The sequence below is a fragment of the Confluentibacter sediminis genome (assembly GCF_003258355.1).
GTDB classification, from domain to species: Bacteria; Bacteroidota; Bacteroidia; order Flavobacteriales; family Flavobacteriaceae; genus Confluentibacter; species Confluentibacter sediminis.
In genome coordinates this window covers 1-57,671 of record NZ_QKPO01000020.1, presented here as the reverse complement: position 1 = coordinate 57,671, position 57,671 = coordinate 1, and the positions used below count along the sequence as shown (strand labels likewise).

Sequence of the window (57,671 nt, the reverse complement as noted above, 5' to 3'; positions counted from 1 at the left end):
CAACGTAAACATATTGAGATTCCATGTTTTGATGCTGCGGTAGGCACGCTCAAAAAACATCCATGTGGCATAAAAAACTACAGGAATAGATAAACCGAATTGAATCCAGTTCCAATATTTCTGCTCCATGATTTGATACAATGGATTGTTCGGAACCATCTCACTCATTGCCATAATAAAAATGGGCAAAGTGAATGCGACTGCTATCCAAAATTTCTTGGACAGCTTTTTATAGTTTTTTTCTTCGGCTGAAAGACTTGGTTGCATTGGTACCAAATCCATACCGCAGATTGGACAATCACCTGGTTGATTGCGTACAATTTCAGGATGCATTGGGCAGGTATATTGCGTCCCAACTGATTTAAGTTGGGTTTGCTCTTCTACCAAATCCATACCGCAAACTGGGCAATCACCATGTTTGTCGTAGGTTTTATCGCCCTCGCAATGCATTGGGCAATAAAACGTGCCATTGCCTTGACCTTTGGGTGATTCTTCCCTTTTCTCTGAAGCGTGATGATGCTCACCAAGATTATGTATGGAATATTTACCACCATCATTTTTTAAAACTTGCTGAAAGGTCTCAATAGGAATATGAGATTCCATTTGAATGGTGGCTTCTGCTTTTTCCAAATCTACTGCAGCGGATGTAACTCCTTCAACTTTAGAAAGTGTACTTTCTACGTGGCTTCTACAACCGTTGCAAGTCATTCCGTGTATGTGATATGTGTGTTTCATCATTTTAGTATTTATTATAGAATTCAAAATTACCCTTTAGCGAACTGCTTCATTGACACAATTTTGAATACTATTTACACAATTTGGTCAATCGATTTTCTATCCCACTTTTGAAGGGTTTTAAATTCACTCATGGACATGCCTGTCACGTTTTTAAACTGTCGTGCCAGATGTCCACTATTGGTGTAATTCAGCGCATAGGCGATTTCTGAAAAATTGAGTTGGCCCAATTGGATATATTCCTTTACTTTTTCAATCTTTAAATTGATAAGGTACTTTTCTATTGTCATGCCTTCCGTTTTACTGAACAATTTGCTCAATGCCGAATAGGATTTATGAAAAGCTATCGGAATAAATTCAGATAGATTTGACAACTCTTGACTTTCCAATTTTTGAATCAATGTAATTTTCAACTGTTCTATCAATTCTTCGGTATCGTCTTTTATAATTTCAAAACCATGATTATTCAAGGCTGTTACCAACTTTTTCATCCCATCGGAGTCATTCCCGCTAATAGTAACCTTGCCCAATTCAATAGTTTCCAATTCAAAACCCGCCGCTTTGATTTCTCGTACCACGGTGGATTTGCATCGGTTACATACCATATTTTTTATGTGAAGGGTTTGGGTCATTCTTATCTTAATTTTTTTCTCATGGCTTCCGAAATATTGTCGGCATAGACACCATAGGCATCTACCAATAGACCTTTGACTCCTTTTTTTGAAGAAATAGCATAGAGGACACTATTGTCATCGGTACTGCTCATGCCTTCAAAACGATGAACTTCATCAACATCAAAATCTTCTGGATGCAGTTTTAATTTTAAGGCATTGCATTCGATATGCTCCGAGCATAAATTAAAATCGGTGAAATAGCCTTTCTTTTGCAAATAGGCCATAGTTTCTGAAAGGGTATCGAATGTTTTCATAATTGTTTAATTAAATTTTACTCCAAACTTTCTTTTAAGTTAGTCATATATGTGATAATAGCTTCCTTTTCTGATTCAGAAAAAATAGCATCTCGATGAATCAAAGTGTAGGATTCAAGTGGCATCTCATTATTTTCAATCTGACTAATGATGGATTTTAATTTGCTGGACTTTCTCCTATCTGATAATTCATCCCACAGATTAAAGTTAAATTCGCCTTTGCCATGTCTAATGTGGTCTTCCAAGTACCAAGAGGTGGGCTGAATTTTATTATACCACGGATATTCTGTATTGTTGCTATGACAATCATAACAGGATGTTTTTAAAAGTGTCGCCAGATTTTGCGGTGTGTTATTAACCAACAAAAAATCTGTTTTTGGCACTACGTCGCTCTGATTGCGTTCTGTGGGAATAAATTGTAAGCCCACAAATGCTATCAATAAAATCCATGCGATGATTTTGAAAATTTTCATTTATAATATTTTAAACCTACAAGGAGACCTTTGGCGACACCTTGCAGGTCTTTTTTGAATTACATTGTGGATTTAATCTCTTTTTCAACTTTACCACAGGTCATCATTTTACTACCAAAATATGGATTTTTGATGTCCTTTTCCATGCTTAACCAAGCGCCACCACCATCGTACATAGGGCAGAATTGTTGGTACAGCGTGGCATCCGTTCCGGTGATGGCTACTATATCCATCATGTCTTTACTTAAAGTCTTAAAATGCCCACGTTGGTGTGCCATTTCACTTTCGCCTATATGTTCGGCATGTTCTGTAGCATCGGCAATGATGTCCTTCAATTCTGTTTGTTGTTCCTCGGTGTAAGCACCCATATCAAAGCTTTTTAGACTTCCTACCATCTTATTGCCAACTTTTGCCGCTGCAGCTTGATCCGTTGCCACTAACGCACTTTTTAAGGCCATGTAATCTGCCATGATTTGTTTTGAATTGGTCCTTTGACCATCGTTGGATGCCATATGGTTAGAGCTATCCATGTTATCATGTTCCATTTCTTCGGCGTGAGACATTTCTGAATGCATATCTTCATCCATGTTTTCTTTTTTGTTGTCTTTACAAGACATTGCTGTTAGGCTTATAAAAGCCAAAGCCAATACTGTTGTTGTTACACTTACTTTTTTCATTTTGTTTTAGATTTAAATTATTAATTGTTTTATTTAGGATTATTAAAATCTGACCGAAAGTCCTCCACCAGCACCAAAACGGTTGTCGTAGCTCGCCATCAGTGAAAAATTCTTTGATAAAAAATATTCGAATCCTGCGTTCCATACCACCTCCTCGGAATAGCTCTCTCCCGTAGGCAAGTCGTTGACCCAGCCAAAATCGGCTTGATACTCATAACTTCCAAAAATTGCGGTTCTTGGGAAAATCATTATTTCCCGGCTCAATCCAATTTGGGGGCGCAATTTATTATCGATACGTACATCGAGATTGAGTAGATAAGGTGTTAAATAACGAATACCTATTATGGCTGTGGTAGAAATTTCATCCAAAGTGTCTTCCATTTCGTTTTCCATATTTACACCACCAAAAATTCGCAGATAATCGTGCAGATAACGTTCGTAGGTAACTTCTGCCTCTAAATTTTCATTCCACCCATACTCGGCCATGACGTTAAATTGATTTCTGATATTTGAAGTGACAAAATTAAATTCAGTCATGTGGGAAGCTGCATCCAATAGACTCCATTGATACCACATATCTGATTCTTTAACCAACTTTGTTACCGGATGAAGTTCCATTCTCGGGTCGCGAGGTGTATCGTAGCTTATAATTCTTGCCATGCCACTCATCATGTGATACAAGACGTGGCAATGAAAAAACCAATCTCCGTATTCGTCGCCGTTGTTGCCACTAAATTCTATGGTAATTTCTTGCATTGGTGCTACGTTGACTGTATGTTTGAGCGGCGAATACGCGCCATTTTTGTTGATAACCCTGAAAAAGTGTCCGTGCAAGTGCATGGGATGGTGCATCATCGTAAGGTTATTGAGCGTCATTCGTGTTACTTCACCATCGCTGATTTTAATTTTATCAGTTTCCGACAAGGGCACGCCGTTCATACTCCAGATGTATCGGTTCATGTTACCTGTAAGATTGAGCAAGATTTCCTTTACAGGAAGGTTTGGATTATAACTGGTGTTTTCTGTGGATTTCAAATAATCGTAATTGAATTCAGCATTCATTTGCATGCCATTCATTTGCATGTCTCCGGTCATATTATTGTCCTTCATGTTCATTTTTTCATGATTCATTTTGGAATGGTCCATCATCATTGTATCCTTTTTCATGTTCATTTTGTCGTGCTCCATTTTGGAATGGTCTATCATCATGGAATCTTTCTTCATGTCCATCTTTTCATGATTCATTTTGGAATGGTCCATGTCTTCCATATTATCCATTTGCATACCTTCCATGTCCATACCGTATTCTTTTTTCATCTCAAAGCGTTCATCTTTCTTTGGTTGGAATTTTAAGGCGTGAGCTCCCATCTTCATGTCCATGTCAGCCATTTGTTGCATCATTTTAATCTTATCAGGTCTCGGAAGTACTTTTGCGGGAATGATATCGCCTTTTCCCAAATACGCCAAGGCTGTTCCCGAACCATCCTGTACCATGGCTCGAAATTCCATTTTTCCGTTCGTTGGAATGGTTACTATAAAATCGTAGGTTTCTGCAATGGCAATGAATGTTTTGTTGCGAGCCACTGGAACGACGTCAAGTCCATCGGCAGCCACTAAAGTTGGTTCGCCACCAAAAGTCATCCAAAACTGTGTGGAAGCTGACCCATTGATGATTCGTAGTCTTACTTTTTCTCCTGCATTAAATTCAGGATATTCTGAAACTTGTTTTCCATTGACCAAGAATGCTGGATAATAGACATCGGCAATATCGGCGCCTTCCATACGCTGTCTCCAGAAATCAACTTGCGCGCCGAATGCACCACGTGCTATCACTTGATTTAATGGTGTGGCCGTACCCTTTTTAATATTGTACCACTCATTGCCTCTTTTGAGGTTACGCAAGACGTCTTTAGGTTTCTCATTGGTCCAATCGGAAAGCACCAAAACCAACTCTTTATCATACGCTAATGTTTTTTCTTTAGGTAGCAAGACTAGGGACCCAAAAACACCGCTTTGCTCTTGCAACATGGTGTGCGAATGATACCAATAAGTACCTGATTGCTTGATAGGGAATTTATAGGTAAAAGTCGTTCCTGGTTTTATGGGAGGGGTTGTCAAATAAGGTACTCCATCCATAAAGTTCGGCAGTAAAATACCATGCCAGTGAATGGATGTTTCCACGCTCATCTCATTTTTGACGTGGATGATTGCAAATTCACCTTCGGTAAATTCGAGCGTCGGACCGGGAATGCTACCATTAATAGTCATTCCTTTGACGTCTTTACCTGCCTTGTTTACTATTTCCTCTTTGATGGTTAAGGTGTATTCGTGTTCCCGTAAATTGTTGACGTTGGTTTCCTGTGCCATATTAATACTAGGCAGAAATACGATGGACAAAAGCAACATTATATGTTTAAGTGTTTTCATTTGATATAGTTTGTGTTTGTATGTAATTAAATGATCTATTTCAATAGATATTGACTCGAATGCACAAAATTTTAATTGGTTAAATAGTTGATGATGGCTGCCTGTACATAATAATTCTTGACAGATTCTATCTGGTTCATTTGAAATTTCAATTGCAACTCCTGAATATCCAACACATCATTGAAATCTATGGTTCCTGTTTCGTAATTTTTGATAAGAATTTCTTCCGCATTTTTGGCTTGTTTAAGGTTTTTTGATTGCGTATTATATTTAATTCGAGACTGATTCCGCAAGGATATGGATTTCGCCAATTCAGATTCCAAAAGGTTCAAGCGTTCATCCTTTTGTGTTTGGATTTCCTGTTGGCGTAAATCGTTCTGCTTTGTAATGGACTTATATCGGTTGTTAAAAATGGGAATGGTAACAGACACCATCGGCATCAAAATATCCTTACCGTTATCTATCATATTAATATCCGTTCGTTCGGAAACTGGAATATAATCCAATCCAAAACCAATCATGGGTTGGGCTTCACGTAGATTCAGCAATTCAGATTGTGAAACCGATTCGTAGAGTTTATCATACTTAAGTAATTCTGGATTCAAGGCAAGTGCATCGAATGAAAGGTCCAAATCTTCATTAGGCATTTCCAAAGTATCCATTACCATAAACTCCTTATCATAATCACGGTTCAGTAGACTATTCACGGTTGCCTGAATGCCTTTTGATTGTTGCGCCAACACCTCTTTTTCCTGTTGCAATTCATTCTGCCGCATCTGTAATCGCAACACATCGACTGCTGATGCTTTTCCTACTTCTACAGAAGTCAAGGCAAGGCGTTCATAGGTTTGCAATAGCTGTATGTTCTCGTCAAGCACTTTCTGTTTTGCTTGTATTTCATATAATTGATAATAGAATTGGGACACTGAAAGCGCCAATTTTCTTTTTGCAATGGTAATTTCCACATAATCGGCATCTGCCATGGACGTTGCATAATTTTCTCTAGCTGTAATGGTGCCAAACCACGGCAACATTTGCTTTACAGAAAAGCGAGCACGCTGAGCTCCTACTCGTGTTTCTGGTTCGCTAACGAAGTATCCTGCGGTGAATTCAGTATTGGGAATCCAATTGGCTTCATTTACCTTTTCAGTAGCAATGTCATAACGTAACTCGTACTTCTTGATTTCTGGGCTATTGACATAAGCTTCTTCTATGAAGGTTTGTAAATCTTGACTATAATTGTGCAGACTCAAGAGAAAAGACCCAAGAAACAAGACGCATTTTATAGCTGTTTTCTGTTTTTTCATTTTTCGATAGTAATAGGTTGCGTTTCGTTTTTTATTCTTTTTTTAGCCATCCATTCTTTCTTCCAACTATAAAGCACGGGAACAAGAAAATAGGATGTAGTGTCCAGAAGCATCCCTCCAAAAATAGGAATGGACATGGGTATCATGATATCACTTCCTTTGCCTGTGGATGTCAATACTGGCAACAGTGCTAAAATGGTTGTAACCGTTGTCATCAGGCATGGACGGATTCGTTTTGACGCGGCTTCTAATGTGGATTGACGGATTTCTGAAATATCTGTAGGGTCATTTTTGTCAAATGTTTGTGTAAGATAGGTTGCCATGACCACACCATCGTCGGTAGCGATACCAAACAGTGCTATAAAACCAACCCAAACAGCGACACTCAAATTGACTGTTTTCATATTAAAGAGCTCTCGCATATTCTCGCCAAAAAAGCCGAAGTTCAAAAACCAATCCTGTCCATACAGCCAAATCATTACAAATCCACCAGCAAATGCCACCAAAATCCCAGAGAAGACCATTAAAGTGGTGGAAACGGAACGAAACTGAAAATATAGAATCAAGAAAATAACGAACAGCGCCATCGGTACAATAATGGACAAGGTTTTTTCGGCTCGTAATTGATTTTCATAGGTTCCAGTAAATTTGTAACTGATGCCTTTTGGAAGGATTAATTCCCCATTGTCAATTTTTTGTTGGATGAGCGCTTGGGCATTTTCCACGACATTGACTTCCGCAAAACCGTCCATTTTATCAAACAGCACGTAGCCAACTAAAAAGGTGTCTTCACTTTTAATGACTTGTGGCCCTTGTTCATATTTGATGGTTGCCAATTCACTCAACGGCACAGGACTTCCTTTTTCTGCAGGCACATAAATATCCCTCAAATCCGATGGGTCGCCACGAAGTTCTCTTGGATAGCGCACTCTCACACCATAACGTTCTCTGCCTTCCACTGTTTGCGTTAGTACCATTCCGCCGACGGCTACTTTTAAGACATTTTGAACTTCTTCGATGGTGATGCCATAGCGTGCCAATTTTTCTCTGTTGATATCTATCAATAAATACGGTTTACCTACGATTCGGTCCGCAAAAACGGCTTCTTTTTTAACGCCTTCTGCTTCTTTGATGATGCCTTCGAGTTGTACACCAAAAGCTTCAATTTGCTTTAAATCCTGACCTTTTACTTTAATACCCATAGGCGCACGCATTCCTGTCTGCAACATAACCAAACGGGTTTCGATAGGTTGTAATTTTGGCGCAGAGGTCACACCTGGAAATTTTGTGACCCTGACGATTTCATTCCAAATATCATCGGGCGAATTAATGTCTGGTCGCCAGTTCCGGAAGAATTCGCCATCATTATCAGGAAGTAGTTTATCTGGAGTCGCATTGACGGTTATTGATACTTTATTTCCGTTTTTACGAACGTTCTCGACTGCGCTCGAACTGACATCGGTATTTGGGTTTACTATCAATGAACCATCTTTCTTGATAAAAAATCCATTATCATCGACCTTAAAACGTTGTCGTTTCCCTTCATTCAACATATATTCAGATTTATATTGAATCATATTTTCATACATGGATAAAGGCGCAGGGTCTAACGCCGATTCTGTTCTCCCTGATTTTCCGACCACGGTTTCAATTTCGGGAATACTTGCAACGGCCATATCCAATTGCTGCAAGACGCGTTTGTTTTCTTCAACGCCTGCGTGTGGCATAGAGGTTGGCATCAACAGAAATGAACCTTCATTAAGGGATGGCATAAATTCCTTCCCTGTATTTTTATAAATGAAAAAACCAAGTATTAAAAGTGTTGTGGGAATGGTTAAAAACAACAACCTATTTGCCAATGCCCACTTTAGAATGCGTGAATAATAATTTTTGAACAATGAAAAACTTGCTAACAGGCCTAAACAAATAATGGCCACGAAGAACAGATTCATTAAAATACTCTTATCAACTCCCAAGGGTCTCCAGTATTCTGCCAACAGGATGATGATGGCGGTCGCTGAAAGATAGATACTGAATTTGCTGGAGCGCTCTTTAGACCAGTTGCCACGAAGCTTTGCAAAGGCGAGAAAACTAAAGCCAACCAAGATAAGACCTATCCAATGCCCAAAAATAACGGCAATAAACCCAGCCACCAACAAGAGTCCATTAATGCCATAATTCGTGCTTTTTCGGATATTCCTACTCTTGAATAAAAAGGCAGCAAAAGGTGGAATCAAGAACAAAGCAATGATAATGGACGCCGTTAAGGCAAAGGTTTTTGTAAATGCCAAGGGTCGAAACAATTTACCCTCTGCTCCTATCATGGTGAATACAGGAATAAAACTGATAATAGTGGTCATAACCGCCGTAACGATAGCACCCGAAACTTCGGCTGTGGCATTGTAAACAACAGTGTTTATAGGTAATTTTTTATCGTCTTCATCCAGATGCCTGATGATATTTTCCGCAAGGATAATACCGACATCTACCATAGTTCCAATGGCAATGGCAATACCTGAAAGTGCCACAATATTAGCATCAACACCAAAGAATTTCATGGCAATAAACACCATCAAAACGGCTACTGGCAAGAGACCCGAAATTAAGATTGATGCCCGAAGGTTAAACACCATCACAATAATGACCAAAATTGTTATGAGAATTTCCAACGTTAAAGCCTCATTAAGTGTGCCCAAGGTTTCTTGAATCAGTTCTGTTCTGTCATAAAAAGGAATGATAGTTACTTGTGAGGTTCTGCCATCTGCCAATATTTTAGACGGTAGGCCTTTGCTTAATTCCTTGATTTTTTCCTTTACATTAGTAATTACCGCCATTGGGTTTGCTCCATAACGTGCCACCACAACAGCACCAACTACTTCTGCTCCTTCCTTATCCAAAATCCCGCGACGTGTGGCAGGACCTAAGGATACTTTTGAAATATCACTAATCTTAATAGAAGTATAGTTTTCTGAAGTCACCACAGCATTTTCAATATCTGCGACAGATTTCACATAGCCCAAACCGCGCACCAAATATTCAGCTTGGTTTATTTCCAAAGTTTGTGCGCCAATGTCCTTATTACTTTCTTTAACCGCTTTTACAACTTGTGCAAGACCAACATTATATTGACGCATTAATTCAGGATTGACATCGATTTGATATTCCTTAACATAACCACCAATAGATGCGACTTCTGAAACACCACTGGCAGATGACAAAGCGTATTTCACATAATAATCCTGAATGCTTCTCAATTCCTGTAAATCCCAACCACCTGTTATGTTGCCATCGGTATCGCGACCTTCCAATGTGTACCAAAATATCTGTCCCAATCCCGTAGCGTCAGGACCGAGTGCAGGATTGACGTCATCTGGCAATAATCCGCTTGGTAAGGAATTTAGTTTTTCAAGAATTCGGCTGCGACTCCAATAGAACTCGATGTCTTCCTCAAAGATGATATAGATACTCGAAAACCCGAACATAGACGAGCTACGAATGGTTTTGACACCTGGAATTCCCAATAAAGAGGTGGTTAATGGATAGGTGATTTGGTCCTCAATATCCTGTGGTGAACGACCGTCCCATTTGGTAAATACGATTTGTTGGTTTTCACCGATATCGGGAATGGCATCAACGGCCACAGGGTCTGATGGTAAAAATCCTGTATCCCAGTTAAAGGGTGCATAGACCGTCCCGAAGCCTACAAATACGACGAGCATGAGCACGGCAACAAGTTTGTTTTCGATAAGAAATTTGATGCTTTTATTGAGCATACATGTTGATATTTAAACAGTTATTAAAATATTTGTTTTGTTTGAATTCAATAAATTGAATACAACAAAACGAGCCCAAAACGGAGATACCGCAGAGCAAAAAATTTACTGTTTAAAAAATCAAATTAAATAAGTTTCGTCAAGTTTGTAGATATGCCTTATGACGAGTGGCGGTTTGTATTCTTCATAAGTAGATACATTATGGTCTAAACCTTCAAAAAAGCAGACATACGTATGAACAAAAGAAGCAATGAACAGTTGTTGCTCAAAGGTAAATTTGTCAACTTGCAGTTGAAGTTCGTCTTGACCTTCAATTGCTAATTGTTTATCATCACAACAGTTTTTCTTTGTTATTAAACATCCTTTAGTAGAGGGGTTTTCCATTTCCATTCCGCAACCTTTGGCTTTATGAAAGATTGCAGTTTCTACTAAAGTATACCCACAAAAATGCATATTTATAGTAAATGACATTGTAGAGAATAACACTACAAAAGCCATTGTTAATGACATTATTTTATGGAATACTTGTTTCATATTGAAAACAAAGATACAAAATTTCAACAATTCGGGTTTTATTTAACAAAAGTTATAAATATGAGTAAGCACTTTATTATACATTCTTTTTTGGTTCTGAACAGTTTGGGTTCTAAAATTTTATAATCTTATTGATGAATAGTAGAATTTTATCAATTCACTAAACAATTCTTAAATGACCTGTAATATCTGACTTTTTACGTTTTTCACTTTTTAGATCAATCACCTTTAAGGTTTTTTTAAGATTCAACATATCCCTGCTAATCTTTGTCTCAATGACACGAGCATACTTTTGGGTCGTGGAAATTTTTTTATGACTTAAAAGATTTGATACCGTGACTAGTGGCACATTATTTAAAAGGGTTATTGTAGTGGCGAAGGTGTGGCGGGCAACATGGAATGTTAGTTTTTTATCAATACCACATAACCCAGCGATTTTCTTTAAATGCTTATTGACCTTTTGGCTGCTAAGTACGGGTAAAAGCTGATGGCCATTGTGCCCACAGGGATAATCCTTGTAAATCTCCAAGATCCTTTTGGCTTCATCCAAAAGCGGCACTTTTACAGGGGTTTTAGTTTTTTGGCGCTTGACCATTATCCATTGTTCACCGTCTATTCCCATAACTATACTTTTAACAGTAAGATTCTTGACTTCTATGTAACATAAACCTGTGTAGCAAGAAAAGATGAAAATATTCTTGGTATCTTCTAATGAACTATTACTCGAATTCAGCAATTTAACCTTATCAATTTCTATTTGGTCTAAAAATGCACTATCAAATTGCTCAAACTTCAGCTGATATAAGGAAAAAGGGTTTTCCTTTATCCAGCCATGTTTCAAGGCCAAGGTCGTCAGTTTTTGAAAGCGTTCCATGTGTTTCATAATACCATTATTTCCTAGGGGCTGCGATTTTCTTAAAGGGGTACAGTTTCTCAGGTAACATTCAAAGCTGGCCACAAAGGAATAATTAATGTTCTTTAGATAATAATCTGATGACTTAAATTCTTTTAAAATAAACCTATGAAGGTATTTTTCTGTAGAGGGATAGTTTTTGGCCGTTCCAGGGGATAAATAGATCAAATCATTTTCCTTATGATAATGTATGAGGTCATCAATTGTAGCAACAGGTTTGTCCTTACCCAAATATCTTAATTTAACCGCATGGGCCGAAACAACTACACCGCTGTCAGTTAGTTGCCTATAGCATAAAACTATCTTGGAATGGATATTTTCAAGGACATCATTAATTTCTTTAGCACTTGAAAATTTGGGCTTAATGCGCCTTGATTTTGTGCACCAGCTCTGTTCGAAGGATGTTTGTTGGGTACTTAGATCGGCACGTTTGCCATCTATGGTGATCCTCGCATAAATAGGAAATGCTCCGTCTTTTCTGAAGACAGTTTTTTTTAGCCAAAAATGGACATTGAAGGTTTTTAGAAATGTCATTACTCTCGTTTTTAATGAATAAATCAGTTAAACGAAAGCCAAATCACTGTAAATATAAAATACTAATAATACAAATTTAAGAAATTATTTCTTAAAAAAAGGACACCTAATAGGACACCTTCAAATTTGTATTCAAATGGGTACAAATGAATTCAAACAAAATATTAAAACACTGAATTTCATTTGGTTAACATTATTTTGATATCCTTTGATACCCTATTTGTCGGGATGACAGGCAGAAATATCCCAATGTATTTTTTTAATATTCAAATAGTTACACATTAATTTACTCTTTGGTAACCGAATAGGTAACTTACTTGATGAGACTTTTTGTTGTATTTTGATACTAAGATAATGATTTTATAAAAGAAAAACTATTTTTAATAAAACAGATTGATTCTTGTTCTTCTTAATCTGTTTCTTTTTAAAAGTTCTTCCTTAGATGTTATATATTTTTCATTTACGGTATTGCCCACAGTATTTTATCCGAATATATTCATTAAACTTATTCTATCTTCGTCAGAATTGAATTCAAATATTTTCATATGATGATGTGTTCTTTCAGTTTTTTCGGTAAAAATTTTACGTGTGTTCTCTGATGTATCCAATTCGATTATCAAAGCCTTAATATCTAAATTGTAGCATTCAGAATAGGATTTATGTTTTGTTGATGGAAAACTATCTTTAAACTCAATATTATATTTTGGTTGGAAATATTTAATAAGTGCGGCTTCGGTAAAATTTATTTTCTGTTTCTCTGTTATCGAAATTCCATTGTTTTCAAAAAAATGTTCTTCTTTTTTATGCTCAATTTTTGAATCTTCTTTACTAACCTTTATTAAATCCGCTCCAGCTGCAAATAGTATACTTTGTTGAGAGAAATTAGTTAGAAGAATCCAAATATCAGAATCAGGATTTTGAGTTAAAGAATGAGTGTAAATTTTTTGAACTGTTTCGTGAGATGATAGTCTGTCTAAAGCAGTTCTTTTTCCGTTTTTGCCATAAGCTTGGCCAATATATAATACTTCATAATCAAGAGTAGCCAAATTAACATTGTTTTCAACTTGTACGCTGTCAATTAAAGTACTTGGTCTTGCACCAAATAAGACACCTTTTTTGTCTGAAAAAGTAAAAAGATTATAAGGATATTCGGTGTGAAATTCTAATTCCGATTTTGCTTTGTTTAATTCAGTTCCCATTTTAATAATTCCACCTTCTGTTGGATGATGAATGATTAATTCAAAGTCTGCTTTTTTACCTTTTATCTTGACTGAATTTGGGTCAATTGTAACTTTTGGTCTTCTTAAAACAAAATAAATATTACACGGATTATCTTTAGTAAAAGTCTCGTCAATTTTCCCATAATATTCCAAATCAGAACCTAGAACAAATTGATATTGGTTTAAATACATTAATAAAAATGATTCAACTCCAAATCGATAATTGTTATTTCCTAAGATGTTTTTCATATTGCGGGAAACATTTATGTATATCTTAGAAAGTTTCGTATTTGTGAGCATGGATTTTTTTCCAAAGGAAAATCAGAAGCTAGCAAACATGAAACTAACTTTGGTTTAGCTAAAACTAGCATTTTTTTTATCGGTGTAGTGGGTAGTATTTTTTATTCTAAATAATTTTTGGTTTTTAAATATTTCATCATTTCAGTCAGAACTCCGAATGCTTTTTCACTTAATTCATCAACTTTTGGATAAATCCTTTTCGCTTTTTCATATTCAACTGGGTTTTTCTTATCAGGGTCATAAGTTAATTCATTGTCTCCGTACAAAATGGTTGAAGCTAAATCATTAAAATTATGAATACTTATAGCCAAATTTCCAATATGTTTGTTAAGTGTCGAGTCAGCAGTTTTATATTTTAGTAACTCTGCTTTTCGACAAAATTCATATAATTTATTTATAGAACTTCTCCTATATCCATACCAACAACTTTGTTCAACTATCTCACTTTGGAATTCATTGATATCAAGAGTTTTTAATAATTCCTTTATTATTTCTTTGTCGCTTTTTTTAGGTAACTCTTTTAGACTTGATACTTCTTTTTTTGCTTTGTTTAATTCGTATAAAAGTATTATAATTATTATTACTAAAGTTCCAATAATAGTAAAATTCCAATTTTGTAGTAATTTAGACAAATTAAAATATTCGGTAATTAAGTTTATTAAAATCGGTAATACTATTAATCCGATGTACCACTTTTCAAATATTCTTTTCATTCGTTTTTTTTTACATTCTGACTAACGTAAAGCTTTGTTTCTGAAATTCAGTATTTTTTAAAAATTAAAATTTATCATTCTAGTTAATCTTTAAAACCAAATTTACACAATTTTACGTTAGCCCAAGTACTTAAGATTTTTGGGGTCTATGAAGGATTATCCACAACGGTTTGTGTATCATGGAAAGTTGCATGTTTGTATGATAGGATTTTCCACAGGAAAATCAGAAGCTAGCAAACAAAGTGACTAATATTGGTTAAGTTAAAACTACCAATTTTTTTATACAGTGTGGCTATTGGTTTACTCCGATTTTTTTAAACAACTAATCTTTGAAATACAACAACCTTATGTTTCTATTAAAAGCAAAAATATAGCACTCTTTTAGAAATTTTGAGTTGTGTAAATCGGCTACCATTGTTAGCTGTAGTTTTTATTTTAATTCAGTTTCTCAAATTTATAATTTCTTATGTTTCTTACTTTTTCATTAAAACTAATTCCCAAAGCGTAAATAGGTTTGTTTTCTAATAAATATTTTGATGCATATTCATTTTCTATTATTTGATTATATGCTTTATCACTGTCATCTGTGTCTTTTGAAAATTTGAATTCTAAAATGTAGATTCTATTTGACAACTTGATTACAGCATCTATTCTGCCAATGTTAGTTGTATCTTCAGGTATTATATCAAAACCCAAAAGTTTTAATATTAGAAATACATTAGCGTGAAAATAACCTTCAGATTGCTTAGCTATTTCATATGAGACAGAAGAGAAAATAGATTTTAAATTTTGAATAAAAAGCTCAATGTTTTCTGTTATCAGGTGATGTCTTAACTGCTGATAAATTAACATATTTTCATCTTGTAAATCATAAATTTCAAACGAATAATCAATCGCTTTAATAATTTTATTTTTATACTCAATAAAATGTGTTATGACATAACTTGTTCTCCCATTTACATTTTCTTCGTCAAGTAGAAAACTATTATTCTCAATGTATTTTTTAAAATTTCGCAGAAATACTAATAAATCATTTGGTGTCGTAAATCTGCTAGGAATTAATTTTTTAAACTTTAAATTTTCATAAATATTGGAATGTACATTAAAAAGAAAATCTAATATTTCATTTCCATTTTCAAGCCTATATATCCCTTCATTTCTTTGCTCATTTGTCGTTCTGTAAAATAAATCAAAATCATGTATATTATTTTCAAAAAAATCAAATAAATATTTTTCAACTCGTTCTATTTTATTCATCTACAGTTTTTGTTTGGTGAATTGCAGCTAACATTTACATGGAAAGTTGCGTGTTTGTGGGCGAGGATTTTCCGAAGGAAAATAGGACGCAAGCAAATAAAGCAACTAACTTTGGTTTATCCAAAACTAGCAATTTTTTATATCCAGCTTGGCAGATGTGTATTACTCCCTCTTTATTCCGTTTTCTTTTTCTAATAACCAAAGTAAATTTATAATCTTATCATATATTTTATCAATTCGATTAGATCCGTGAATACCTTCTTTTTCTCCAGTTAACTTCTCACAGACATTATTAAATCTAAATTCAGTTACAACTTTTCGTATTTCAATACATAGAGTACTCAAAGTTGAGATTATTTTATCATCAATATTTAAAGAGTGAGATGTCAAAATATTCTCAAGTGTATCTTGTAAAGATCTAAGCCTCTCTACTTCTCCATTTACAAAATTGAATCGTTCTTCTCCCGAATATTTTTGTATGGTAGTCAAAATATTAACTTTGAGTTGTTCAGGCGCTGCTGGCTTCATTATATTTTGGTTTAACAAAGCTACAAAGTCATAAAGGTCAGGATAATTGCTATTTCTAACTAAAAATGTTGTCGATTCATTATTAATTTTAAACTTCTTTGGCATATGATTTAAGAAGTCACAGAGTTCTGATATTATAAATGTGATTTTAGTTCTAAAATGAATTATATTTTTTTGTTTTAATAACCTAATTGTGAATTTAGGTATCAACCAAATGGAAAAAAGAATTCCTAAAACAAAATAAATACTACCAGCATATATATTAATCAAAAATGAATCCCAATCCATAGTTTTTAGTTTGATTTTTTTGCGTTGCTGCCAACGTGTTTATAAGAATAGTGCGGTTTTGTAGGCGAGGATTTTCCGAAGGAAAATCAGAAGCCAGCAAACGAGTAACTGACATTGGTTTAGCTAAAAATAGTAATTTTTCATATACGGCTTGTTGTGATTTCGTTTTTTATTTCATTAGTCTTATTACTTCTGACAATAAGGTGTCTAAGTCAGCTTTAAAATCGACTTGAGTTTCACTTGGTAAAACTTCTCGATTTCTAATTCCTTTATGTAAAAAACCGTCAGCTATGTTCCGCATTGAGTTTTGTAAATTAATAAAGTTTTTTTTTAAACTTTTTGAACTAATATTATTTGCAACCTCATTAAAAGTTCTTTTACCGAAAATTGGTGGTACATGATCCATAATTACCCTAATCAAAATGGCAATACTATAAAAGTTCTTTTTACTATAATTAATGTTTATTTCGTTACATAAAGCAATTAACTTTGATAAATCAAATAGTTCTGATTTTATAGAGGACAATTCATTTATTCTTTGTTGACTAATATAATTTCCGTTTACTGTTGCATGAGGGATTTCAATTTCACTTTGGATTTTCAATTCGTTAATAAACCCATCCAATAATTCATCACATTCTCTTGATGCTGTTTCCAGATTTATTCCCAATATGTTATATCCTGGACGCTTAAAAATATAACTTAGTTGTTTTTTTTTAACTTCGTGTTTAATGAAAATTAATTCAAGAATGCTAGTGGTTTCCGCATACCAAATTTGGTAGCTCCAATTAGAAGATTTGATTTTCTTCTTCTGCTCAGTTAAAATTTCTATTTTTCTTTGATTTGTCATTCAGGTCTTTATTTAATGCATCACAATGTGTTTAAAAGTAAGTGTTTGTATTCAAGGATTTTCCGAAGAAAAATCAGAAGCTAGCAAACAAAGCAACTTACACTGATTTAGCTAAATGTAGTCCTTTTATATACTGCTTATTGGCAGTAGTCACTAATTTTTAGACTTTCAGTATTAAAAAGTAAAAATCCCCAAGAGTTCTCCATTTAAAATTATAGTTCTGAGTTAACAATATGTCAGTTTCATATTTCTTTGGTTTGTTTGGTGTTCGATATGATAAATTAGTATTTGCTTTATAGGTTTTTCCATGTCTTACATCAAAATCAGAGGTATCCGGTGAATATGCTTCCTTATCTACATAATGTTGATGATCTGTAATTAAAAGAAAATAGCATATCTCAATATTGTCTTTGTAGTATTCTAAATTTGAAATATCAGTAAAAATATCATATCTATTATTTGGTTCACGATTGTTTTTTTTTCGAAAATACTTCAACTCAATTGCTGCTTGTGTTGTTTTATTATCTAGTTTGTATTTAATCAAAAGATCTACTCTTGCTTTTTTAGTTTTGCTTTTAGAACTTTCTTTATTTAGCAAAATATTTGTTTCAAATTCTAAGTGGAATTTATCTTCAAGTTTGAACTCATATAATTGTCCCAAAGTTTTCAATATTGTTCCTAATTCAAATTGAAATGCAAATTCGTTCTCAGCAATAATTCCACCATTAGCTAATTTGTTAGCAAAAATTTTAAATGCCTGTTGAATTAGCTCATCCAAAATAATTTCTCCTGGGCGATTTCTCATTTGCTCAATCAAAGCAAGACCTTCTTGTTCTATTAGACTTTCATTTTTCATCTTTTCAGTATAATGATTTATTTTTATTTAACAACAATATGGTCAACCTACGGTATTCTATAGACATTAAACAGTTCTATTATTGGGAAGCTTACAATGATAGTTGCGTGGTTAAGCCACTAATTTAGCAAAAAACGGAATGAAGGAGGAGAATCTTAGGTTTGTTCTAGCAATTAATTTTACGGTGTTAACCATAATTATTCTCTAATCTTGGACAACTGTATTAAAATTCATTGATGAATATGGATGAAATTCTGGAATCCGACTTATTAATTCGTCTCCTTCTTGTTTATGATGTGCAATATTTGGAAATAATTTCATATCAATAGGAAATTTGGCATTTGGATTATGGAAAAGATTAAGTCCTTGTGACCAAGTTTCATTCCCATTTTCATCTACTGTATACATAAATGAAGTAGGTCTAAAAGAATTAGGGTTTGGGTCATATTTATCTCCAACCCTAATTACAACTTGTCCTTTTTCTCGGAAACCAGCTTCGATTCCCATTCTAGTGAATTTCCCAAGTGTTCCAGTTGAGGAGAACAATATACCACTTACATTCTCTGCATTTTCCTGTAGAAAGAAACCAGAAGGTATTTTTGCTCCAGTTTCCTTAACATAATCTTCCACAATTATTGTTTCAACTTTCTCTTCTCCATTTTTGTCAATTGTCAAGATGTCCTTTTTACCATATAAATATTCAACAAGAGCTGAAAAAGACCAAGTCATTGAAGCATTATCATGAAAATCAGCAATAGCAAACACTAGTGGTTTGTTTTTTAAATGTTCTAATTTCCAATATTCTTTACTTAATTTTGAGAATAATGCACTTCCAAACCTTAAAGGAGTTTCATTTTCTAATTTTTCTTTTATTTCGCTTGATGTAATTATACTATCATCATGAAATAAATATTTTGGTGGGTTATTTTTACGATTGACGATTACAGCCTCAATTCCTATTTCGATATTATCTTTTTTAACTAAAAAATCTGGACTATTATAATCTCTAATTATTTCAAAGTGTGACTCTATTAGTGAAGCAAAAAGATAAATTTCCCAAATTCTAGCATCAAAACCATTTAATGACTGAAACTGTTCTATAAAATTCCCATCGATATCATCTAAATGATTTGATATTTCAATTATTGCATTTTTAGATGCTTTTAGTCCTTTGTCATTGTTTAATCGAACAAAATATGGGTGAAGTTTTTCTTGACCAACCACAATTTTGAAAAGTTCAAGTCCTTTTTTGAAAGCTCCTTGTTCAACTACATTTACATTTTGTGATGTATGCCATTTTATTGAATTAGTTAAAGCACTTATTGCCTCTTCTTTAGTTTTAAAGCTATGTTTTACTTCAAAAGCTCTGAATTGTTTGTTTTCATCACGAGCCATTAATACATAATTATAATCTTTGTCATAATTATCAAAAAGTAAAACACTTAAAATAGAGTTGTTTTCATTTGAATAATATCCAATTTCTTTAGCAATTAGATTTATAAAAGGATGACGAGTAAAGAGCATATAGATATTAAATCTATTTTTATTTATCTCTTTTACTTTAACTTCCTCAATATTTTTCATAATGGCTAACGGTTATCTTTAATTTATCACGTGTAAGGATTGTTGAATGTGCAAGCAACTAACTTACTAAAAATGGAACGAACCAGAGGGAAATCCGTAGGATTTTCCTAGTTGACAAGAACCAAGCAATTATTTTTACACGGCTTGAGCGTTCATACTTATTTCCAAGATTTTGATTTTAGCATTTCAGCAATCTCTTTCATTTTTTTTGGTACTTTCCCAATATAATCTTCTAAATTAAAATACCTAACTCTAAAAATTCCGCCTGGGGTTGTTTTTCCAAAATCAGTTTCTTCAAAATCTTTTAACAAGAAAAATCGGTGTTCACTTTCTACTCCCCAACCATTTTCATCGGATTCTTTTATTGCATTAATCAATCGCTCTCTTTGGTCATTTGTTAACTCAAATTTTTGCTCCAAAATCTCCAATCCATTGGTTTCGTCCCAATTCGCAACGATCATATTTTCTACTTTTCCGATATATCTTACTGATTTCCATTTGTAGATTCCTAAATAATTGAAATCGCTGTAACCTCTTGAAGCTAAATCGAAGTAAAATTTATATTTTACGTTCAAGTCAAATGATTGACCACAAGCCATTGCTCTTAAAACGTGATTGCTTTTTGGCATTAATGCCATTCCCAAGCAGTAACTCTCAAAGTGTTCATTAAGCCTTTGGAGATAATGTTCAAATTGGTAGTTATTTGCTAATTCTTTAAGTTGGTCAACTAAATCCTGATAAGTTAATGAATGAAAGTTAATATTTCCTATAAGCTTATTCTCTTTTAGCCGATCATTTATTTCGGCAATTTGCTGTTGCGAATATTTTTTAGAGCTTAAATGAAAAAGTAACTTAAACTCGTTTTCATCAAAACTATCTGAATATTTTAATAGTTTGTCAATCCATTCTAATCCGTGTAATTTAGTCTCAATGATTATTTTCGATGCACGAACCTGAATGTGTCCATCAATTATTCCGTTTCCTCTATTATTTACCTGCTGGAGAAAAGATGGAATTACTTCATATCTATCAGCATCTTCTGTTAGTCCGCGAATGTATTCTTCATAATATTTAGGGTTAATTTCGTAAAGGTTTGAAAGCATTAACAGAACATTGTTTGTAACTGTATTTTCTCCTTGTGAATATTGTTGAAACTGGTTTAAAACTGCCATTAATCGGTTTAGTTAAATTTTATTTAGGTTGTTTTTGTATGAGGCTCAACGTGATTGTATAGTGCGGTTCTGTGTTCGAGGTTTTTCGAAGGAAAATCAATAAGCAAGCAAAACGCACTAACCTTTAATTAAGCACTAAACTAAGCATTATTTTTATATGGCTTTGTTAGCAACTGGCTTTATTTCCACCAGTCGTCAATTTCCATTGGTTTGTAATCAGACCAACCTTTGTCGAAATACTTTTCGCTCGGTGAAAATTCACCTGCTCCAATGTCAAAATCTCGATTCGTATTAGGAATTCTATAATCAGCCCAATTGCAAATTTTTTCTTTGTCGGTTGTGTAGCTTTTCCAGATTCCAACAAACGCATTGTTTGTATATCCATCTGAAATGAATTCAATATTGTCGTATTCGATTTGATTTTTGGAATTCAAATACCATTTTGAATAGAGTCTGCCTTTAAAAATTCCGCTATGTTTCTGTTCCGAGTTTTCTTTGAATTCGTAATCAGCAATTAAAATTCCTTGTGATTTAATTCCTTTGTCTGCATATTCATCGTCAACTCCGAAGTGTAATTCTTTTACTTCTTTTATTTCTGTCAGAATTATTTTTCCATTAAAATCACAGATTGTGCCTTTAACACATGACTTTCCAAATACAAGATATTCATTTGGATTTTTTTGGTCTTTTTTAATTGAAATCAGTTTGATTTTTAATCTTTGATGTTCTTTTCCTATAATTCCGAGAACATTATTGTTTTCTGTTAATTCCCAAATTTTTGAAAAGTCAAATTGACTGTAATTGTCCAAAACATTTTCAGACTTCAGCTCACTTTCAAGTAAAAAGTCGGTAAGGAATTTTTCGTTTGATTGAGCAATCAAAATGTTTGTAAAAAGTAATAATGTCCAAATTAATAACTTCATTTTCTTGATTTGTTCAGCTTGTTGCTAACGGTGAGTATAAAAATAGTAGCCGATTGCGTGGCGCTTTCCTGTCAAGTTACAAGAAAGTTGAAGCGGGCTACAAACCTTGAATTTACTACTATTTCGGCTATTATTTTTATACATTGTTACCAGCCGTTATTTCTTTATTTCTATCGTTTTATTTATAATCATGCTCTCATGCTCAATTATTGGTTTGTAGAATCTAGACAAGTCTGCTTGCCTACCAGAAAGAAATAAAAGACATGAATTATCTATCGTTGTTATTTGAACAATATAATCTGATAAGTTTTGACCTCTAACATTTAAAGTATTCAAGTATGAAACTACATCAAAACTATCTGTCAATATACTAATCTCAATCATTAATTTTATATGGTCTCGGTCGAATGATTTTGTACCTATATGATATTTAGGAGTCCTGTTAATGTCAGGATATTTCTTCAAAATCTCTTTATTTACTAATCCTGCAAATTCAGATAATTTATTTAAAGCATTAACTAAGTAGTCATGTTCAATTTTGATTTGCTCTTCTATTTTATAACCTAAATGTGGAAATTTACTAACGTATTCCATATCGGTTATACCATTTCTATGAACAAATAAATGTCTTCTAATATGTATTTCTTCAATTTCTTGAAAATTGATACCAAGGTTTTTAATATCAATTTCAAACATTTTTTTGTAGTATTTGTCAATTTCTTTAAGTCCACCACTCGTTAAGTTTCTGAAATCCTTTGTAATAATATCATTTTGAATTTTAGCAATATTAGCAACACTTAATAAATAATTTTTTTGAAATGTTACAGGTTCGTTTACTTTAAATGGAGTAATGTCCCGTTTAAATATTTCCAAAATGACATCAGTAAAATATACTTCAAGTGCAGTTATACTTGAAATTAAAATAAGTTGTCTAAGTTTATAAGGATATAAATTTTGTAATCTTCGATAAAGGGCAGTGGGGCTATGTTCAACTGAACCAATTGACGTTTTTAAAGTTGGGTTTACTTCATTTCCACTTTTTAATTCAGTATCAAGTCGAATTGTTTCAGTTTGATACAAATGATAAGTGATATCATATAACTGTCTTGAGTCTTTTAAGTCAGTCTTGAATTTATTATATGCTTCAAATCCTCTCATCTGTTTTTTTTAATGGCTGGTAACGTGTTTGTGTATGGTTAGTTGCGTGGTTAAGCAACTAATTTAGCAAAAAGGAAACGAACCAGAGGAAATTCCGCAGGAATTTCCAAGTAGGCTATAACCTAGCAATTAATTATACACGTTAGCACCTGTACTTATGCTATATTCCATTTTTCATCGTACGCTAATTTGTAAATTTCCCGAGTAACAAAAACCTGAATTTTAGATAGTAATTCGGTATTGTCTTTATTCAGATTGTCTATGAATTCGTTTTCATATTCATTTTGATAATTCGCAAAACTCTCTTGAATGAACTGGTTTCTAATAGAAGTCAATTCTTCAAATCCGATTGTGTCTGTTTCTTTTACTTTATTCAAGTAATTTTCCTTTATAGAATATTGTATTCTATTCAGAACCTTTATTAATTTTTCTTTACTCATTTTAAATATGTTTTAGAACTGCAAAATTAGACTAAACATATATCACCTGAAAAAGTATTAATTTTTTTGCCAGTTAGACTGAATTTAAAGGGTTTCAAGAGGTTTTTAATTCTCCAGTTGTTGGATATTCAGACGTTATATTTTCGAGTTGGTCAATCAATTTTGGAAGTTGGGTTTGGTCAAAATCAAATTCACATTTTAATTCATTTCCAGTTCCTGCATAATCCATAAGCCAGCATTTTGCATTTAAGTGTCCAATTCCGTCGCCTTTTATATGAATCGTAACTTGACTTTCAATTCCTTCAAATGTTGCGCCTCTATTCAATTCCGAATAAACTATTTTAAGTTCTCGTTTAAATATTTCAAAATCGGAAGTCATTAAGTCAGCTTTGAACTTTCCAGAAAAAGCACCGACTTTTACAGAAATCATTGAATTCAATGAGTTTTTATCCCAATCTAATTCAGCATCTGGGAAATTCAGTCCAATGATGTCGATTCGGATGAAATTCACATTGTCATTAATTTCAAAATATGAATTGGTGTTCGTCATTTCAGTATTGGTGCTAACGTGTTTGTATATGGAAAGTTGCGTGTTTGTGTGCGAGGATTTTCCGAAGGAAAATCGGATGCAAGCAAACGAGCAACTAACATTGGTTTAGGTAAAACTAGCAATTTTTTATATACGGTGTTAGCAGTAGCCTTATTTTTCCCATTCATCAATTTTAGCACTCTCGGCAATTCCTTTTTCATTAAATTTTATTTCAAGATGCTTAGTATGAACTGGGTCAATGTCATAACCAAAATCGATGAAAATAATGTAATATATTGTATTGTCTACAACTTCAGTCTCGCCAAGCAAATCAAACACTTGCTTTTTAGATAATCCTTTTATAGTGTAATTTTCTAAAAGATCGTCAACCATTCTATCTCGATATGGATATTCTTTAAGGTCACCAGTATCTGGACCCGAATAATTCCAGCCAGCTTTATCAAATTTATTTTTACATGAGATTAAGGTTATGACAAAAAACAAGTAAAGTAAAATTTTGAATTTCTTCATGATCAAATATTCTATCTTGATTTTTTAAAGGTTACTGCTAACAATTGTATAACTACAATAAATACCAATCCAATTGTAGTTATATTGTTTATGTATGCAATATATTACTTTTTGATAACGTATTCAATGGACTTATAATAGTCTTATTGTTAGAATGACTAAATTTTAATTATTAGAAAAGAAACTTAAGGTTATCAATTTTACCTATTATCCAGTAAAGGTTTTTAGTATCTATTAAACTTGTGGTTATAAATGTGTGTTAAAGATAATTCCTATTAGATAGTTACTGACAATCATTGCTTTTTACTATCTAGGATTAGCAATTAGAACGCTTTTCATTTAAAAAAAGCAACTGATTTTTTAATCATGTTGTCTATGAAATTTGATAGGCTCTGCCTATCGAGTTTTGGTAGAGCAAGAGGGTAACACGCAGAGCGATGTTACTAGTTCATATCACCTTAAAAAACAAGTGTTTACCAATTATAGATAATCGAATTTATCTTAAATTTGCTGCAAAACCTCTTAAAACCCAATTAAAATGACATTTATTTGCTGCAAACCCCTAACTTTTATTATGATTTAGGAAATATTGAACAGTTTTAATCTTTGTCAAATACCTCTTGTCCCCTTTTTACAGTAAAAAGTCTCGTAAGCCTTATAAACAGGCTTTTTTTTACAGTAAAAATTATTTGACTAATTTGTATTGATTGGTATTGTAGTCTATTGGTACTTAATAAGTTTTAAAGGGGTATCTGTGTACTGCTTTTTAGTGAAAAAGCTTCGTAGCTAAATGAAATAAAGGAATTTTTTAGTAAAAAAGTAAAAACCAACCTTTCAATTTCCCAAAAACATTGCATAGTATTAGCTCGATAGATGTTGGGGCTTTTAAAACTCAACTAATATAAGGAATTCTCAAAATCGATTATTCTTTCGCCCATAAATACTCTTTTTATTTTGCGACCTTCGGGAGCAAACAAGAATGTGTCCACAGACACACATCTTGAATTCCAAACCAATGGACATTGACTCTTATATTTGAATTGGGTTTAACTATTGTTCTTTATTCTTTGTAAGCAGTAATTTTCGGGATTTGTCCAAAAATTCAAATTCTTCATGGGGGATTAAATTCTTGGTAAATTCCAATACATCTGCCAATTGGGTGTGAGCCTCCTTTATGTCCCTTCTCTGATTGTTCGGATCAAAACCGTCCATTGCCATGATACATACATTTAAAAGAGATTCCAATGTGTAACCCAGTTCTTCATAATTACGGATGTAGGCATATTTAAGGTAGTTTCCCTTTCTGTAAACATATTCAGGGGTTGGACTGAGCAACCTAAAGTGTTCTTTTGCCATTATATTGAGCTCTTGAAGTTTCTTAACGTGCTTCTTTTTGCGTTGTTTTTTGGGTTTGTTTTTCATTGCCTTATTATTATTGCTGATTAAATAGTTGGGTCACAATGTAGTTCCTTTAGATATTCCAGTTGTGCCTCTCCAAGTTTCTTAGCTTCATGATAAAACTGTTCACAGCGATTATGGGCTTTTTCTGTAACTCTATACGAAAACTCATTTTGTGCCTTGAAACGCATGATATGATGGACATTACATAATATATAGCGCATACGATGTAATCCATAGGTCTCTTTAGGGAAAATTGTGTCTGGCAATCTGCAAAAGTGGCTGCATAAATGTAACATATAGGACAGTGAATAATGTTGTGGCTCAAATTTCCAAAACAGATATAAAAGACCTAAACATATTTGTTCTAAGGCATGGTGCATTATGGACATCATAGAAGTAGTGTCTTTTTCTGGTTCAATATTGCCTATAATGGACAGGAGATATCCAGCACGATCCATACGGCTCTTCCAAGTTTCTTGGATGTGGTCATAAACATTTTGATGAAAAGGCATGGAGTACTTACTGAATTGAGACAAGCAGTCATTATTCCTATATATGCAAGGTGTATGAAAAATAGCCTTGTATAAAAAATCGTCGCCATAATTTAACCGTTTTTTTACGTTTGATAAAGCATACATGATGGGATAGATTTTACAACGCTGATGCATTTTATTATACACCTCGTCCATAAAATCCCCAAGCCTTTTAGAAATGGGTCTATAAGTGATAATAAGTAACGTATAAATGATGAACCTTTCTGAATTTTTACTTTGTGGTATCAGATGAACCTTATGGCTCTTCCTTTCTTTAATGGTACTGATAACATATACTGAATGTAATGCCAATAGCTTCTTTAAATGAGCTAAAAGTTCCTTTTGTAATTCGGTTTTTTTTGATGTTTTTGTTTCCATGATATTTTGCTTTACATAAATTAAGAGCATAAATCAAGTGTACCAAACCAAAGTAAGTTGTTTTATACTATCCTGAATTTGTTTTTTACTAGAGTGGTAATTTTTAGAAAAAATCTTATATTTGGATTATGGAAACAGCAACAAAACCAAACCACATCGGTAGAAAGATTAGCCGAATCAGAGAGCTTAGGGGGATGAAACAAGAAACCTTAGCAGAGGAACTGGGAATTAGCCAACAGGCAGTTTCTAAAATTGAGCAGTCTGAAACCATTGAAGATGACAAACTGGAACAGATTGCAAATGTTTTAGGCGTTACTAAAGAAGGTATTGAAAACTTTTCGGATGAAGCCGTTTTTAATATAATTAATAATACTTATAACAATAATAGTAGTGATAATTCTACTTTGATTTCAAGTTCCGTAAATTACCAGCCGACTTTTAATACTGTGGAGAAAATCGTTGAACTTTATGAACGTCTAGTTCAGGCAGAAAAAGACAAAATCGAGTATTTGGAGAAACTACTTAAAAAATAATACCAGAAGAATGTAATTGCCCATTTATTAAAATCTCAAAAAATTCCCTTTTAATACGTTTCTAGCTGCAATAGAAGCGCATTTAGAGGGAATTTTATTTTAAGATTTTTTAGTTATTCCTTTTATGATATCTAGTTAAATAAAAACTCAAACTTGTCTTTATATATCAAAAACGTTGCTCTAATCGTTCCATATCCTCACTTACCTTTCTTTCTATCACTTTTGCATAAATCTGGGTCGTTGTAATCTTTGAGTGTCCCAATAGCTTTGATACGGTTTCTATGGGTACACCATTGCTCAAGGTTATGGTCGTTGCAAAGGTATGTCGTGCTATGTGGAACGTCAGGTTCTTTTGAATTCTACATACATCGGCAATCTCCTTTAGATAAGAGTTAAGTTTTTGATTCGAAATTGTTGGGAACAGTGTCTGTTTGTGTATCGTATTTGGATGCCTTTCATATTTTTTAATAATATTCAACGCCTTTAGCAACAATGGAATTTTAACTGGAATACTTGTTTTCTCTCTTTGGGTATATATCCATTGTTTGCCATCTATTCCCTTACATAGGTTATCAATTGTTAAATTCATCACATCTCCATACGATAAACCAGTATAACAACTAAATATAAACAGATCCTTTATCAATTGCAGTCTTTGGATTGCAAACTCTTTATTCTCTATACGTTGCATCTCTTCCAAGGTCAAGAAACCCCGCTCCTTTCTTTCATATTTTGCTTCAAACTTCATAAAGGGGTCTTTTTCTATCCAATCCATTTTAAATGCCAAACTGACCATTTTTCGCAAACGTCCTATATGTTTCATTACTGTATTATTGCCCATACTGTCCTGACGCCTTAAAAAGCGTTCAAAATCTAGGATGAACTTATACCCCAGTTCTGATAGGTACATATCTGTTGTTTTATATTCTTGCTTTAGAAAAAGAAAAATATACTTATGTGTTGTATAATAGTTCTTTTGTGTTCCCCAACGCAAGCTATGTTTCATGTGTGTGTTATGATATGCTATAATATCTGTTAAGGCATGGTGGGATACTGTTTTTCCTAAGAAATTGGCTTTGATAATGTCAGAGGTCACTAGCTTGTTAGCGTTTTGCTGTTTTTGATAACATTCGAACAGTTTTACATGAACTTGCTCTAGATAGGCATTAACAGATCTGTTTGATTCGCTTGTGCCTTTTAACCTGTTCTTTGTAGTATCCCAATCTGAAATAAGGACTTTTCGTTTTAGGGACAGTTCTGAGCGTTTCCCATTTACCGTAATTCTGGCATAAAGGGGAGCTTTCCTGTTCTTGGTACTTGCCAGTTTTAACCAAAACAGGACACTAAAGGTGTTTGGATGTGTCATAATCTTTCATTTTTAAATTAAACATTAAAAACAAAAGTCAAATCAAGGTATTCGGTTACCTTTTATAGGGTCTCCAAAGGTGGTAACCGAATAGGTAACTTTTTTATTTAAAACAATTCATATTAAATAATTGCTTTAAAAATACAAAATACTGATAATCATATTATTAAAAATATTTTGTTTCTATTTGATATACTAAAAAGTCGGGATGACAGGATTTGAACCTAATTACACATAAAATAATGAATATAAAGAGCCTAAAAATTAATAACTTTATCCAATGCCTCATCAGTATCCTTTTGAACAAAGTTTGATTGATACATTATAGTGGTCGTTACTGAAGAATGTCTATACAGTTTTTGCAGCATTTGAATAGGAATTTTATCTCCAGAAATATTTCCGAAACTATGTCGTGCTATATGCATACTCATTTTCTTGTCTATTCCAGCTTTTTCTGCAACTAGCTCTAATCGTCTATTAAAATTCCTTGTGGCAGTTTTTATTCTAGTTCTTAATAATCTATTATCAGAAATATTCACCCCTTCCAACTCCCGAAATAAATACACTGAATCCTCTTCCCTTTCTAATTTATCTAAAATTTTTAAAACTTTATCTGGCACTTTTAATGATACCAATTTACTGTTTTTATCCATTCTATAATATAAACGGTCATCCATAAAATCTTTCCATTTTAATTGAAGCACATCACTTACTCGAATTCCTGCAAAATAAAAACTTAATAACCATGCAGACAATGCGTATTCTTGTGCTTTTGTTAGATCTTCAACATTTTCTAAAGCAGTTATTTCAGTCATGTTTAATCCAATCTTTTGGGTTTCAGGAAACTTTATCGGGTATTTACCTTTTCCAAAGGGATATAACTTTGCATCCGCTGAAGAATTGGTTATTGCCAAATTAAAAACAGTTCTAATGGTAATCATGTAATTTATAATTGTACGTCTAGAAAGATTACGCTTACTGAGCAAGAAGTTCTCAAATTCCATAAGCAATTCAATATTTATTTCAGTAAAAAGCAGTTTATCCTTTTTAAGAAATTCTTTAAAAACTTCTACTCGCCTAGTTTCAATATCCAATTGGTGAAATTTATTCCTGTTTTCAATATTTTTCAAATAAGCTTTCGCAACTTTAAAAAAATCACTTTCATTATTTGAAACCATTTGTTTCTTTATCTTTTTTGAAGATAGATATTCGTCTTTTATTTCAGCGTTTAACAAACTTTTATTCGCTTTGGATAATTTACTAATGATAAGTTGATTGATTTCTAAATAATCTGGATGGGAATTTTTTACACGACCATTTTTAGAATCCCATTGATTCAATTTAATTGCCTGCCCCAAATAAACATACGAAGGTTTTCTATCCTTAATGATCCTTATGGATATAGGATGCAGATTTTTTGAATTCGGTCTTTTGACCAAAAAAGGAGATACTGAAGACATAACTGGTCGATTTTAAATCAATGTACAATTCTTAAAATTAAAGCTCTGCTAAAACATAGCTAAAACATTCTATAATATCAAACGCCATCATTTAACATCATAGAATATTGAAAGCGCTTTAAATTATTGATTTTAAAGGTATTTGTATTAAAACGAGATACAACGCTCTCAATTCATAACCCGGAGGTCGGGGGATCGTGCCCCCCTCTCGCTACAGTGATAACAAGGGATACCCCAAGATTTTGCATCTTGGGGTTTTTCATTTGCTAAAACATTTTACGTTTTTTAAACTATTATACCAAATAGATACAAATCATATCAAATTCTATTAAAATCCTATTATTTTCTTACATTAAGTCTTTAGAATAATAAAAATTAGCTGGCAAACCTCCTGTGTGCCAAAAAAGAACATGAGAATTGTTTTTTAATGGTCAGATGCTGTTCGCTATTAATCATTCGGTTGTGTGCTAAAATTTTTAACTTGCTCGTTCATTAGGTAATGTTCCAGTTTGAGGCAGTAGGTAATGTTTTTTTAGATATCCCAAATTCGTAACTACTCAAAAAATTAATTGTTTCTTTAAGTGATTCGCTCAATTGGTCAAATGAAAGAACTTCAAGAATGGCGCCTAACAAAGCCCTAACCTTTGGTGGATAGGCTTTTGCAAAATTGGTCAACTTCTCTTTATCTTCATCCGAAAGGTTTTCTATCTTTTCCTTTAGGAAAGCAAAACCTATCTTTTTATCCATATCTGGAATGTTCTTAAAATCCTTTATGACATCCAATAGTTGCAATAATGGTACATTCTTTTTTGTAATTGTAACGTAACTCTTTGCAGGTTTTATAATAAGGTTTCCAATTTTGGTCTTTATCTCTTTATCCTTACTTGCCAATCTCACAACGTTAGGAACTTGAGTGGTCAACCCAAGTTGATTATATAATCTAACACCGGTTATATAAGCAATCTGTTTATCGTTTTCAAAGAGGTAATTTTTAAGCAATACATCTTCCCTTGGTTTTAGTTCTCCAAAAACAGTTTGCTTGGGTTTATAGTACATCCCTTTTTTATATCTCTTTATAACTCCTTTAGCAACCAATCGGCTTAAAGCTTTAGCTGCAGCAGAAAATTCACTTTGAGGAATAGACAAAGTATCGTATGTAAATACTTCTCCAGTATCTATACGAGTAACTTTAGTTTTTATGGATGTTGTTATATTCATAGTTCTAATAGTACAAAGATAATCATTTTAAATATTATTTGTCAAGTTTTTTCCACTATTTACTTGACTACCGTACACAATAACTGTTCCATTATTAGTTTTTATATGAGGTTCATATATTAGAAATTGGTTTAACTCAAACAATTCCAATTCAAGACACACTAATCTTATTTTTCACGAAACTACTGACCGTAAGACGATGCACTCCAAGTATTCTGTCTATGGCACTATATGAAACATTTTATCCAATAAAAAGAGCGAAGCATGAGCCTGGTTATGCTGTCGTTCAAGTCTAAATGTTGTTATTTTGCTGTCAAAAAAAGGTATAGCGGTGTTGGCTTGGGATATGGGGCTAAATTCTTTGTGAAATACAAAATCATAGAAAGTGGAACAAAATGCAAATACATTTTCCTATTAAGCGGACGCTATTTCAAAGTTTTATATTGAGAACGGAGCTTTCCTGCCTTCTTCGGCAGGAAAAAGAGAAGTGGAAATCTAAAACTTTGAGATTGTGTCCAAGACTTTTTTAAAGAAGCTCTTTTCCCGAAATGAAGTTTTTCACGGAATGCAGGGGAATGTGCTGAATGGCTTTAGAGATAATAATATAAAAAAACCACTAATCATCAAAGTGACAATTAGTGGTTTTTTGTTTTACTTGACCGACTTTTTTAGTTTGAAAACTCGTTCCTTCTGCCGGCTTATTCTTTTATCAGCAATCGCCTTTTGTTCTTTCTCAAAATCCTCTATTGGAATACTTCCGAAGCTTTCAGCTAGCCTTCTTAGTGCCATGGCCTCAATAAAAGTTGGCAAAGCTGATTTAAAGGCATCATAGCCAACATTATTGATGATGATTGCCATGTCATCTTTAGTCAATTCCATAAGACGTTTTAGGAATCCAACAGAACCCTCTTTTTGATATTTGTCAATATCCAAAAGCTTACCGTAGTGTTCTTTTTTTGGCCAACCTAAAGCATTCCATAATATCAATCTGCTAATTTTTTCTGTGGCATCACAATATTTATGTTTTCCAATCACAGTTAATTCTTCAGTTTCACACATGGTTTCAATGATGCGCTTATGTACTTTTTCATCATCCAGTTCCAACATTCGTTTTGCTCTTGTATTGATTTTTTCAACCTGAGCAATAACGCTTTCTTTACTTTTAGGATCCAATGATTTTTCTTCTTGTTTTTTGGTCATTCGAATAGAGACATATTTTCCATGATCGTAACCGTTAATCCAAAAGCCTCTAATTTTGTTTTTTCGCTCATCCTTTCCGTGGATGGTTTCAAAATCATCATAATTTACCAACACATTGATTCCTAGTTTTTTCAATTTCTGCGTTAGTTCATCATCTGTATCTTGATGTTTAGACCTTATTAAATAGACGTCCTCAGCATTATTGATAATATTGTCAATTTCGTTTTCGATATGCTTTTCCGTTTTATTATTGAAGCACACTTTATCGAAACATCGGTCTTCCTCCTTTACGTCTGGAAACAACGAGCAATTTGCTCCAGAGCGTTTCGGGCAACTGATGCATGCCCCCCTGCTTTCTTAACCAGTTTTTCATCTAACGGGTTAAAAATTGCCTTTGATATGAGTGTCGTTATGTTTGAGTCAATATAGCTTTGTAGCTGTTGGGCAGATTTTATACCGCCACTCCAATCGCTTGCATTTTGCGCTACCTCTTTTTGGTATTTCTTATCCAATCGCGCGATTATTAATGCCTTTGAAAGATTAATTTTATCCTTAAAAAACAGCTTTTTCCATTCGGAATTTAAGTTGTTGAGACTCAATCTTTGAAGAATAAACTTTTCAGATTTGGCAATTTTGGTGGCTATTTCTTCAATACCATAATCACCTTTGGCAATCATCAGTTTAAAAGTTTCAGCTTCACGCAATGGATGCACATCTTCCCTTTCTAAATTTTCAATGATTTGAGCTTCCAAGGTTTCTTGGTCGTTTAAGTCCTTAATTTGAACTGGTACAGATTTCAAATCAATCATCTTACAAGCTCTTAATCGTCTTTCTCCACAGACGAGTTCATAACCTTCATCTATTGGTCTGACGAGCAATGGTTGAAGCAATCCATTTTCCTTGATACTTTCTGCGAGTTCTTGAATAGATTGCTCATTGAAATCGCTTCTCGGATTGGTTTTACCGGTTATAATTTTAACTAATGCCACTTCTTTTAAATGTTCGGTAATAGTTTCCATAAATTTATAGTTTTTGATTAAACAATATGTATGCGGAACCCAAACGGAAGACAACATTTCTGCTCAAAAGGAAACGGAATAAATGAGTTGTGGACGAAGCGTTAGCTTTATGCCGTAGTCTTTTGATGAGAATATTTTGCGAGTTTAACTTTGTGCCAATATTGTTATAGATAACTCCTCCTTTATAGCGGACATTATTTCAAAGTTTTTAATTTCTGTCTTTTTTGGAAAGATAAAATTGAAGAAGGTAAAACTTAGAATTATGTTAAAATATTTTTATAAGAAAGCTCTTTTACAAAAATGTAGAGCAACAAAATGCAAGGCAATCGGTTGAAATATTTCGTAACTAAACACATCAATACCATTAAAATTGAAATTTGGTTCGTCATATTTGTCTTAAACAATGACACAATAAGTTTTATTAACATTTTAACCAAAGAGCGTCTATGTAATATTTAAACAAGTGTTTCATAACGAAACGAATTTTCAAAGCTATAACAATAAATATACATACTCTATTTTCATCTATTACTTCATCAAATCTTCTATCAAAATCTCTTATTTATGGTTTTATTTTTGGTTCATTCTTTTCTAAAATCTCATATTCAATTAATATAAATATATCAAGAATTAAATAGTCCATTAAGTAGAAGGAACAGAAAAAATGTAGAACTATCTTAATAAGATTTCACATTACAAGTTTTGTTGAGGAAATATCTGCTGAGATCGTCTTTCTTTTAGAAAGACAGATTCATATCAAAGGAACAACTATTAACGAGCTCAAATCCAAGACAGGACAATCAGATTTTGAACACGCAATTGCATCCACGTTAACAGATATCATTACTTAAAATTTTAAAATTATAGCTTTTACGATTTAACACAGAGTGGATGGATCTATTTGTATTTCACCTTCTTTTATTGCTTGAAATTATACCATTGTTTTTAAACAACGATCTATCAAATGCTGTTATTACTTTCATGAATGTCATCAATAAATAATTATTGAAGTTAATTACTATCATTTCCAAAATTCATCATCCAATTTGTCAACAAAACCATCTTGTTGATGTATTTCCTCAATTAAATTCAATTGTTTTTCAGAAGCCATTTTTTGAATTTCTGGAAACAAGACACGTTCTTCAAAACGAATATGCTGTTCTAATTCTTCTTCAATTTTACTCAATGTGTTTGCATCCTTTTCTGTTTCAGAGAATAATCGTTTTAAACGCCTGTGATCAGCTAATGCTTTTTTATTAAGGTCATTCTTGTCATCTAAAAGTGTAAAAATGTGTGTCTCTTCTATATTAAAATGCGGAATTAAATGCTTTTGAAAAAACCAATTGGCATACAGCCATATACGTTCTGAATCAATGTTTTTACTAAGGCCAGTTCTAATTTTCCAAGACAACAATAATCCATGATGGTGATCTCTACTTAATGGCTGTAATGCCTTATGTCGTTTTTGTGATTTGCGTTCCATGATTTTTGTGTGTGATAATGTTAAACAATAGCATGAAAATTCCCAAAGGCAAAAACACGCTAAATAAAAAAAGCAAAAGGTAATAGTTTGGAAGCATCCCTTGCTTTAAATAAAACATACATCCTTGAATGATTAATGTCAATTCTGTTAAAACAAATCCAAACAAAAATGTGCAAACAGCAATGTACAGCCATTTATTCATTCTTACCAAATTACTTTTTATAATAAAGGAAAATAAAAAACCTGTAACAACACCCAACATGGTTAAATGGATAAACCCAATGACGAAATTATGATACAGATAAATCACCTTCGAAATTTCTGGGATGAGCGACACTGATTGCAATACAATTTTCAATATAAAGCAAAAAACAGCAAAACTGTACAAATAAACAATGAGTTTTGATTGGTCTTTTAATACCATTACAAGTAAGGGCCTGATAAGTTTTAAGAACATGAATAATGCTGCCAATTGCAGTAAAACACCAAGTCCATTAATCCATAATAATATAACGTGAGGAGCAAACCAATACACAGGCAATGCAAAAGTAAGTACAGTAGCTGCAATTAAAAGTTTGAAAAATAGCCTAAACAGTGTAGAGTCCTGTAATTGCAATTGATGGAAAAACAAAGCTATAACTGCAATGATAAACCAACCATTAAACTGAAAATGCAAAAAGAATTGAATGGCAATCTGATAAAATGCAGAGGCTTGCCCAGCCATAGCTACCGCTGGTCCTAAACACCATACACCAATGGTTGATAACAACATAAATAAAAGAGAAGCTCTCAGTAAATAACGTGTTACTAATGAGTCTGTTTTATGATATTTCCAAATCAGATAAGCAAAGTAATAACTACATAAAATATGTAAGGTTGAAAATGTAATAGACACTGCGGCATACCCCTGAAAGGGAAAGCTTAGTATCATACCAAGAACAGCAATTTCAGTAAGCCAAAACAATTTATTGAAAACAGTTTTCTTAACTGGAATAAAATAATGGACTATTAGGGTATACAACATTAAATACACCCAACCTAACATGGCTATATGTGAATGCGTGTGAGTTAAAAAACGATAATTAATAGGAATCGGATCAATAAACGAATAGCGAAGGGCTAAACCTAATAAGGCAGCAATAAAAAAATTAAGCAAACATACAACTACAAGTTTTTTGGGCATTGTTATTTTTTTAATATAAAATGATTAACCCTAAAAATAAAAATTCCAAAATGTCTTTAGGGCTACATTCTGGAATTTTTTCATTTTAAAATAAATATTGTTATTACACAAGCCGTTTTTCTAATTTAATGGCCTCAGGGAATAAAATGTTATTTTCCAAATGAATGTGCAAGTGCAAATCTTTTTCAAACTCATCCAACATAGCAAAGGTTACTTGGTATGTATTACATCCATCCGCTGGTGGATTATAATTACTGGTAAGTTCAGCGATTTTTCTAAAACGCTCGCCTTCAGTGTCATGTTCTTGCATCATCATTGCAATAGGGCTTTCAACAGTTCCAAATTGTGGCGATTGAATGGCTTCATTATTTGATTTTGCTTTTACCATTCGTTTTACAAATGGAAACAATACAAGTTCTTCTTTCTTCATATGAGATGTTAATGCATTAGCGCAAGCGGTAAATTCTTCATTTATTTTAAATAATTCCGGATGTCTTTCTCCATGAACATTGCATAGTTTATTTAAAAACTGAAGCAATACCGGAATTTTTTCTTCTACATAACGGTGATGTTTTTTCTCAATATATTCTGCCAATAAATCCAATGGCCATGATTTATAATCAATGGATTCGTCCGTTTTTGAGTTTAAAACGGCATGAATTTCATCTAACAAAATGTTACTGTCTATGCCTTTTTTTTCACAGGCTTCATTAACAGTTCTGTTTCCATTGCAGCAAAAATCTATTTTATATTTTGAAAAAACGGCTGCTGTTCTAAAATCTTCTGCCACAAATTGTCCTATTTGTTTTTCTGAATCTTTATATAATACTTCCATAACTTTGTTTATTTCGGATAATTTTATCCTATTTATGATTAAAAATTTTTTACACTTTAAAAAATGAATTTCCAGTCTTTATGCTCAATGCTAATTCTTGAAGATTTGTGTGCTCCAGCATATATTTTAATTCGTCTCTAATGGTTTTAAATTTATCATGAACAGGACATGGATGATTTTCGTTACAAATTTCCATGCCTAAACCGCATCCATTAAAAATTTTATCACCATCAATAGCCTTGACTATTTGAGATAATTTAATACTATCAATCCTGGTTTTATCAATTTCAAAACCTCCATATGCTCCTTTTACTGAAGAAACTACTTTATGTCTAACTAATTCCTGCAGTATTTTAGCTGTAAATGCCTGTGGGGAATCAATCTCTTCAGCAATTTCTTTAGGGCTCACCCGCTTCCCTTCATAGGAATTGATTGCAATAAAAATTGCAGCTTTAATGCCATATTCACACGCTTTTGAAAACATATTGTGTTATAATTTAATACAAATATATAAAGTTTATTTAATTAGGACAAATATATCTTAATTAATAAAATATATTTCTATTTCCACTTGGTCTATTATTATGCAGCAAGTGTACTAATTGTCATTCTGAATTTAATGTATTTTACATCACATCACTTAGATTATTAAAAGACGACTAAATCACACCCCCCCTATTTTAAATAAAAACAAATTTTAATTAGGATATATTTGTCCTATTTAAAATTAAAACTTAAGTTTGTACTCCAATAATAATTGGAAACGAACAAAAAGCACATTAATAAATTTAAGAATAAACAAATTGCCATTTAAAGTACATATAATAACAAACAATAATAAATGCGTTGAAATTCCTTTCTCTCGCTTTGAATACCCAAATTTAATGGAGCTTATTGTAGATACTTATTATGAGGAAATTGGAGAATGTTTAGGGCGCGGACTATGCGGTACCTGCCATGTAAAACTTATTGAAGACTCATTAAATGACATGATAACTGCCACCGAAAAAGAAACTCTTAATCAAGTTAATTATTTTGATGAAACAAGTCGTTTGTCCTGTCAAATCATATTAGATGAAAAAATTAACAACCTCACTTTTAAAATAATTACAGACAACAAATAAAACTATAATATTATGAACACAGCATCATTACTAAATAATATTAACTACCAAGAAAACAAACCATCTGTCACGGTCTTGCTACAAACAAAAACTTCCAAAGAAGTTAGAATCGTTATGAGAAAAGGACAAGCTATGAAAGAACACAAAGCCCCTTTTCCAATCATAATAGAACTTTTTGATGGTACTTTAGATTTTGGTATTAACGGTAAGAGCCAGATCCTTAAAAAAGGTGATTTAATTGCTTTAGATGAAAACATACCACACGATTTAACTTGCATATCAGATTGTATCGTTCGATTATCGGTTTCAAAATATGACAGTATCGAACGTATTAACGCAACATTATAACACCAAAAATTTAAAAATTAATCACAATGAAAAAAATATGGATTATATTTAGTAGTGTAATTGTATTATCCTTCATCACACTAATTTGGATTGGAAGTGAGGTTTATCAAACACAACCTCCTATACCAGATACCGTTATTGTTAAAGAAACTCAAGAAGTTCTTTACACAAAAAAAGACATTCAAATAGGACAAAACGTTTGGGAATCTATTGGAGGTATGGAAGTAGGCTCTATTTGGGGACATGGCAGTTATGTGGCCCCTGATTGGACGGCCGATTGGATACATAAAGAAGCTGTATTTATGCTCAATGCATGGGCAAAAAAAGATTTTAATTCTAAATATGAAGATTTAGATGTTGAAAATAAAGCTGCTCTAAAAGCCCGTTTAATTAAAAATATTAAAACGAACACCTATAATAAAGCAGACAAATCGATAACCATATCGGAAAGTCAATTAGCTGCCATTAAAGATAACATTAAACATTACACAACTATTTTTTCTGAAGGAAAAGAAGTTTATGCTATTCCTAAAGGTGCTTTAACGGATGCTAAAAAATTAGAAGAACTCAATGCCTTTTTGTTCTGGACTTCTTGGGCTGCGAGTACCAACAGACCTGGTAAAGATTATACCTATACATCAAATTGGCCACACGAACCTTTAATAGACAATACTATTACCAAAGGTTCTTTGATATGGTCTGGTCTTTCTATTGTGTTACTTTTATTGTTTATCGGCATTCTTACGTATTACTATTTATTAAACCATGAAAAAGGTGATATGGTTACAAAACCAGAGGCTGATCCCCTTAAAAACATTAATTTATATCCCTCTCAAAAAGCCCTACTTAAATATTTTATAGTTATCTCATTACTTATTGCTTTACAGGTTGTTTTAGGAGTTATTACCGTACATTATACTGTTGAAGGTCAATCCTTTTTTGGTTTTAATTTATCGAGTATTCTCCCCTATTCTGTAACAAGAACATGGCATACACAACTTGCTATATTTTGGATTGCCACTATATGGCTAAGTACTGGTCTCTATTTAGCGCCTATGATCTCGGGTAAAGAAATGAAATACCAAGTTTTTGGTATCAATTTCTTATTTATTGCTTTAATAATTATAGTGTTTGGGTCCATGTTTGGCGAATGGTTGGGCATACACCAATTTTTAGAATTAACCACAAACTTCTTTTTTGGTCACCAAGGTTACGAATACATGGATTTAGGTCGATTCTGGCAAATATTTCTAGGAATAGGATTGGTACTTTGGGTTATTATGGTAAGTCGGCATCTTATTTATGGTATTCGTAAAAACGATGAATCTAAGCACTTACTTATTATATTATTAATATCGGTATTAGCCATTGGTATGTTCTTTTTCTCTGGACTTATGTATGGTGAAAATAGTAGCTTACCAGTTATTAATTACTGGAGATGGTGGCTAGTACACTTATGGGTGGAAGGTTTCTTTGAAGTATTTGCAACCGTAGTTATTGCTTTTATTTTTTCTAGAATGAAAATTATATCGGTTAAAACTGCTGGACGGGTATCTGTAGCCTCTGCTTCTATATTTTTAGCTGGTGGCATTATTGGTACGTTGCACCACTTATATTATTCAGGAACACCTGTTCAGGCTATCGCTTTAGGAGCCACTTTTAGTGCTTTAGAAGTTGTGCCACTTACGCTTATGGGTTTTGAAATTAGAGAAAACTGGAATCTTTTAAAAAGCAAACAATGGATGCAAAAATACAAATGGCCCATATTTTTCTTTATTGCTGTTGCTTTTTGGAATTTTATTGGAGCCGGTGTTTTTGGTTTCTTAATCAACCCACCCATTGCTTTATATTACATACAAGGCTTAAATACTACTGCGGTACATGCTCATGCGGCTTTATTTGGGGTTTACGGCATGTTAGGCATGGGGTTTGTTTTAATCTGTTTACGATTCTATTCTGACAGAATCTGGGTAGGCAAAAAACTAAAAAGAGCCTTTTGGCTACTTAATATTGGTTTAATAGTCATGATCGTTTTAAGCTTACTTCCCGTTGGTATTATTCAAGCTTATACATCTATAACTAAAGGATATTCTTTCGCTAGGGACTCCGAATTACTCTACTCTCCTACAGTACAAACACTTAAATGGTTACGTATGGTTGGCGATATTATATTCTCAGTTGGTATTTTTTACTTCTGTTGGTTTACTATTGATGAAACGTTATATAATCTCAAAAGGAAAGATAAGAAATAAAAACAATAACAAATCAAAGTGCACCTTGTGTAGTTGTTTAAGGGAATATGTAAAGCTTACAAACCCAAAAATAATAATCACATTAAAGTTTTCTCTGTTTTGATAGAATTAATTTAATATTAAAATTTCCTTTCAATACACTTCTGTTGTTTTATACAGGGTTTATTGAAAGGAAATTCTTTTTTAGGTTTTGTGGCATCTAAAATAACTTCTTCTCGTAAGTTTTTTAAATCATTTGAATTATGAATGTCAAAGATCATTCTTGTCCTAAATCTATAATTCTTCAAGAAGTATGTTTTAAGCTTAGGCTTGCACCAACTTAAAGGGATATTGAAGAACAGATTCATCAATAACTTAATAACTCTAAGATTCTAACCTTCTTCCAAAACCCTTGGTTTATTGAAAATCTGAACCTTTAAAATAATTATGTGAAATGACAGTAAAACATTGGATGAAATTAAACGGAACCAACCGAAACAAAAAAACCTCCAACTAAAAAAAAGTGAGATTTTACACGTAAAGCGACATAAAAACATCAAACCTTTTGATATTGAAAATAGAAAAAATTCATCAAGAAACTGACTTTTAAAATAAGCTTGATGATGAATTTTGAAAATAGTTTTCTAATTTTTAACCAAACTAGCAGACTTACTTTGTTAAACTAAATAGTTCTGGTTTTATAACCACCATTATCCAAGCCCAGTTTTGGGTTTTATCGACATTACCGCCTTTCAAAACTTCCATGGTATTACTAGCAAACAACTGCGAATATCCTGCATTTAAATTGATGTCCTTTTGAAGTTTATAATTAGCCACTAAATCTATTTCTGTACCCAGATAATCGGTCATTTTATTAGTGCCATCCAACAACACAGTTTCAGCAGCTGAAAATAGATGTGGGGTTATTGTTAAATTGAATTTTTTACGGGCAAATTTTAAATTAGCATATGCATCTAACAAACCAACTGAATTGATATGGTTTCCCACATAAAAATAATCCATGTAACCATTAAACTTATGGTTGGTTCCAAAAAGCGGGTTGAACGATTTATTTTTTCCTGAAGTATCATCCATTGCTGTTCCAGATAGATATTCTCCGCCTATACCTATTTGCCAGTCATCTGCAACATTATATTTTAAGAAACCTCCAGCATACCATGCAAAAATGTTATCATTAGCAAGTTCTCCTGTTTGACCGTAAATTGAAAATTCTCCAGACCACTTAAATTTATTAACTTTATAAAACACGCCAAATGTTTGCAAATATAGTGTTACTAAGTCTGAGTCGCTTTGTTCAAATTGAAAACCATTGTTTAAAAACAGAAAACTTAAATAGGACGCATCCAAATTATATTCATATCTTGAAAATTGCATATTCTTATAATTGTTCACATCATAATTGGTTTCTATAATGGTTTCTTTTTGTGAACTTACCGAAATGCCCACATCTAAATGATGTTTTTTATTTGGTGCAAAAGATATTAAAAAGGCATCATGGCTCCTTCCCTGTTGTGCCCAATCTACTTCTCCCATAATACGTTGGTCATCATAAGACAATACTTGACGACCTATTTTAAAACTCCATAAACTATTTAAATTATACTGTGCATACCCTTCAAAAATTGCAATACTATTTGAGCTATTACTCATGTTTGTGGCTACATCTCCCCAAACCCTAACATCCTGAACGCGAAGTATTAATTGTAATTTATCCTGTTCAAAACCAATATTTAAACGGCTGCGTTGCGACACAAAAGAAGCAGGTTCTTGACCATCATCAATTAAACTTTTATATCCATTTCTAAATTCATAACGTGGCCTAATTTCTGCAGATAATTCTAAATTCTGGGAAAAAATCACTTGGTTTAATACCATTAATAGTATTAAAAAACAAAATCGTTTCATTTTATTAGTTGTTTGATTTATTCTTTTAGGGCGTCACATCCAAAATTGATGCTACAGTTCCCGCATTATCAACACCAAGTCCTTCTTGTTGATATTTTAGTTCTCCTTGGGCGTTAAAAACCGAAATAATATTAGAATGTGAAAAGTCTATTGGTGAAATTTCTTTATACTTTACAGATAATACGTTTGCAAACTCCCTAACACCACTTTTAGTTCCTTGCAAAAAGGTCCATTGTTCTTCATCCATATAGTTTTCTTTTGCGAAAGCCTTCAACCGTTCTGACGTATCGGTTTCTGGGTCTATACTAACAAAAACAAATTGAATATTTTTTAGTTTTTCATCTGGAATTACAGCTTCAATATTGCGTATATCTGATACCAATCTAGGGCAAGCAGCTTTACATGAAGTATAAATCATTACCATTACTAAGGTTTTTCCTTTTAAGTCTTTAAGCTCGATAACATTACCTTCTTCCGTATGCCATTGTGATGTTAAATTAAAAATAGATTCTTCAGAAATATCATCACTCAAAACATTTTTTGAAATCTGTGTTAAAGGTTCTAAATCCATTTTACATATTGGACAACTACCTGGCTCCCTATACGTTTTTCCATTTTCGCATTGCATCGGGCATTGATAAGCCAAATCTATATTTTCATTAGTTTTTTTGTTGGAATTACAACTTTGCAACGCAAATATTGCAAATAGCATTAAAAATAAATACTTATAAGTTTTCATTGATTTTATCATTTATATCTTTTACACATCGAAATCCTAAGTTTTTCATAGAATATTTGGCTTTTAAACTGCCACGAATAGCATAACGCATAAAGGCGGCATAATTCATTAAATCGGTTGCATTAAGAGCTGCACTTCCACAGAATAAATTGCTGTCTTTATCCACGTCTTTTCTAGATTCTCCAGTTATTAACACTGAATTGAAATCTAAAGTCCATTCCCAAACCAAACCATGTAAATCATGTACTCCCCAAACATTTTTTTGATGTTGCCCAATCTTGTTTTCATTAGAACGGGGAGCTTCATACCAAGCTAAAATTTGTTGATTGTATGAAGCTTTATTTCGAGCATCTTTTGTGGTCTCATCAGACATGGCTACATACTCCCATTCATCAACAGTTGGTAAACGTTTGCCTTGGCATTCACAGTAATCTTTAGCTGCAAACCATGAAATGTAGGTTACGGGGCTATCTGGCTTTTCTGAATCCTTTAGTTCTAAATCGCTTTTCCAATTTGATAAATAACTAGCATCGGCAAATAATTTGATGACTTTAGATTTTTGCCATCTCGGATATTTTTTTACAAAATTGACATAATCAGCATTGGTAACCGGATAAATATCAATTTCAAAATTATTTACTTCAACAACGGTAGAATCTCTTCCGTACAGTGGAATATAACGACTTCCTTTAATTGAAACCATACCTTTAGACTGGGCAAAAAGTAATGGTTGAAACACTAATAAAGTGAATACCAGCATAAAGACCTGATTTTTCATAACTTTATTAATTATTTACTGTTTTTTACTTTCTCTACCATAGCTTTAGTAACCACTTTTTTCGAGTTCTCCCAACTATTATAGACATAGGTTAATACGTTTGCAATTTCATCAGATGATAGCATTTGACGAGTCATTACACTGTTGTATTTATTACCGTTAACTGTTATTTCTCCTGTTTTACCATGTAACACGATACCAATAGCTCTATCCACATCGGCATTCAAATAATCAGATTTTGCTAATGGAGGAAATGCATTAGGCACCCCTTGTCCTTCCGCTTGGTGACAAGCAAAACAAGTTTGCATATAAGCCTGTTTTCCAAATTCCATCTGTTCTTCAAACGATTTTGCAGGAACTTCTGAGGCTACAATTTCATCAGTTGTTGGCATTGATTGTATGCCTGGACCTTCAGGTAGATAAATATCATCACGAATTTCGCCAGAATAGATTTTCTTATCTTTTTCACCTTCCACTTTTAACATGCCCAAAGCACCTTTATTGAAGGCTCTGAAAATGGAATGGTCTACCAGAATAAATGTTCCTGGTACATCTACACGAAATTCTATCATGGCAGCTCCACCAGCAGGGATTAAAGTAGTTTGCACATTTTCGTTTATCAAATTTCCACCTTCAACATGTACTCTGTCAAATATTTCACCTATAACATGAAAAGACGACACTAAACCTGGACCACCATTACCTACAAAAAGTCTAATGGTTTCTCCCACTTTGGCTGTAATAGCATTGTCACCAGTAAGCGCCCCAACTTTTCCATTAAAAACAACATAATCTGCTTTTTCATCTACAGCTTTTTGCATATCAAAAGGTTGTAAACCACGTTCGCCATTAGCGCCTTTAGTATAAAAATCACCTTGCATAATGTAATATTCTCTATCTACTTCGGGCAAACCACCTTCTGGTTCCACTAAAATCAAACCATACATACCATTGGCAATATGCATCCCAACTGGGGCAGTAGCACAGTGGTACACATATAACCCAGGATTTATGGTTTTAAATGAAAAAACTTTTTCGTGTCCTGGAGCTACAAATGAGGATTCAGCCCCACCGCCAGGTCCAGTAACTGCGTGTAAATCGATATTGTGAGGTAGTTTGTTATTCGGGTGATTTTGTAAATGAAACTCAACCTCGTCCCCTTCTCTAGTTCTAATAAAACTACCAGGTACTGTACCTCCAAAAGTCCAATACATATATCTTACACCATCAGTCAATTCTCCTTCCTTTTCAAGAATTTCCATTTTAACAATAAGCTTTTTAGCCTTTCTTTTTCCTGCAGGTCGAGGCACAAAAGGAGGAGAAGTTAGTTCTGCATTCATTTCTCTGAATACAGGAATATCCGCTGGATTATCGTAAACTTTTTCTTCTTTATCCATACAAGATGTTAAAAATAGCATGGCTGCAATTGAAAACCAAAGTAGAAAATGTGGTCGTTTCATCTTAATTGTTTTAGTGTTATTATTAGTTTTGGTTGGATTAATTTCAATTAAGATAATTTTATCCTAATTAATAATCAAAAATAAAATTTATACTTATTTAAGAATATGATATTTATCATATTTAATTAAATGTAAATAAAATTTTACATTTAATATAAAAAAATATTAGCTTTTTAACACTTTTAAGCAGAGCTGAATTATAAAGTAAGCTTATTAAGACTTATTTTTTAACAAAATTTTCATCGTATAATCTTACTGATTTAGCAATAGCAAAGACCCATTTTAACAAATTATTTAAAACAGCTATTAAGGCTAATTACTCTTTCTTTGATAAGAATTAAATTTTGAAAGGACAATCTACTTTGATATAAACAACTTAAAATCATGATCCAGGTCTCACAGAAGTAAACTAAATTAAATATCTTTATTCAAAATCAAACTTAAGTTATACAAACATGTAACCCACAAGCTAAAAAAAATCTAATTGTCATTAAAATTTCGTCCATAAACCCCAACAAACAAATAGCTCCTTTTTTATTTGCCCTCAATTCCTTTTTGAAAGCATAAATATTAATCGTAATATTGCAATAAATTAATAAATAACGAAAATGGGATTAGCGAAAACCGAAATGTTTACAGACCAACAAAATAAAATTTCTCTTTTTGCTAAAGTATTCGGACATCCTGCAAGAGTAGCTATTTTACAACATTTGTTTAAAATTGACTCTTGTGTTTGCGGTGATTTAGTAAACGAAATTGGATTAGCCCAACCTACAATTTCACAACATTTGAAAGAACTGAAACATTTAGGATTGATTAAAGGAAATGTGGAAGGAACAAGTGTTTGTTACTGCATCCATAAAGAAAATTGGACAGTAATGAAAACTATAATGACTGAGTTCCTTAATCAAGATTTATCCGAAAATCAAGATTGCTGTTAAAAAATTTAAATTAATTAATCGTATAATCGCAATAAACAAATATAGTTATGAAATTATCACAAGCAAAGTCAGTATTAAAAGAATTGGAAACTATAGGTTTTCAATTACCAAACGGAGATTTAGTACCTAATCACTTTCACGTTACAGAAGTTGGGAAAATCACAAAACATTTTATCGATTGTGGCGGAACTGAAAGAAAGGAAGATGTTGCAAACTTTCAACTTTGGAATGCAAATGACTATGGCCACAGATTGCATCCCGAAAAGCTATTAAATATTATTGAACTTTCGGAAAAGGTTTTAAAAATAACAGATTTGGAAATCGAAGTAGAATATCAAGCAGATACGATTGGAAAATTCGGACTTGATTTTGACGGGCAACATTTCTTGTTAACCAACAAACAAACGGACTGTTTAGCAAAAGACAAATGCGGAATTCCAGTAGAAAAAACTAATGTTAAATTATCAACCTTAAATGATGAACCTTGTTGTTCACCTGATGGAAACTGTTGCTAAAAAACAATTCAAATTTTATAAAAATGACAACAACAAAACCAACCCTATTTTCAGAAATAGGAAATTTAATTAAAGAATTAAATCCAGAAACTATATCAAGTGAACGTAAAACAGTTTTACAACCACTAACTGATTTTATTCAGTCAAAGGTTTCCAGAAATCAAGAAATCCGTATCAATTTCATTTGTACTCACAATTCAAGAAGAAGTCATTTATCACAAGTTTGGGCACAAACAATGGCAAACTACTTCAATATTAAAAACGTGTTCTGTTATTCAGGAGGAACAGAGGCAACAGCACTTTTTCCAATGGTTGCAGAAACTTTGCAAAATTCAGGGTTTCAAATAAACACCATTTCAAAAAACGATAATCCTGTGTACAGCATTAAATATGCTGACAACGAGCATCCAATAATTGGATTTTCAAAAAAATTAGATGATGATTTTAACCCAAAATCTGAATTTGCAGCAATTATGACTTGCTCACAAGCTGATGGTGGTTGTCCTTTTATTGCAGGTGCAGAAAAACGTATTCCAATAACTTTTGAAGACCCAAAAGTATTTGACAATACACCACAACAAGCAGAAAAATATAATGAAAGAAGTCTGCAAATAGCAACTGAAATGTTTTACGTTTTCTCTCAAATAAATTCATAAAAAATGGCTTCAAAAAAATTAAGTTTTCTTGACAGAAATCTAACGCTTTGGATATTTGTTGCAATGGCTTTTGGAGTTAGTCTTGGTTATTTTATTCCAACATTCCCAAATATTATAAACTCATTTAGTAGCAGAACAACAAATATTCCGATTGCAATCGGTTTGATTTTAATGATGTATCCACCTTTGGCAAAAGTCAATTATTCGTTATTACCAAAAGTTTTTAGAAATACAAAAATTCTTTCTATTTCACTTATTCTAAATTGGATAATTGGTCCCGTTTTAATGTTTGTTTTGGCAATTACATTTTTAAGAGATTATCCAGAATATATGGTCGGACTGATTTTAATTGGATTGGCTCGTTGTATTGCAATGGTTTTGGTTTGGAACGACCTCGCAGAAGGTAGTAGCGAATATGGAGCAGGTTTGGTTGCATTAAATAGTATTTTCCAAGTGTTTGCATACAGTTTTTATGCTTGGATATTTATAACTATTCTTCCGCCATATTTTGGATTTGAAGGGGCTATCGTAGATATATCAATCGGAACGATTGCAGAAAGTGTCGCCATTTATTTAGGTATTCCGTTTGTAATGGGAATATTGAGCAGACTAATTTTAGTGAAACTAAAAGGAGAAGATTGGTACACCAACAAATTTATTCCTAAAATTTCGCCAATAACCTTAATAGCACTTTTATTTACAATTGTAGTTATGTTTTCTCTAAAGGGCGAATTGATAGTGGAAATTCCAATGGATGTTCTTGTTATTGCAGTTCCTTTACTTATCTATTTTACGTTAATGTTTATCATTGGATTTTTCGTCACCAAAGCAACAGGAGCAGAATATGATAAAACAGCTTCAGTTGCCTTTACAGCAGCAGGAAATAATTTTGAATTGGCGATTGCAGTTGCTATTGCGGTTTTCGGACTAAATTCGGGACAAGCATTTGCAGGAGTAATTGGTCCTTTGGTTGAAGTCCCTGCATTGATTTTATTGGTTCGAGTTTCCTTTTGGTTGCGAAAAAAATATTACGGAAAATCCAACGCTTAAAACAAGCTGAACGGAAAAAAGTCAGTTGCCAACACGGTATCCTGGAGCAATTATGGCAGTTGTTTTAATGACAGACAATCGTTTGTATTCAAACCACCAACAAGCTATTACAGCTATACTTGTGCTATTTGTAATCGGGATTGCATGTCTAATTCTTTTAGGAGCAAATAATTTACAAAAGCGAATAGGAGATTACGGAATTACAGTAATAAGTAAAATTATGGACTGATTTTAGCGGCATACGCCATTCAAAGTATTTTAAGTGGAATTACTAGTTATTTTAGAAATGTGTAGGACAAACTTGTGGTAACAAAGAACTGGATTAAAAATAATATTAATATTTTTTGATGGAACCCATTTAATCCTAATTTCACTTATCCACCATTTGCTTAATTTTTCAACTATTGATTTAAATAAGTAAAATTATAATAAAACATTAATCGAAATTAGCCAGAGCCTACTGAAAAAAAAAGAACCTTTTATTATTCGAATTGGAAAAATTTGATAAAATAAATCAGTAAAAAACATAGCCCATTATTTTATTCTTGGTGCTGGAACTAACCAAGATAATAAAGCTATAATTAATATACCAATCGCTATAGCTATAATGTAAAATTTCCGATTGCTCATATTGTAACGCCTTTTGAGAATTTTTAAATTTTTATACTTGTACAAATAAACCGTGAAAGTCACAACTCTCACGGTTATTAAAACACAAAATCAAATGGTTTTTATTTTTAACTAATAATTTATGATTTTGCATTTGAAAAAAATAGTATTCTATTACTATCGGTGTGTATTAATTACCACCTTATAAAGAAATTTATTGATGTACTGTCAATACAGTATTCATATTCAATTTTTTTAATTTTGATATAACACTAGATTTATAAAAACCAATTTTTCTAAATAAATCTGGTTTTTTATCTATAATACACAAAATGCCTTCTTTATGGAATAAAGCATAGTCTTTGAGACGATAAGAAGGCTTTATGTATTCTAAACCTATTCGATTATCTAAATTTTCTTTTAAATGGATTCTTAATGATTCCAAATTATTTACTACTAGATTTGTTAATTGTTTCTGTTCTTCTAAAACTAAAATACCAATATTTATGTTTGTATTTTCTATGGTTTTACAAAAATTATCAATATCATGGGTGTTGATTTTTTGTTTAAAATCTGAAGCAATTGTTAGACAAATGTCTTTGCAAATAGAGGCGTGTGGTGGCACAATTAATATAGGGCAGGATATTATTTTATCTAATATATTTTTTGTGGTTTTACCAAACATTTTTTCTGCTTTACCTGTAACAATCACTAAATCTATTTCCATTTCTTTGATATTGTTTTTAATACCTTCTACAAGTGTGACACACTCGGAAATTGAATTAAATTCATGTTTTGGATTATTAAATTTTAGGTTGTAGTATTCTCTTATTTTTCCAATTTGTTTTAATGACTCTACTTTGGGTTTGTCAAACCACTCATCATCAGCATGAAGCAATTCTATAGCATTTAAGCTGTTTACGTCATAGGTGTAGGTATGGAACAAATTAAATTCACAATATTCATTTTTAAAAAGTGAACACACATAATCTATAGTCTGATAACTTTTTAGTGAAAAATCTGTTGGAATTAAAATTTTTTTCATCTTATATTTATTTGAGTGTTTCTATTATCCTCGGCTTTTATTTTTTAAGTAAGGCCATGATGAGACATCTTATAAACCCGTTATGCTTTTTTATGTATCTAATATCATGGAATGTCCGTTCGAGCCATTTTCGATAGAAAAGTGGCTAAAAACTTTATTTTTTTAATTATTTTCGTCGATACATTCTAAGTGACATATAAAACTGATTTTTAAAAGCATGGCATTCCCCTATCAGCTTTAAATAGCATGTCCGTTTGTGTTCGTGTACTTTTAATCTTTTTAGGTCATAATCCACTTTTCCATATTCATATTCACTCTTCAACTCTTGTTCATATTTGCATAAGTCTGCCATCATCAGAATGTTTTTTCTGCGGATGGCTTGAATGAGATTCAATAGGGAAGCCGTTTTTATTAGCTGCTTTTCAATGATGGTTATATGGTCCAATTCTTTATTGAAACATTCCAATAGAGTATGCCAAGTATTCAATTCGCCTAAGTCTTTTTGAATACACAGTCTTCTATGCGTGTCTATTTTATGTAATGAGATTCCTGTCAAAAAGTTAGGGCATGTATTAGGATGTTATTCAATTCTTAAAATCGCAAATTTGTTTTGTGCCTTATTGAAAAACTCTTCTTTGAGTCTTCCATATTTATGCAAATGATATAAATAGCTTCTTCGGTACTTGTCATGCGCTGCTATATAGGTCATGTCTCGTGACGCATCTTCACATGCCCATATATGAGATCTGGAATCTGAGTATTCAAGAAGGGCCTTGAGCAAATTCTCATTTTCCCTTTGCTTTTTTTGAAAACGTCTCACCATATTCTTGTGGTATCCCCTGTCATTGAGCGCTTCATTATACACACTTATAATGTGTCCTAACTCCTTGGTGATATATTTCAAATGATTGATCCAATTAAGTAATTCCATGGTATTGATTTTATGTGCTACATCGACATCGTAATGAAGTTTTTTAGTCTGTAAAGTCATCCTGGTTTCTTAGTTATACAACCGTATCAAAATCACTAAAAGTTTCCTCTTGGATGACGTTGGTAATTTTCATCTTTAGTTTCCCTTTAGGAAAGTCCCATTCAATAAGATCGTCTTTTGAATATCCCATCAATGCCGACCCCATGGGCGTCAAAATAGAGATTTTATTTTTGTGCACATCCTTATCTACGGGAATGACGACTTGTAATGTTTTCTCTAAACCACTATCAAAAACCAAGGTGACCTTACTATTAAATCTGATAACATCATCTGGCATCTCGCTGTCATCGATTATGGTAGCCGTTTTTAACTCCTCGCTCAATTTCATTAACGATTGTTGGGTTTGATGGTCTCCCGTATAACCCGATATATTGAGGATGCGTTTTAAATACACATACTCCTTTTTTTCTAATATTAAACTTCCGTATTTCATCTGTATGGTTTTAAATTATTTTATGGGAATATCCCTCTTTGTACATAGGCTTGTTCTATCCGTTCGATAGCGATACAATAGGCGGCGGTACGCATATCGATAGCTTCGTTTTCTGAATACTCATACACTTTGTCAAAAGAATCTTTTAATTTTTTGTAGAGTTTTACCATGACTTCATCCAAGTGCCATAGCTCCCCATTTCGGTTTTGTAACCATTCAAAATAGCTCCCAATCACCCCGCCTGAATTGCACAAAATATCGGGAATAATGGTGATACCTTTCTTTAAAAGAATCTTCTCGCCTTCCACATTGGTAGGTCCGTTGGCACCTTCTGCAATCAAGCTTGCTTGTATCATGGATGCATTGTCTTTGGTAATTTGGTTCCCTAATGCCGCAGGAATGCATATATCGCATGCTATGGAGAAGAATTCATTTTTATCCACGGGCTTCGCATGTGGAAAATTCACAATGCTCCCCCCATTTAATTGGCTATATTCCAATAAATCTTCAACAGCTATTCCTTCTTGATTTTGAATACTACCATAGGCATCCTGAACCGCCACTAATTTAGCCCCTTCTTTTTCTAAAAAATGCGCGGTCCAATAGCCTACATTACCAAAACCTTGAACGATAAATGTCTTTCCTTCCAAACTTGTTTTATTCTTTTCAGACCAAAATTTAATGGATAAATACACCCCATATCCGGTGGCTCTATCACGACCTTCCAATCCACCACTTCCCGCTGGTTTCCCTGTAACCACATGCTGATGGGCTGCACGTTCTGCTGGTGGACGTGTACTCATATAGGTATCTGCCATCCAAGCCATCGTTTGGCTATTCGTGTTCACGTCGGGTGCTGGAATATCGTATTCTGGCCCAATATTATCTCCTAAAGCGAAGGTGAAACGTCTTGTGATACGTTCTAACTCTCCTTTAGAATATTTTGACGGATCTAATTTAATACCGCCTTTAGCGCCTCCATAAGGCAGTCCTGCTAAGGATGTTTTCCATGTCATCCACATGGCCAAAGCTCTTGCGGCATCGATATCAACCGTAGGATGGTACCGTAGTCCGCCTTTATAAGGCCCGAGAGCATTGTTATGCTGCACTCTATATCCAGTAAAAATCTCTACATTACCGTTATCCATCTTTACTGGAAAATTCACCATGATTTCATTGTTGGTAATACTTAATATCTTTCTAATGTTTGGATGCAGGTCAATGTGGTCTGCTGCGCTATTAAACTGCTCCATCACATTAGCGACCATGCCTATTGCAGGCTGTTCTTTTATTTTGGAATTTATATTTTTAACTACAATCATGACTTCTAATTTTTTAGTGGAATAATAATCCCCATTGGTCTTTAGCGTATCTCTCTACACTTGGGGTTCAAAATGGGTTATATCTTAATTTCATGCGTTGCTAAAGCCTTTTCAAATTGGATGGATACTGTATTTACCGTGTTAAAAAATCTTTTACCATCCTGACGTTTTACATAAACCAGTCTACTCCCGTCTTTAGCCGTTTTTATATCGGTTACCATGACTTCTTCTCCCAAAGCAGATTTGTAATTTTTAACACCATCTCTTTGGACGATAAAATTTGCACGAGGAAACTTAATGTATTTATATTTTTGGGTAGATGGGCTTCCAATTTCAATAACATCTCCTTTTTGTAAGGTGATGGCAGGGGCTGTTGATTCTTGAGCGCCCATACTTAAAATGCCTAAGGCTATCATGCCGGCTAATACATACTTTTTCATAATGATTTGTTTTTAACTTTTAAATTTATACTGGTACGAAAATGAGTGTTCATTTACATGTTCTTTTTCTATTTATAATCTGCTTTTTGATTGTTTATCAGGTTTTTTTGATTGCAAGATCAATCGTCCCTACGATGTCTTGTATGGTTTGAAAAGGTGTTAGGTGTGGTCCTAACAGGAACTAATATGAAGGTCTTCTTGGCTCTTATTAGTTTTTTGAATAGGTTTGAAAGTGTTTTAAAATGTATCATGTTATTTTTATTTTATAAGGGTATTCGGGCCAATAAGCCACTGGTTTTAAAATCTGTTACTTCGTTATATATGGACGTTTTTAAGGGTGTTTTTTAAAATATTGGTTGACAATAGACCTTTCATTGTATTTCTCTGTGATGTATTTATCCCTAGCCGTTATGACTTTCGTTTTTTTAGCTTTTGAAATCTTAGCTAATAGGGATGCTATGGATGTTTTAAAAATCATGGTCTTTATTATTAAATAGTTAAACGACTATTAGTCCTTTTTTTAGTGTCGTTCTCGTTTTTGAACAGTCTCTAAGTGATAGGTGCTTGGAATGGCTTCATCGTACTCGCTACAAGACCAAACGGTATCTTTTTGGGCTGTTAACACACAGGTTTTGCGATGTAAACAACTCGGACAGATATTAAAGTGATTCATATTAAAAACGTGTTAATGTTATACAGCTCACAAAAGGCAAGCTCCATACCAAAAGGATTTCAAAACGGGCTATAAAACCAAAAAACCCTTATAAACAAAGGGTTTTAAATATTAAAGTGAAGTTTTAAACGACTATGTGAGTGGTACATAATTCCCCAGGCGGGTAAAAATGTACCAGTTACAGGGAACTAATCGGAAAGTTTTTGCCGAATGGTTTTTCGGTCTATTTGAAGAATTTCTGCGGCTTTTGTTTTATTATTATCAGTCGCTCTCAATACTTTTTCAATGTATTGTTTTTCCATAACTTTTAGGGGTACGAAGGCTTCCGAAGACAAGGGCAACGTATGTTTTAAATGCTCCGGTAAATGTTCTACATCTATCAGCTTATCGCACATAATTACAGCCCGTTGCATGATGTTTTCCAATTCCCTGATATTCCCAGGCCAATCATACCGTGTTAAAATAGCCAAGGCGTCTGGGGTGATTTTTACAAATCGATCTTTGTACTCTATGCCGTATTTAAAAAGAAATTTATCCACTAACAAAGGAATATCCTCTTTTCGTTCACGCAAGGGTGCTACATCTATTTCCACCACGGTTAAGCGGTAAAACAAATCTTCCCTAAAGGTCTGCTTTTGGATCATGCCTCGCAAATCGCCATTGGTAGCTGCTATGATGCGGACATCTACTTTTTCGGCTTTGGTGGCTCCAACCCGAACGACTTCTTTTTCTTGAAGCACCCGCAACAAACGTGATTGAACGGTCAATGAGGCATTCCCAATTTCATCCAGAAAAATAGTACCTCCATGGGCGGCTTGAAAAAAACCTTCCCTATTCGTTTCGGCTCCTGTAAACGCCCCTTTAACATAACCAAATAATTCAGCTTCTAAGAGATTTTCTGGAATCCCGCCACAATTTACCGCAATAAAAGCTGCTCTCGAAAACTTCCCTTGATAATGAATGGCACGTGCCACCAATTCTTTACCTGTACCACTTTCCCCTTTAATAAAAATGGTCGCTTTGTTATCTTTAACGCGCTCGATGACTTGTATGACCTCATTTATTTTTTCTGAGTTTCCGATGATGTCCCCATAGGCTTTATGATGTTCTACAACGGGTTTTGTTTGCGATTGATTTTTACTGTCTGAAGTCAACAGGGACTTATCCAACGCATGCTTTAATTCTTCTTTTGTAAAAGGTTTCGTTAAATAATCAACCACCCCAGACTTTATCGTAGCCAGGGACTCTTGAACCGAAGGATACCCTGTTACCACTAATTTTGGGAGTCTCGGATAATGCTCGGAAACGAACTTGATCAATTCAAATCCATCGATTTCGGGCATTTTTAAATCCGTAATCAACAAATCGATGGTGGTATCCCGCAAAATAGTGACCGCTTCTTTAACCGAAATGGCCTTGTAGGTATGATAGTTCCAGGATTGCAAATGACGTTGCATCAGTTCCAAAATATGAACATCGTCATCCACTATAAGTATATTTTCGTTGCGTAGTTGCATAATTATAAGACGTCTTTAGGAAGCTTTATGGTAAATATAGCCCCTTTTTTTATGTTATTTTCTGCGGTGATGCTTCCTTTATGTGAGGCCACTATCCCGTGTACCACACTCAAACCCAAACCAGCCCCCTCTCCTATGGGTTTTGTTGTAAAAAATGGCTGAAATACTTTTTCCAATTCATTGGGCAAAAACCCTTTTCCCTCATCAGAAATGATCAGAATGATGTGTTTTTTTGTGCTTAGCGCTTCAATGGTTACTAAGCCATCTTTGGGAGAGAAGTAGATGGCATTCATCAATAGGTTGAACATAATTTGGGTTAATTGGATGGGGTCTGCTCGTAACCAAAGTTCCTCCTCTTCTATCTTTACAATATATTTTACCTGTTCTTTTCTAAAAGTGGCATCCAATAAATTAATCGCATTTTTTATACTGGGTACAATGTTTACCATGGTCATTTTTTGGGGCATTTCGCAAGAAAAAAACATGAGTTTTTTAACCACTTCACGAGAAAAAATAGCATTTTTTATAATCTTATCGACGTCATCCGATAATTTAGTATGGGGGTCTAAATCACTTTTCATCAATTCTGCAAAGCCAAGAATATTGGCCAAAGGCGTATTGAGTTCATGTGCTATTCCGGCGGTGAGTTCGCCCAAAGTAACCAGACGGTCGGCATGTTCCATTTGCCGTTTTAAGGATGCTTCGCTTTTCTGAATTTCAATCCGCTCCAATAGGCTTCCTACCTTTAAAGCCACATTATCCAATAGCAATTGCTCTTCTTTTAAAAAATGGATTGTTTTAGAATGCGAAGTGTCCAGACCTACTATTAATTTGCCTTTATTTTTATTGAAAATCTTAATATGCGATGCCATTTTTAGATCCTGACGGGCTTGCTCATCCGTAGAAATGGATAGGCTATCTATAGAAACCATCACAACCGTATTTTCGGGATACTGAAATGCTTTTTTTACACTAAAAGCGACAGCTTTTAACGTGTCTTCTATCAAATCCAGGTTCGTATTTCCAATAATAGACGACACCTCATAAAGACAGGTTAGTTCTTTGATACGTTCTTTTAATGCTTTTTCTGTAGTATTCATGAGATTATTGCTTTTTTTGGCTCAAGAGCTCCTGATATGTTGCCTGTATGTTTAAAGATACCACAAGAATTAATTTCTGGATTCAAATTTTAAAAAAGAATTCCATTTCCCTTTGTTTTTTTTGAATCCTTCCCGTCTTGCTGGTATGTCTTCGCTGAATCAAATAGCCAACAACGGCAGAAACCAAAACGTCCACCGGGGTTCCTCTTTTTAACAGTGCTTCAGGCTTCTTTTTTTAGCCTTATTTGAATAGTAATGTCATCCTTACTTGATTTTCTGGGATTATGATTAAAAGTCTAGCTAATGGTATACCAAACATAGTATCTTTAAGCGTTTTTTTAAAGGGTATTGTTTAAAATATTACCCAGACCAGGGAACACAGGGCTTTTTTTATCTTTTTTTCCCATGGTTATGTTTTATATATCTACATGATATCTCAATATAAAATTGTCTTGTCCTAAAATAGCTATACACAAAACCACGAGTATGGAAACATCAAAACAAACAGAAAATT

At 33.2% G+C, this 57,671-nt stretch carries 55 protein-coding genes and 2 pseudogenes (1 of these 57 running past the window's edge); 9 read left to right on the top strand and 48 right to left on the bottom strand.

Annotated elements, in window-relative coordinates; translation table 11 throughout:
* The 25 genes from DKT72_RS16145 to DKT72_RS16020 form a co-directional block, all read right to left on the bottom strand.
* Nucleotides 1-735, bottom strand: partial view of a heavy metal translocating P-type ATPase gene (locus tag DKT72_RS16145; RefSeq protein WP_111309779.1) — the 5' portion only. The gene continues 1,764 nt to the left of window position 1, outside the view; only the first 735 of its 2,499 coding nucleotides appear in the window; it begins with the start codon at nucleotides 733-735; the stop codon falls past the left edge of the window.
* A gap of 74 nt (nucleotides 736-809) precedes the next feature.
* Nucleotides 810-1,367 (bottom strand): helix-turn-helix transcriptional regulator, encoded by a 558-nt coding sequence (locus DKT72_RS16140; RefSeq protein WP_111309778.1) that lies wholly within the window; start codon nucleotides 1,365-1,367, stop codon nucleotides 810-812.
* Nucleotides 1,368-1,369: 2 nt separating this feature from the next.
* Entirely contained in the window at nucleotides 1,370-1,663 is a 294-nt protein-coding gene (locus DKT72_RS16135; RefSeq protein ID WP_111309777.1) for a phosphoribosylpyrophosphate synthetase, read from the bottom strand.
* A 17-nt stretch (nucleotides 1,664-1,680) separates the two neighbouring features.
* Entirely contained in the window at nucleotides 1,681-2,136 is a 456-nt protein-coding gene (locus DKT72_RS16130; protein ID WP_111309776.1) for a heme-binding domain-containing protein, read from the bottom strand.
* 59 nt (nucleotides 2,137-2,195) lie between these two features.
* Nucleotides 2,196-2,813, bottom strand: a complete 618-nt coding sequence (locus DKT72_RS16125) for a DUF3347 domain-containing protein (protein ID WP_111309775.1) — start codon at nucleotides 2,811-2,813, stop codon at nucleotides 2,196-2,198.
* A gap of 42 nt (nucleotides 2,814-2,855) precedes the next feature.
* Entirely contained in the window at nucleotides 2,856-5,240 is a 2,385-nt protein-coding gene (locus DKT72_RS16120) for a multicopper oxidase domain-containing protein (protein WP_111309774.1), read from the bottom strand.
* A gap of 71 nt (nucleotides 5,241-5,311) precedes the next feature.
* The gene (locus DKT72_RS16115; RefSeq protein ID WP_111309773.1) at nucleotides 5,312-6,547 is read right to left on the bottom strand and encodes a TolC family protein; all 1,236 of its coding nucleotides are present in this window, start codon (nucleotides 6,545-6,547) and stop codon (nucleotides 5,312-5,314) included.
* Complete coding sequence (locus DKT72_RS16110; protein WP_111309772.1) at nucleotides 6,544-10,320, bottom strand: efflux RND transporter permease subunit; 3,777 nt, start codon at nucleotides 10,318-10,320, stop codon at nucleotides 6,544-6,546. The genes DKT72_RS16115 and DKT72_RS16110 overlap by 4 nt, the downstream gene beginning before the upstream one ends.
* A gap of 120 nt (nucleotides 10,321-10,440) precedes the next feature.
* Entirely contained in the window at nucleotides 10,441-10,854 is a 414-nt protein-coding gene (locus DKT72_RS16105) for an HYC_CC_PP family protein (RefSeq protein ID WP_370445580.1), read from the bottom strand.
* Nucleotides 10,855-11,014: 160 nt separating this feature from the next.
* Nucleotides 11,015-12,301 carry a site-specific integrase gene (locus tag DKT72_RS16100; protein ID WP_111309771.1) on the bottom strand — a complete coding sequence of 429 codons (1,287 nt, stop codon included), beginning with the start codon at nucleotides 12,299-12,301 and terminating at the stop codon, nucleotides 11,015-11,017.
* A gap of 482 nt (nucleotides 12,302-12,783) precedes the next feature.
* Nucleotides 12,784-13,770: a hypothetical protein gene (locus DKT72_RS16095; RefSeq protein ID WP_162623344.1), complete on the bottom strand. Its 987-nt coding sequence runs from the start codon at nucleotides 13,768-13,770 to the stop codon at nucleotides 12,784-12,786.
* A gap of 152 nt (nucleotides 13,771-13,922) precedes the next feature.
* On the bottom strand, nucleotides 13,923-14,534 hold the full coding sequence (locus DKT72_RS16090) for a hypothetical protein (RefSeq protein WP_111309769.1): 612 nt from the start codon (nucleotides 14,532-14,534) through the stop codon (nucleotides 13,923-13,925).
* 435 nt (nucleotides 14,535-14,969) lie between these two features.
* On the bottom strand, nucleotides 14,970-15,791 hold the full coding sequence (locus DKT72_RS16085; protein ID WP_111309768.1) for a PD-(D/E)XK nuclease domain-containing protein: 822 nt from the start codon (nucleotides 15,789-15,791) through the stop codon (nucleotides 14,970-14,972).
* 162 nt (nucleotides 15,792-15,953) lie between these two features.
* Nucleotides 15,954-16,607, bottom strand: coding sequence for a hypothetical protein (locus tag DKT72_RS16080; protein ID WP_111309767.1), 654 nt, complete (start codon nucleotides 16,605-16,607; stop codon nucleotides 15,954-15,956).
* Between the two features lie 169 nt (nucleotides 16,608-16,776).
* Nucleotides 16,777-17,457 carry a hypothetical protein gene (locus DKT72_RS16070; RefSeq protein WP_111309765.1) on the bottom strand — a complete coding sequence of 227 codons (681 nt, stop codon included), beginning with the start codon at nucleotides 17,455-17,457 and terminating at the stop codon, nucleotides 16,777-16,779.
* 160 nt (nucleotides 17,458-17,617) lie between these two features.
* Complete coding sequence (locus DKT72_RS16065; RefSeq protein WP_235841747.1) at nucleotides 17,618-18,313, bottom strand: hypothetical protein; 696 nt, start codon at nucleotides 18,311-18,313, stop codon at nucleotides 17,618-17,620.
* Nucleotides 18,314-18,517: 204 nt separating this feature from the next.
* Entirely contained in the window at nucleotides 18,518-19,897 is a 1,380-nt protein-coding gene (locus DKT72_RS16060) for a hypothetical protein (RefSeq protein WP_111309764.1), read from the bottom strand.
* A 158-nt stretch (nucleotides 19,898-20,055) separates the two neighbouring features.
* Entirely contained in the window at nucleotides 20,056-21,069 is a 1,014-nt protein-coding gene (locus DKT72_RS16055) for a hypothetical protein (protein ID WP_111309763.1), read from the bottom strand.
* A gap of 179 nt (nucleotides 21,070-21,248) precedes the next feature.
* Nucleotides 21,249-21,992 (bottom strand): hypothetical protein, encoded by a 744-nt coding sequence (locus DKT72_RS16050; RefSeq protein WP_111309762.1) that lies wholly within the window; start codon nucleotides 21,990-21,992, stop codon nucleotides 21,249-21,251.
* Between the two features lie 156 nt (nucleotides 21,993-22,148).
* The gene (locus DKT72_RS16045; protein WP_111309761.1) at nucleotides 22,149-23,150 is read right to left on the bottom strand and encodes a hypothetical protein; all 1,002 of its coding nucleotides are present in this window, start codon (nucleotides 23,148-23,150) and stop codon (nucleotides 22,149-22,151) included.
* Between the two features lie 155 nt (nucleotides 23,151-23,305).
* Nucleotides 23,306-23,590, bottom strand: coding sequence for a hypothetical protein (locus DKT72_RS16040; protein WP_111309760.1), 285 nt, complete (start codon nucleotides 23,588-23,590; stop codon nucleotides 23,306-23,308).
* 94 nt (nucleotides 23,591-23,684) lie between these two features.
* Nucleotides 23,685-24,140: a WapI family immunity protein gene (locus DKT72_RS16035; protein WP_111309759.1), complete on the bottom strand. Its 456-nt coding sequence runs from the start codon at nucleotides 24,138-24,140 to the stop codon at nucleotides 23,685-23,687.
* Nucleotides 24,141-24,290: 150 nt separating this feature from the next.
* The gene (locus tag DKT72_RS18305; protein WP_162623343.1) at nucleotides 24,291-24,650 is read right to left on the bottom strand and encodes a hypothetical protein; all 360 of its coding nucleotides are present in this window, start codon (nucleotides 24,648-24,650) and stop codon (nucleotides 24,291-24,293) included.
* 1,050 nt (nucleotides 24,651-25,700) lie between these two features.
* A complete protein-coding gene (locus DKT72_RS16025) occupies nucleotides 25,701-26,072 on the bottom strand; it encodes a hypothetical protein (RefSeq protein WP_111309757.1) in 372 nt (123 codons plus the stop codon).
* A 20-nt stretch (nucleotides 26,073-26,092) separates the two neighbouring features.
* Entirely contained in the window at nucleotides 26,093-26,962 is an 870-nt protein-coding gene (locus tag DKT72_RS16020) for a hypothetical protein (protein WP_162623342.1), read from the bottom strand.
* Between the two features lie 128 nt (nucleotides 26,963-27,090).
* On the opposite strand from DKT72_RS16020, the gene DKT72_RS16015 reads away from it, so the two are divergent.
* Entirely contained in the window at nucleotides 27,091-27,495 is a 405-nt protein-coding gene (locus tag DKT72_RS16015; RefSeq protein WP_111309755.1) for a helix-turn-helix domain-containing protein, read from the top strand.
* A 166-nt stretch (nucleotides 27,496-27,661) separates the two neighbouring features.
* On the opposite strand, the gene DKT72_RS16010 is transcribed toward DKT72_RS16015, so the two are convergent.
* The 10 genes and pseudogenes from DKT72_RS16010 to DKT72_RS15965 form a co-directional block, all read right to left on the bottom strand.
* The gene (locus DKT72_RS16010; protein ID WP_111309754.1) at nucleotides 27,662-28,861 is read right to left on the bottom strand and encodes a site-specific integrase; all 1,200 of its coding nucleotides are present in this window, start codon (nucleotides 28,859-28,861) and stop codon (nucleotides 27,662-27,664) included.
* Between the two features lie 257 nt (nucleotides 28,862-29,118).
* On the bottom strand, nucleotides 29,119-30,321 hold the full coding sequence (locus tag DKT72_RS16005; protein WP_111309753.1) for a site-specific integrase: 1,203 nt from the start codon (nucleotides 30,319-30,321) through the stop codon (nucleotides 29,119-29,121).
* Between the two features lie 492 nt (nucleotides 30,322-30,813).
* Nucleotides 30,814-31,539, bottom strand: coding sequence for a DUF6088 family protein (locus DKT72_RS16000; RefSeq protein WP_111309752.1), 726 nt, complete (start codon nucleotides 31,537-31,539; stop codon nucleotides 30,814-30,816).
* 151 nt (nucleotides 31,540-31,690) lie between these two features.
* Nucleotides 31,691-31,777, bottom strand: a pseudogene (locus tag DKT72_RS18570) (invertase); the annotation flags it as partial.
* A 413-nt stretch (nucleotides 31,778-32,190) separates the two neighbouring features.
* A complete protein-coding gene (locus tag DKT72_RS15995) occupies nucleotides 32,191-33,042 on the bottom strand; it encodes a hypothetical protein (protein ID WP_111309751.1) in 852 nt (283 codons plus the stop codon).
* The gene (locus tag DKT72_RS15990) at nucleotides 33,027-33,758 is read right to left on the bottom strand and encodes a ParB/RepB/Spo0J family partition protein (protein ID WP_162623341.1); all 732 of its coding nucleotides are present in this window, start codon (nucleotides 33,756-33,758) and stop codon (nucleotides 33,027-33,029) included. The genes DKT72_RS15995 and DKT72_RS15990 overlap by 16 nt, the downstream gene beginning before the upstream one ends.
* A gap of 1,021 nt (nucleotides 33,759-34,779) precedes the next feature.
* Complete coding sequence (locus DKT72_RS15980; protein WP_111309749.1) at nucleotides 34,780-35,241, bottom strand: hemerythrin domain-containing protein; 462 nt, start codon at nucleotides 35,239-35,241, stop codon at nucleotides 34,780-34,782.
* The gene (locus DKT72_RS15975) at nucleotides 35,213-36,424 is read right to left on the bottom strand and encodes a hypothetical protein (protein ID WP_111309748.1); all 1,212 of its coding nucleotides are present in this window, start codon (nucleotides 36,422-36,424) and stop codon (nucleotides 35,213-35,215) included. The genes DKT72_RS15980 and DKT72_RS15975 overlap by 29 nt, the downstream gene beginning before the upstream one ends.
* Nucleotides 36,425-36,527: 103 nt before the next feature.
* Nucleotides 36,528-37,259, bottom strand: coding sequence for an iron-sulfur cluster repair di-iron protein (ric, locus tag DKT72_RS15970; protein ID WP_111309747.1), 732 nt, complete (start codon nucleotides 37,257-37,259; stop codon nucleotides 36,528-36,530).
* Nucleotides 37,260-37,308: 49 nt separating this feature from the next.
* Nucleotides 37,309-37,743, bottom strand: a complete 435-nt coding sequence (locus DKT72_RS15965; protein ID WP_111309746.1) for an RrF2 family transcriptional regulator — start codon at nucleotides 37,741-37,743, stop codon at nucleotides 37,309-37,311.
* A gap of 400 nt (nucleotides 37,744-38,143) precedes the next feature.
* Between DKT72_RS15965 and DKT72_RS15960 the strand changes: the two genes are divergently transcribed.
* The 3 genes from DKT72_RS15960 to DKT72_RS15950 are packed head-to-tail and all read left to right on the top strand — an operon-like array spanning nucleotide 38,144 to nucleotide 40,983.
* The gene (locus tag DKT72_RS15960; RefSeq protein ID WP_111309745.1) at nucleotides 38,144-38,383 is read left to right on the top strand and encodes a 2Fe-2S iron-sulfur cluster-binding protein; all 240 of its coding nucleotides are present in this window, start codon (nucleotides 38,144-38,146) and stop codon (nucleotides 38,381-38,383) included.
* A 12-nt stretch (nucleotides 38,384-38,395) separates the two neighbouring features.
* A complete protein-coding gene (locus tag DKT72_RS15955; protein ID WP_111309744.1) occupies nucleotides 38,396-38,731 on the top strand; it encodes a cupin domain-containing protein in 336 nt (111 codons plus the stop codon).
* 26 nt (nucleotides 38,732-38,757) lie between these two features.
* Nucleotides 38,758-40,983 (top strand): nitric-oxide reductase large subunit, encoded by a 2,226-nt coding sequence (locus DKT72_RS15950; RefSeq protein WP_111309743.1) that lies wholly within the window; start codon nucleotides 38,758-38,760, stop codon nucleotides 40,981-40,983.
* 648 nt (nucleotides 40,984-41,631) lie between these two features.
* Here the strand turns inward: DKT72_RS15950 and DKT72_RS15945 are convergent.
* From DKT72_RS15945 to nirK, 4 genes are read right to left on the bottom strand one after another with little or no spacing between them, the layout of a single operon-like run.
* Nucleotides 41,632-42,888 (bottom strand): alginate export family protein, encoded by a 1,257-nt coding sequence (locus tag DKT72_RS15945; RefSeq protein ID WP_111309742.1) that lies wholly within the window; start codon nucleotides 42,886-42,888, stop codon nucleotides 41,632-41,634.
* A 25-nt stretch (nucleotides 42,889-42,913) separates the two neighbouring features.
* A complete protein-coding gene (locus DKT72_RS15940) occupies nucleotides 42,914-43,627 on the bottom strand; it encodes an SCO family protein (RefSeq protein WP_111309791.1) in 714 nt (237 codons plus the stop codon).
* On the bottom strand, nucleotides 43,614-44,405 hold the full coding sequence (locus DKT72_RS15935) for a formylglycine-generating enzyme family protein (protein WP_111309741.1): 792 nt from the start codon (nucleotides 44,403-44,405) through the stop codon (nucleotides 43,614-43,616). Before DKT72_RS15935 ends, DKT72_RS15940 begins: the two co-directional genes overlap by 14 nt.
* An 11-nt stretch (nucleotides 44,406-44,416) precedes the next feature.
* Entirely contained in the window at nucleotides 44,417-45,802 is a 1,386-nt protein-coding gene (gene nirK / locus DKT72_RS15930; protein WP_370445581.1) for a copper-containing nitrite reductase, read from the bottom strand.
* Nucleotides 45,803-46,473: 671 nt separating this feature from the next.
* Here nirK and DKT72_RS15925 point away from each other — a divergent pair.
* The 5 genes and pseudogenes from DKT72_RS15925 to DKT72_RS15905 all read left to right on the top strand — a co-directional run.
* Complete coding sequence (locus DKT72_RS15925; protein ID WP_111309739.1) at nucleotides 46,474-46,806, top strand: ArsR/SmtB family transcription factor; 333 nt, start codon at nucleotides 46,474-46,476, stop codon at nucleotides 46,804-46,806.
* A gap of 47 nt (nucleotides 46,807-46,853) precedes the next feature.
* Nucleotides 46,854-47,321 carry a DUF6428 family protein gene (locus DKT72_RS15920; protein WP_111309738.1) on the top strand — a complete coding sequence of 156 codons (468 nt, stop codon included), beginning with the start codon at nucleotides 46,854-46,856 and terminating at the stop codon, nucleotides 47,319-47,321.
* A 23-nt stretch (nucleotides 47,322-47,344) separates the two neighbouring features.
* Nucleotides 47,345-47,977, top strand: coding sequence for an arsenate-mycothiol transferase ArsC (locus tag DKT72_RS15915; protein ID WP_111309737.1), 633 nt, complete (start codon nucleotides 47,345-47,347; stop codon nucleotides 47,975-47,977).
* A gap of 3 nt (nucleotides 47,978-47,980) precedes the next feature.
* A complete protein-coding gene (arsB, locus tag DKT72_RS15910) occupies nucleotides 47,981-49,027 on the top strand; it encodes an ACR3 family arsenite efflux transporter (RefSeq protein ID WP_111309736.1) in 1,047 nt (348 codons plus the stop codon).
* A 40-nt stretch (nucleotides 49,028-49,067) separates the two neighbouring features.
* Nucleotides 49,068-49,321 (top strand): annotated as a pseudogene (locus DKT72_RS15905) (MarC family protein); the annotation flags it as partial.
* 529 nt (nucleotides 49,322-49,850) lie between these two features.
* Here DKT72_RS15905 and DKT72_RS15900 read toward each other — a convergent pair.
* The 9 genes from DKT72_RS15900 to DKT72_RS15860 form a co-directional block, all read right to left on the bottom strand.
* Nucleotides 49,851-50,681 carry a universal stress protein gene (locus tag DKT72_RS15900; RefSeq protein WP_111309735.1) on the bottom strand — a complete coding sequence of 277 codons (831 nt, stop codon included), beginning with the start codon at nucleotides 50,679-50,681 and terminating at the stop codon, nucleotides 49,851-49,853.
* Nucleotides 50,682-50,847: 166 nt separating this feature from the next.
* A complete protein-coding gene (locus DKT72_RS15895; protein ID WP_111309734.1) occupies nucleotides 50,848-51,237 on the bottom strand; it encodes a hypothetical protein in 390 nt (129 codons plus the stop codon).
* Nucleotides 51,238-51,261: 24 nt separating this feature from the next.
* A complete protein-coding gene (locus tag DKT72_RS15890) occupies nucleotides 51,262-51,672 on the bottom strand; it encodes a hypothetical protein (protein WP_111309733.1) in 411 nt (136 codons plus the stop codon).
* Between the two features lie 13 nt (nucleotides 51,673-51,685).
* Nucleotides 51,686-52,105 (bottom strand): GreA/GreB family elongation factor, encoded by a 420-nt coding sequence (locus DKT72_RS15885; RefSeq protein WP_111309732.1) that lies wholly within the window; start codon nucleotides 52,103-52,105, stop codon nucleotides 51,686-51,688.
* A gap of 20 nt (nucleotides 52,106-52,125) precedes the next feature.
* Nucleotides 52,126-53,427, bottom strand: coding sequence for a Glu/Leu/Phe/Val family dehydrogenase (locus tag DKT72_RS15880; RefSeq protein WP_111309731.1), 1,302 nt, complete (start codon nucleotides 53,425-53,427; stop codon nucleotides 52,126-52,128).
* A gap of 77 nt (nucleotides 53,428-53,504) precedes the next feature.
* Nucleotides 53,505-53,867: a hypothetical protein gene (locus tag DKT72_RS15875; RefSeq protein ID WP_111309730.1), complete on the bottom strand. Its 363-nt coding sequence runs from the start codon at nucleotides 53,865-53,867 to the stop codon at nucleotides 53,505-53,507.
* A 520-nt stretch (nucleotides 53,868-54,387) separates the two neighbouring features.
* A complete protein-coding gene (locus DKT72_RS18300; protein WP_162623340.1) occupies nucleotides 54,388-54,540 on the bottom strand; it encodes a hypothetical protein in 153 nt (50 codons plus the stop codon).
* A 188-nt stretch (nucleotides 54,541-54,728) separates the two neighbouring features.
* Entirely contained in the window at nucleotides 54,729-56,057 is a 1,329-nt protein-coding gene (locus tag DKT72_RS15865) for a sigma-54-dependent transcriptional regulator (protein WP_111309728.1), read from the bottom strand.
* Nucleotides 56,058-56,059: 2 nt separating this feature from the next.
* Nucleotides 56,060-57,157: a sensor histidine kinase gene (locus DKT72_RS15860; RefSeq protein WP_111309727.1), complete on the bottom strand. Its 1,098-nt coding sequence runs from the start codon at nucleotides 57,155-57,157 to the stop codon at nucleotides 56,060-56,062.
* Between the last annotated feature and the right edge of the window lie 514 nt (nucleotides 57,158-57,671).

Bases quoted from the DNA above. Each gene is read 5' to 3' on its own strand.
- DKT72_RS16140 (WP_111309778.1), bottom strand. From the start codon at position 1,367: ATGACCCAAACCCTTCACATAAAAAATATGGTATGTAACCGATGCAAA.
- DKT72_RS16135 (WP_111309777.1), bottom strand. From the start codon at position 1,663: ATGAAAACATTCGATACCCTTTCAGAAACTATGGCCTATTTGCAAAAG.
- DKT72_RS16130 (WP_111309776.1), bottom strand. From the start codon at position 2,136: ATGAAAATTTTCAAAATCATCGCATGGATTTTATTGATAGCATTTGTG.
- DKT72_RS16125 (WP_111309775.1), bottom strand. From the start codon at position 2,813: ATGAAAAAAGTAAGTGTAACAACAACAGTATTGGCTTTGGCTTTTATA.
- DKT72_RS16120 (WP_111309774.1), bottom strand. From the start codon at position 5,240: ATGAAAACACTTAAACATATAATGTTGCTTTTGTCCATCGTATTTCTG.
- DKT72_RS16115 (WP_111309773.1), bottom strand. From the start codon at position 6,547: ATGAAAAAACAGAAAACAGCTATAAAATGCGTCTTGTTTCTTGGGTCT.
- DKT72_RS16110 (WP_111309772.1), bottom strand. From the start codon at position 10,320: ATGCTCAATAAAAGCATCAAATTTCTTATCGAAAACAAACTTGTTGCC.
- DKT72_RS16105 (WP_370445580.1), bottom strand. From the start codon at position 10,854: ATGAAACAAGTATTCCATAAAATAATGTCATTAACAATGGCTTTTGTA.
- DKT72_RS16100 (WP_111309771.1), bottom strand. From the start codon at position 12,301: ATGACATTTCTAAAAACCTTCAATGTCCATTTTTGGCTAAAAAAAACT.
- DKT72_RS16095 (WP_162623344.1), bottom strand. From the start codon at position 13,770: ATGAAAAACATCTTAGGAAATAACAATTATCGATTTGGAGTTGAATCA.
- DKT72_RS16090 (WP_111309769.1), bottom strand. From the start codon at position 14,534: ATGAAAAGAATATTTGAAAAGTGGTACATCGGATTAATAGTATTACCG.
- DKT72_RS16085 (WP_111309768.1), bottom strand. From the start codon at position 15,791: ATGAATAAAATAGAACGAGTTGAAAAATATTTATTTGATTTTTTTGAA.
- DKT72_RS16080 (WP_111309767.1), bottom strand. From the start codon at position 16,607: ATGGATTGGGATTCATTTTTGATTAATATATATGCTGGTAGTATTTAT.
- DKT72_RS16070 (WP_111309765.1), bottom strand. From the start codon at position 17,457: ATGACAAATCAAAGAAAAATAGAAATTTTAACTGAGCAGAAGAAGAAA.
- DKT72_RS16065 (WP_235841747.1), bottom strand. From the start codon at position 18,313: ATGAAAAATGAAAGTCTAATAGAACAAGAAGGTCTTGCTTTGATTGAG.
- DKT72_RS16060 (WP_111309764.1), bottom strand. From the start codon at position 19,897: ATGAAAAATATTGAGGAAGTTAAAGTAAAAGAGATAAATAAAAATAGA.
- DKT72_RS16055 (WP_111309763.1), bottom strand. From the start codon at position 21,069: ATGGCAGTTTTAAACCAGTTTCAACAATATTCACAAGGAGAAAATACA.
- DKT72_RS16050 (WP_111309762.1), bottom strand. From the start codon at position 21,992: ATGAAGTTATTAATTTGGACATTATTACTTTTTACAAACATTTTGATT.
- DKT72_RS16045 (WP_111309761.1), bottom strand. From the start codon at position 23,150: ATGAGAGGATTTGAAGCATATAATAAATTCAAGACTGACTTAAAAGAC.
- DKT72_RS16040 (WP_111309760.1), bottom strand. From the start codon at position 23,590: ATGAGTAAAGAAAAATTAATAAAGGTTCTGAATAGAATACAATATTCT.
- DKT72_RS16035 (WP_111309759.1), bottom strand. From the start codon at position 24,140: ATGACGAACACCAATTCATATTTTGAAATTAATGACAATGTGAATTTC.
- DKT72_RS18305 (WP_162623343.1), bottom strand. From the start codon at position 24,650: ATGAAGAAATTCAAAATTTTACTTTACTTGTTTTTTGTCATAACCTTA.
- DKT72_RS16025 (WP_111309757.1), bottom strand. From the start codon at position 26,072: ATGAAAAACAAACCCAAAAAACAACGCAAAAAGAAGCACGTTAAGAAA.
- DKT72_RS16020 (WP_162623342.1), bottom strand. From the start codon at position 26,962: ATGGAAACAAAAACATCAAAAAAAACCGAATTACAAAAGGAACTTTTA.
- DKT72_RS16015 (WP_111309755.1), top strand. From the start codon at position 27,091: ATGGAAACAGCAACAAAACCAAACCACATCGGTAGAAAGATTAGCCGA.
- DKT72_RS16010 (WP_111309754.1), bottom strand. From the start codon at position 28,861: ATGACACATCCAAACACCTTTAGTGTCCTGTTTTGGTTAAAACTGGCA.
- DKT72_RS16005 (WP_111309753.1), bottom strand. From the start codon at position 30,321: ATGTCTTCAGTATCTCCTTTTTTGGTCAAAAGACCGAATTCAAAAAAT.
- DKT72_RS16000 (WP_111309752.1), bottom strand. From the start codon at position 31,539: ATGAATATAACAACATCCATAAAAACTAAAGTTACTCGTATAGATACT.
- DKT72_RS15990 (WP_162623341.1), bottom strand. From the start codon at position 33,758: ATGGAAACTATTACCGAACATTTAAAAGAAGTGGCATTAGTTAAAATT.
- DKT72_RS15980 (WP_111309749.1), bottom strand. From the start codon at position 35,241: ATGGAACGCAAATCACAAAAACGACATAAGGCATTACAGCCATTAAGT.
- DKT72_RS15975 (WP_111309748.1), bottom strand. From the start codon at position 36,424: ATGCCCAAAAAACTTGTAGTTGTATGTTTGCTTAATTTTTTTATTGCT.
- ric (WP_111309747.1), bottom strand. From the start codon at position 37,259: ATGGAAGTATTATATAAAGATTCAGAAAAACAAATAGGACAATTTGTG.
- DKT72_RS15965 (WP_111309746.1), bottom strand. From the start codon at position 37,743: ATGTTTTCAAAAGCGTGTGAATATGGCATTAAAGCTGCAATTTTTATT.
- DKT72_RS15960 (WP_111309745.1), top strand. From the start codon at position 38,144: ATGGAGCTTATTGTAGATACTTATTATGAGGAAATTGGAGAATGTTTA.
- DKT72_RS15955 (WP_111309744.1), top strand. From the start codon at position 38,396: ATGAACACAGCATCATTACTAAATAATATTAACTACCAAGAAAACAAA.
- DKT72_RS15950 (WP_111309743.1), top strand. From the start codon at position 38,758: ATGAAAAAAATATGGATTATATTTAGTAGTGTAATTGTATTATCCTTC.
- DKT72_RS15945 (WP_111309742.1), bottom strand. From the start codon at position 42,888: ATGAAACGATTTTGTTTTTTAATACTATTAATGGTATTAAACCAAGTG.
- DKT72_RS15940 (WP_111309791.1), bottom strand. From the start codon at position 43,627: ATGAAAACTTATAAGTATTTATTTTTAATGCTATTTGCAATATTTGCG.
- DKT72_RS15935 (WP_111309741.1), bottom strand. From the start codon at position 44,405: ATGAAAAATCAGGTCTTTATGCTGGTATTCACTTTATTAGTGTTTCAA.
- nirK (WP_370445581.1), bottom strand. From the start codon at position 45,802: ATGGATAAAGAAGAAAAAGTTTACGATAATCCAGCGGATATTCCTGTA.
- DKT72_RS15925 (WP_111309739.1), top strand. From the start codon at position 46,474: ATGGGATTAGCGAAAACCGAAATGTTTACAGACCAACAAAATAAAATT.
- DKT72_RS15920 (WP_111309738.1), top strand. From the start codon at position 46,854: ATGAAATTATCACAAGCAAAGTCAGTATTAAAAGAATTGGAAACTATA.
- DKT72_RS15915 (WP_111309737.1), top strand. From the start codon at position 47,345: ATGACAACAACAAAACCAACCCTATTTTCAGAAATAGGAAATTTAATT.
- arsB (WP_111309736.1), top strand. From the start codon at position 47,981: ATGGCTTCAAAAAAATTAAGTTTTCTTGACAGAAATCTAACGCTTTGG.
- DKT72_RS15900 (WP_111309735.1), bottom strand. From the start codon at position 50,681: ATGAAAAAAATTTTAATTCCAACAGATTTTTCACTAAAAAGTTATCAG.
- DKT72_RS15890 (WP_111309733.1), bottom strand. From the start codon at position 51,672: ATGACTTTACAGACTAAAAAACTTCATTACGATGTCGATGTAGCACAT.
- DKT72_RS15885 (WP_111309732.1), bottom strand. From the start codon at position 52,105: ATGAAATACGGAAGTTTAATATTAGAAAAAAAGGAGTATGTGTATTTA.
- DKT72_RS15880 (WP_111309731.1), bottom strand. From the start codon at position 53,427: ATGATTGTAGTTAAAAATATAAATTCCAAAATAAAAGAACAGCCTGCA.
- DKT72_RS15875 (WP_111309730.1), bottom strand. From the start codon at position 53,867: ATGAAAAAGTATGTATTAGCCGGCATGATAGCCTTAGGCATTTTAAGT.
- DKT72_RS18300 (WP_162623340.1), bottom strand. From the start codon at position 54,540: ATGAATCACTTTAATATCTGTCCGAGTTGTTTACATCGCAAAACCTGT.
- DKT72_RS15865 (WP_111309728.1), bottom strand. From the start codon at position 56,057: ATGCAACTACGCAACGAAAATATACTTATAGTGGATGACGATGTTCAT.
- DKT72_RS15860 (WP_111309727.1), bottom strand. From the start codon at position 57,157: ATGAATACTACAGAAAAAGCATTAAAAGAACGTATCAAAGAACTAACC.